This window comes from Frankia sp. CeD, from assembly GCF_000732115.1.
GTDB classification, from domain to species: Bacteria; Actinomycetota; Actinomycetes; order Frankiales; family Frankiaceae; genus Frankia; species Frankia casuarinae.
The window spans coordinates 156,058-213,728 of sequence record NZ_JPGU01000001.1 but is presented as its reverse complement, the minus strand read 5'-3'; the positions used below and the strand labels follow the sequence as shown (position 1 = coordinate 213,728).

The following is a 57,671-nucleotide window of genomic DNA, read 5'->3' as shown; positions in this document are numbered from 1 at the left end:
CGGGACAGGCTTCGCGGCGGCGGCCATGTTCCTGAAATCCCAGATGAAATACGATCTGATCTTGCCAGGCGAGGCGTACTACACGCTCGTCGTCCTCGGTCTGGCCGCGGCGCTGGGAATCATCNCCTCGACCCTGCCACTGCTTAAGTGGATCACGGGCCCGGAGGCCGCGCGTAACAGCTGATGCTTCCCGCCACGCCCCCACCGCGACGGCGCCCAACTGTGGCCTGCCCTGTCTGTCGTCCGGATTCGGTGGATGAGCGACGCCTGGACCGTTCCCGCTTCGGTGGACACCCGGATTAGCTGTCCGATCCGTCGGGAGAGCGAGCGATGGGCGCGACACGCCGCAGATTCACCGAGGAGTACAAGGAGCACGCGGTCGTTGTACTCGGCCGGGTTGTGGACACCGTCCACATCCCCCAGCAGACGCCCGACGACCACCCGGTTCACCTCCGGGAACGCCTCCCAAGACGGCACGCTCGCCGGTGCTTCCTGGCTCTGGGGGGCACGGCAGCCTCTGCGGACACCACATACCTCCTTCGCCCACCTCGGCCCGGGCCTCACACAGTCGCCGCACGACCGTGACCACNGCCAACAGGCCGTCAACCCCTACGACAGGGGTAGCGCCCCGCGTCAGGCCCGCTGCCCCATGCCGGTGCGGACCTCTTCCCACCGGCTCCGCGCGGTGCTTGGCGTGAGCGGGGGCGTGGGCAGGCCCGCGCCCTCGCGCAGGCCGGTGAGGAAGCTGCCGATCGCGGCGCGGGCGTCGTGGCGGGGCGACCAGCCGAGCTCCGTCCGGGCCCGGGNGGTGTCCATGATCGGTAGATGCAGGACGGCGTCGAAGAGCTGCGGGGAGGCGGGCACCAGATGCAGGTGCCAGGCGGTAGCCAGAGCGCCCCGGGCCAGGCCGGCCGGCATCCGGATGATTCTCGCATTGAGGATGTCGGCGAGCAGGGGTACGTCGACCACCGGGTCGGCCGCGATGTTGAAGGCGCCGCGGGCCCCGGTCAGGGCCGCCAACCGGTAGGCGTCCGCGACGTCGGAGGAGTGCACCACCTGGAAGCGTAGCCCCGGCAGATCCGGCAGCACGGGGACCGTCGCGGGGTGCGTGGGCGCCGCTGCCGGCCGTACCACCCGGCCGGGTAGCAACGGCCCGGCGAGCAGGCGCCGTTGCTGGCTGGCGGCCTCCCGCTTGAAGATGAACCCGGGCCGCAGCCGTACCACCCGGATGCCCGGATAGTCACGTTCGAAGGTGTCGAGGACCCGCTCCAGATACGCCTTCTCCCGGGTGTAGGCGGCCTCGGGCCAGCCGTGGGTCGGCCATCCCTCGTCAACGATGCCTTCCCGGGCGGCGGGCGAGTAGGCGCCGACCGACGAGGCATGCACCAGCGCGGGCACGCCGGCTCGGGCAACGGCCTCGAACACGCGGATGGATCCCAGGACGTTGGTCCGCCATGTGGTCAAGGGGTTGTGGGTGGGTTGGAACAACCAGGCCAGGTGGATCACGACGTCGGCGCCCTGGAACAGCGGGGCGAGGTCGTCCGTGACGACATCGGCCTGTGCCCACCGGGTCTTCGGCGCCGTCCATGTCGGGGTGCGGCGGGACACCCCGACCAGGGAGCCGACCTCGGCCGACCGGCCGAGGGCTGCCAGCACGCTCGTGCCGACATTCCCCGTGGCTCCCACCACGACGATCTTCAGGTTGCTCGNGGTCGGCGTCACCTGATCCNCCTCATCCNCCTCCTGCGGTCGGCCGGGAATCCCCCGTCGGGGGAAGCGGTCTCCCTTCGGAGGAACGGATACCCGCCGACGGGCGTCCAGATGCAGCCCTCAGCTTTCGATGAGTTGCGGTGCGCCGTCCGTCACTCCGAGGCGGCCGCGAGGGAGGCGGCCGCGAGGGAGGCGGCCGCGAGGGAGGCGGCCGGTCTTGCCGCGAGGTCGTCCATCACCGTGGGGGAGACCCATTCGGCGGCCGGCCGGCGCAGGTGGGTGAAGACGGCCGGTCCGCGCTCCGCCTCGGCCCGTTCTCCCGGTCCGTTCCGCGTTGACCGGTCATCTCTGTCACCGACCGCTATCGACACAATTCTTTCTGTCGTATCGTCGTCCGGTCCGCGTTGCGGATATGGATCGGCGGGGNAANCGCACCCGCCCTCCTTGCCGGTTCGTCTTTATTATTTTTACCTTAGTTCCGCGAAACGCTGGCGGGTCGCGTCCCTTCGTGGTCGCCTATCGTTAGTGGTCCACCGCGTCGCTCACCACTCGGCGGCAGGAACATCAATTCCGTTCGTCAGTACTATGTGAAGTGTGTGATAATATGAAGAAGGATCTTGACTTTTCCCTAGTCGACCGGGCTCTGCCGGACCCGGCCGGCGTACCCGGTGACGGTCTGATGCTGCGGTCGGCGATGTCCTCGAAGCCGCCGGCCACCCCACGGCAGCGTCCTGACCACGGCACCGAGGCGAGCTTGAACCGACCTCCGATGGCGCGACCCTACGCTGCGGCGNGNGTCCTGTTNTTNGATGAAGAAGACCGCATACTGCTCGTTGAACCGTCGTACAAGCCGGGCTGGGACATTCCGGGAGGCTTTGTCGAACCGGGGGAATCGCCCTACTCGGCGTGCGTACGGGAGGTCGCCGAGGAGCTCGGTATCGCCCCACCGATCGGTGGTCTGCTCGCGATCGACTGGGCGCCATGTCTTAACGACGGGTGGCTCGACAGCGAGATGCTGGCCTTCGTCTTCGACGGCGGTGTGCTGCCTGCCTCATGGCGGGAGCGCATCCGGCTGGACATGGACGAGATCATCAACTGCGCGTTCGTCCCCGTGGACGAGGTGGGCGGGTTGCTGCCGTCCCCGCACGCGCGACGGGTCCGTGCCGCCGCGGCCCTGCGGGGGGTGCCGCAGCGTAGCGGATATCTGGAGTTCGGTAATCAGATTCCCGAGTCCGTCGGTGGTTCGGTGAGCGTCGCGTCGCTCGGTGAACCGGATGCTCGGGGCGCGGGCGCGGCTCAGGTGCTCGCGGGGCCACCCGCATGTGGTGCGGTGATGATGTCCAGCTTGGCGAACGAGGTGATGGAGGCATGACTGCCGGCGTCTCGGTGAGGATCCGGCGCACCGCCGGTTTGGCGTGACGGTTGCGCACCCACGCCCCCAACCGGGCCCGGGCACAGGGGAACAACGTGCCCAGTACCGTCGCGGTCGCGCTCGTGGTTCCTTCGATGGCGACGAACGTGTCCTCGGCCGGCTCACCATCCTGGCCGATCCCGGCAGGCCAAGCGCCGCGGGGCGCCCGCCGGCCAGGCGGACGCCCCGCGGGCTGTCACTGTTCGGGTGGTCCCGCAGTGTTCGGGTGGTCCCGTGAAGATCAGCGCATGGGCTCGCCGGTGCGTGAGCTCCGCTCCTCGCGGGCTGCCTGCCCGGGAAGCGGGCGGACCGGCCCCCCGGCCGCGGGACGGCCCGCGACGGCGTCCTCGGGCAGCGGGGTGTGCCGGATCTCCTCCAGATCCTTGGCGGACTCGACGGAGATCCGCGGCAGGACCCGGTCGAGCCAGGCCGGCACCCACCAGTTCGCCGTGCCGAAGATGTGCATCAGCGAGGGCACCAGCACGGTCCGGATGATGAAGGCGTCGATGAGGATCGCCGTCGAGAGCCCGAGGCCCATCAGCTTGATCACTCGTTCGTCACCGAGGATGAACGAGGCGAAGACCAGGATCATGATCGCGCCAGCCGCGGAGATGACCCGGCCGGTCTCGGCCTGGCCGAGCGAGACGGCGATCCGGTTGTCCCGGCGCGCGGTCCACTCCTCGTGCATCCGGCTGACCAGGAACACCTCGTAGTCCATGGACAGGCCGAACAGGATCGCGAAGAGGATCACCGGGATGAACGCCTCGACCGGGCCGCCGCTGATGCTGAACAGCGATGCGCCCCAGCCCCACTGGAACACCGCGACGACCACGCCGAAGGCCGCCCCGACCGCGAGCAGGTTCATCAGCGAGGCGGTCAACGGGACCAGCAGGCTGCGGAACACCGCTACCAGCAGCAGGAAGGCGAGGAGAACCACGATCCCGATGAACAGCGGCAGCTTGCCCGACAGCGTGCTGGAGAAGTCCTCGAAGGTGGCCGTGATGCCGCCGACGTAGATGCCGGTGCCGGCCTGGTTCGCCTGCGGGATCACGTGGTCGCGCAGCTGGTTGAGCAGCTTCGAGGTCGCCTCGGCCTGCGGGCTCGTCGTCGGGTACAGGGTGGCGATCGCCGCCTGCCCGTTTGGGCTCGGCCGCGGGGCCGAGACGGAGGCGACGCCTGGTGTCGCGCGGGCCGCCGCCACCACAGCGCGGAGGCTTGCCGTGTCCTGCGGCGAATGGATCTCGGCGACGATGCTGAACGGACCGTTGAACCCCGGTCCGAAGCCCTCGGCCAGCAGGTCGTAGCCGCGCTTGGTGGTCTTGGCGGTGTCGCCGTTGCCGAGGTCGGACGAGCCGAGCCGCAGCGAGAGGAACGGGATCGCGATGACGGCGATGACCACCGCGCTGACCACCGCGAACAACTGGGGCCGCCCCTCCAGCCGCTTCGCCCAGTGCCACCAGAAGCCCGAGGTGCTTTCGTGCACCGGGCCCTCCTCAGCCAGCCTGCGCCGGTCGCGCCGGTTGAGCACCTTCATGCCGTAGAAGCCGAGCAGGGCCGGCAGCAGGGTGACGGCCGCGGTCATCGTCATCGCCACGGCTACCGCCGCCGAGATCGCCACGCCGTAGAGGAAGCTCACGCCGAGCGCGAACATGCCGAGCAGCGCGATGCAGACGGTCATGCCGGCGAAGAGCACGGCGCGCCCGGAGGTGTTGACCGCGGTGACCGTGGCCTCCTCCGGGCTCTTGCCTGCGCGTAGGCCGATGCGGTGCCGGTTGACGATGAACAGGGCGTAGTCGATGCCGACGCCCAGTCCGATCAAGGTCGCGAGGACCGGGCTGAACTCGGCGATCGTGAGGACGTGGGAGAGCAGGATGATCAGGATGCTGCCGACCCCGAGGGCCATGATGGCGGTGATCAGGGGCAGAGTGACGGCCAGCAACGAGCCGAAGGCGACGAAGAGGATGATCGCCGCGGCGATGATGCCGATCAGCTCGCTGTAGCTTTGCTGCTGCTGCTCGATGATCGAGACGACCTGACCGGTCGCCTCCACCTGCAGGTCGTCGCCGCCGTAGCCTCGAGCGGTGTCGACGAACCGCTGGATGTCGTCCTTGGGCAGCTCGATGCCCTGCAGGNCGAAGTCGACGGTCGCGAAGGCCGTGTGCCCGTCCTTGCTGATCTGGGCGGCGCCCCGCGGCCCGTATGGGCTCGTGATCCCGGTGACGTGCGGGACCTTGGCGAGCTCGCCGAGCATCTCGCTGGCCCGATCGGAGATGGCACGGTTGGTGATACGAGTCTTGTCACTGTGCAGCACGATGGTGGCGCTGTCTCCCGACGCCGCCGGGAAGTCGCGTTGCAGGAGGTCGATGGCCTTCTGCGAATCGGTGCCGGGCAGGGAGAAGGCGTCCTTGTAACTACTTCCGGCCACCTGGCTGATGCCGCCGAGCCCGAGCAGCGCGACGATCCACAGGAACAGGACGAGCCGACGGTGCCGGAAGCACCAGCGGGCGAGCGAGGCCACGGTTTCCCCTCGGGCGTTGGTGATCGGTGGTGTCGCTACCTGCGACGTCATGCTGACGATTTGCTGCTGATTGCTACCGAGAAACTTACCGGTCGTTCAGTAGGTAGAGTTGAGGGTAACATCCGTCGCGGACTCGATCGGGGGGGTGTATGGCCGCCATGACCGAGCCGACATCGCCCGATCCGGCATCGCTCGATCCACGGGGCGATACCAGATCGCGGATCCTCGCCGCCGCCATGAGCCTCTTCAGCGAACAGGGGTATGCCGGCACCTCGGTGCGGGACATCTCCGAGCGGCTGGGAGTGACGAAGGCGGCGCTCTATTACCACTTTCCGTCGAAGGAGTCGATCCTCGACGCTCTGCTGGAGCCCTTCGTGTCCGAGTTGGGTCGACTTGTCGATCTCGTTCGGCAGTCCCCGCCGCCGCCCCCCCGGATCATCATCGAGCGATTCGTCGAGGCGCTGGCGGGCCCCGGTGGCGTGCTGCTCGTCTTCGCCGACGACCCTTCGGTGATTCACCGTAAGATCGGCAAGAGCGACATACTGTCCCTGCAGCAGGCCCTCGTGCACGGGCTCGCGGGGCCGGCTCCCACCCATCTCGGGTTGCTGCGCGCGTACTGCGCGGTCGGATCCCTGCGGGGGGGGATCATCGGGATGGCGATCGAACGTGCCCAGGCCGCCGCCAGGCAGTCCACCAGCGCCGACGAGGAGCGCCGCAGCGGCGCGGGCGAGGCGGTCACCTGCTCCGAGCGCATCCGGGTCCTTGTCTCGCAGGTATCGAGGACATTCACCCCGCTGGTCTCCGCCGCGGAGCAGGGGGAGATCGTGGCTGCCGCCCTCGCCGCTCTCGGTGACGATCCCGCCGACTCCGTCTCCGTCTCCGCCGCTGGTTCCGGCGGCTGCGGCGCGGTGGGTGATGAGGGGCATGAAAGTGACAGGTCTCCCTCCGGTGCTGACCTGACCGGGTCACGGGATGCTCCGGTCGCCGACGCGGGTCCGGTCGAGACATCCTGCCCGGCGCACGAAGAACGTCCCGCGTGCCGGGAGGCCGCGGCGCCTCACCGGTCTCCCGCGCCGGACCTGGCCTCCGTCCGGCTCCACTGACGACTGTATGCGCCGGACCGTGAGCGATCCGGTGCATCACCCCTTCGTATCCACCCACCTTCGCGGTTCATGTGCCTCATCTCACTCTTCAGACGTTCGTAGATGGTGGTCCGTCTATTTGGTCGTGGCAAATGCCGCTTTCGCTCTTGTTTGTCTGGGGCGGTAGGGTGGTCGCGTGTGGAGGATGGATCAGCGTTTGGATGATGAGCCTTCCGCCTGTCCGGCGCACGCCGCGGACGGGTCGACACATCTGCCGCCGGAGGTAGGTCTCGGCGGCTTTGCCTCCGTCNCGACCGGTGATCCTGTGGTGACCGGATCGGACTGACGGGAGGGTGTTGGCGTCGGAGCAGGCCGACCATGACCCTGACGCCGTGTACCGGCATCGAGTCGGCAAGGTGTCGTCGGCGCGTCCTTCCTCCGGAGGCAATGCGGTTGTAAATAGTCCGCAATACCCAGTCGTCGATGTGGAGCCAGTTCGAAGTCCCCGGAAGAAGGTCTCCGAGAGCAGATTCCGAANCGATCGGACCGCTGTCATATCGGGCGACGCCGGACGGTCGGGATGAGGGAGTGTGATAGGGAGTCCGGAGTCGCGCTAGGCCCCCNCCGTCCGATGTCGCCCATCTGACCATGGACGATCCGGCGACGGGACGGTGGAATGGTGGCAGTCGTGAGCCCGGTGGCGCGGAGTTACCAACGCGCCGCGGATCCGGAGCCCGGCGTTGATGAGATGAGCAGTGGCTGTTCGGATCGGTGCCGCCCGCCAGGGTGGCCGACGCAACGATCCGGCCGGCGAGTTCGTGCCAGCGGACCACACCGAATCACCTTCGGTCGGACCACCTCGCAACGCGGGGCGACGAGTAGGGAAAGTTGTAGGTGACGTGCAACCAGTGCCCGCGGGGGAGAACGGCGTGAGGGGAATGACCGGAAGCGGTGTGTCGTGAGCACCCGGTCTCGCCCCGCTTTCGGTAACGGAGTGTCTACATCTCTCACCGGGCTGGCCCTACGGGCCGGCTCGGTCGTCTCGACCTGGCCGCCCCGGACCGCCGTCATCACGGGAGCATCCAGCGGTATCGGCCGGGAGGCCGCGCTGCTGCTGGCCGCGGACCGATGCCGGTCGCTGCTGGTCGGTCGCAACGGGGCCGCGCTTGACGAGGTGGCCGCGGCGACCGAGGGGCACCGGATCGCGGTCGACCTGTCTAGTCCCGGCTCGGAACTGATGGTCTCCTCCCGGGCGACCGAGCTTCTCGGCGAGGTCGACCTGCTGGTGTGCTCGGCAGGCCTCGGGGCGGCGGGCCCGTTCGAGGTAATGTCCCCGGCCGCGATCGCGGAGCTGGTCACGGTCAACGTGCTGTCGCCGATGATGCTGGTCCGGGCCATGTTGCCGGCCATGCTCGACCGCGGCCAGGGGCGCATCCTGCTGGTGGGCAGCATCGCCGGCGCGCTGGGAGTGCGCGGTGAGGTCGCCTATTCCGCAACCAAGGCCGCTCTGCTCGGTTTCGCCGACGCGTTGCGGTCCGAGGTTGCCGGTCGCGGTGTGACGGTGACCCTGTGTCTACCTGGTGTCGTCGACACACCATTTTTCCACCGCCGTGGCGCGCCCTACGTCCGTCGCTGGCCCCGGCCCATACCGGCCGGGCTTGTCGCGCAGCGCATGCTGGCGGCCACCGGACGCGGCGACGCTGAGATCTGNGTGCCACGCTGGTTACTCGGCGCGGTGCGGGTCCACGGTGCGATCCCGTCGGTCTACCGCAGGCTGGCGGGTGTCTTCGGATGATCCGCGGCGTGGTCTACCCGGCCGCTTCCGGCTCTCCGACCGGCCCTGGGGGTGAGCGACACCGACGATGAGAGTGCCGCGGCCGACGGGCGGCCACCGGCCGCAGGCCGCCCAGGTGGTGCCGCCGGAGCATCATTCCGCCCACGGACCTGTGAGGACCAACCGAAGGGGGCCGGCCAGGCGGAGCTCATCCCGATACCGGCCCAGGGCCGGCCCATCTCCCGTACCGGCCCGCGCTGATCGTGCCCATGACCACCCGGTGCGATCCGCATCCTGATCGCCTCGGCGAGACCCGGGCAGCCACCCCCACCGCGGAGCCTTCCGAAGAGCCTTCCGAACCCGGGCTCTGCGGGTACGTCCGCGCCGGTCGTGGCATCCGGGGATGCGGGATCCGACCCGACCGCGTCCGTAGTGCAGACCGCCATCGAAGGAGAGGCGTATGACAGCCATCGACGCCCGAACCAGCCCATCACGCACGCCTGCCCAGCCGGCCGCGACGGGCCTGGCAACTCCCGCCGAGCAGCTGCTGCGCGCCGCCCCGGCGGAGAACTTCCCGGTCTCGCCGTTCGTTCTGCCCGCGGCGGTTCGTTTCCACTTCAACGCGTTGTACGCCTTCAGCCGGCTCGTCGACAACCTCGGCGACGAGGCGGCCGGCGACCGGCTCGCCCTGCTCGACCGGTTGTCGGCGGACCTCGAGGTGATCTGGACAGGTGGGCAGCCGGAGCTGCCGGTCCTGCGCCTGCTCGCGCGGACCGTGCGGGACTGTGACCTGCCCGCCGAACCGTTCCAGCGCCTCGTCGAGGCCAACCGGCAGGACCAGCGGGTCACCCGTTACGAGACCTTCGACGACCTGGTCCGCTACTGCACGCTCTCGGCCGATCCGATCGGACGGATGGTGCTGGGCGTCTTCGGGCTGGCGACCCCCGACCGGGTCGTGCTGTCGGACCGGGTGTGCACCGCCTTGCAGCTCGCCGAGCACTGGCAGGACGTGGCCGAGGACCTCGCCGCCGGCCGGATCTACCTGCCGCTGGAGGATCTGGACACCTTCGGGGTGACCGAGGCCGATCTGCGGGCTTCCGTCGCGAGTCCGGCCGTGCGCCATCTGATGGCCTTCGAGGTCGCTCGGGCCCGTACGGTGATCGACCAGGGCGCTCCCCTGGTGTCGATGGTGCCCGGGCGGCTGCGGCTGGCCCTGGCCGGTTTCGTGGGCGGGGGCCGGGCGGCGTTGGACGCGATCCGGCGCGCCGACTACGACGTGCTCGGTGGGCCACCGAAGGCGACGAAGCCACGGGTCGCCGAGTTCGCGCTGGCGGCGCTGGCCCGGTCGCTGGCTCCCGGAGCGTCGGCGGTGGCGCACACGGCGGCCGCCGTCGCCACCGCGACCAGCGCGGCCGGGGCCTGGCCGGGTTCCGGTTCGGGTTCCGGTTCCGGTTCCGGTTCCACAGCCCACGGCGGCACCGCCGCGACGAGTACCCAGGCCGGCGTCCCCGCAGCACAGTCCGTTCTTCCGGAGATGGGTGAGGTTCGATGAGTACCGCGGCGCAGTTCCCCGCGGGCCGGCCGACCGTGGCGGAGGCGTATGCCGCCTGCGAGGCCGTGACCAAGGAGGCGGCACGCAACTTCTCCTACGGCATTCGCCTGCTGCCGGCCGAGAAGCGGGGGGCGCTGAGCGCCGTCTACGCGCTCGCCCGCCGCCTCGACGACATCGGCGACGGCGATCTTCCCGAGGAGGCGAAGTTCGCCGGGCTGGCGCAGGTCCGCGCGGAGGTCGAGGAGCTGGGGACGAACAGCTCCGATGATCCGGTCTTCGTCGCCCTCGCCGACGCCGCCCGCCGGTTCCCGATCCCGTTGGAGGCGTTCATCGAACTCGCCGACGGGGTCGAGAGTGACGTGCGCGGCACCACCTACGACACGTTCGACGATCTCGTCGGCTACTGCCGCCTGGTCGCCGGGACGATCGGGCGTCTCTCGCTCGGCATCTTTGGCAGCGAGCGGGCCACCTCCCACCGCGACGCCTCGGGGGTCGCGGACGCCCTCGGGGTCGCACTCCAGCAGACGAACATCCTCCGGGACGTGCGCGAGGACCTGCTCGGCGGCCGGATCTACCTGCCGCGCCAGGAGCTGAAGGCCGCCGGCGTCGAACTCGAGGTGGACGCGACCGGTCGCCTCGGCGGCCCCCCCGACGCGCTCATCGCGTACCTGCGGACGTCGGCGCAGCGAGCGGAGGAGTGGTATGGGCGTGGGCTCGTCCTGCTCGACCTGCTCGACCGGCGCAGCGCGGCCTGTTGTGGGGCGATGGCCGGCATCTACCTGCGGCTCAACCGGCGGATCAAGACCGATCCGTCCGCGGTGCTCGATCGTCGGCTGGCGCTGCCCGGCTGGGAGAAGGCGGTCGTCGCCGCCCGCAGCCTCGCGGGGCGGCCCGAGATGAGGGCGGCATGACCACGGGTGCCGGTGCGGACGTCGCGCCGGCATGGGGGACGCGGCCCGCCGGGCGGACGGACGAACGCCCGCATCTCGCCGTCGTCGGCGGCGGGCTCGCGGGCATGGCCGCGGCGCTGCTGGCCGTGGACAGCGGGGCCCGCGTGACCCTGCTGGAGGCACGTCCCCGCCTCGGCGGGGCGACGACGTCGTTCCGGCGCGGGCAGCTGTGGATCGACACCGGCCAGCACGTGTTCATGCGGTGCTGCACGGCCTACCGTGGGCTGCTGCAGCGACTCGGCGTCGAACACCTGACCACCCTGCAGTCCCGGCTGGACGTGCCGGTGCTGCTCGGCGACTCGTTGACCCGGACCCGGCTGCGCCGGACGAGGGTCCCGCTGCCGGCGCCACTGCACCTGGCCCCGGCGTTGCTGGGGTACCAGGCGCTGCCGATCGCCGAACGGCTGCGGGCCGGGCTCGCGGCGTTTCAGCTCGGGCGGCTCGACCAGCGCTCCCCGGCGGTGGACGAGCAGTCGTTCGGCACCTGGTTGTCCACCCACGGCCAGGGCCCCGCGGCGACGAAGGCGTTGTGGGAACTGCTGACGGTCGCGACGCTGAACGTGCCCGCCGCCGACGCCTCCCTCGGCCTCGCAGCTAAGGTCGTGCGGACCGGTCTGCTGGAGGGCGCCGCCGCCGGGGACCTCGGCTGGGCCGAGGTCCCCCTGTCCCGACTGCACGGCGACGCGGCGATGGAGACGCTCACCGCGGCCGGCGCCGACGTGCGCACCGGGGTGAAGGTCCGGTCCATCACCGCCGCGGGCAGCGGATGGGAACTGGCCGTCACCGCGGGCGGGACCGGTCGCGGCGCGGCGGTGCCCGGCACCGACGACCGCGGCGTGCTGCGGGCGGACGCGGTCGTGCTCGCGGTGCCGCCGCCCGCCGCCGCGTCCCTTCTGCCAGCCGGCGCCGAACCCGAGGCGGCCCGGCTGCGTGAGCTCGGCGACTCGCCGATCATCAACGTGCACATGATCTATCCTCGACCGGTGATCGACGGCCCGTTCCTGGCCGTGGTCGACTCGCCCATTCAATGGATCTTCGATCGCACGGTCTCCTCCGGGCTCGCCGCTGCCGGCCCGCCCGGTGCCCAGTACCTGGCGCTGTCGCAGTCCGCGGCGGAGCCATGGGTCGATCGTCCGGCGAACGAGCTGCGGACCCTGTTCGTCGAGGAGATGGCCCGGCTGTTCCCGGCCGCGCGGGCGGCCGGGCCACTGGAGGTTTTCGTCACTCGGGAACGTACGGCGACCTTCCGGCAGGTGCCCGGTTCGCTCGCGTTGCGTCCGGGCGCGTNGACCGGCCTGACCGGCTTCGCCCTGGCCGGGACCTGGACCGACACCGGATGGCCGGCGACCATGGAGTCGGCCGTGCGTAGCGGACTCACTGCTGTCCGTGAGAACCTGGCCGGTATGGGGGTCGACGTCAACGAGCCACGCGGGCCGGGCCCGCAGGCCCGAAGGACGGACGGACGGCTCCCCGAGCAGGTGGGTGAGTCGGTACCGGTAGGCACTGAATCGGTGAGCGCACCGGGCGGCGGCGCCACGGCCGCGCAGGTGCGGGATCCACAGGATCCACGAGGGGACAACGCGGTTCCCGCCGGATCGGCGGCGGTCGTCCGGCCGCTTCCGTCCGGCCAGCCAAGGCACACATCCACAGGGGGATTCCCGGTATGACCATGACGGTTCCGGATGCGATCGAGCGTGGGCGGACCCTCACCGTGCCTGCCTTGCGCGCCACGGTGGATCGGCTCCACCCACGACTTCGTCACGTCGTCGCCTACCACCGCGGCTGGGTCGACGCCGAGGGCGCGCCACTGTCCGGCGGCGGGGGCAAGCTGGTACGCCNGGCGCTGGCGCTGCTGTCGGCGCAGGCCGCCGGCGCCCCGGCGGAGACCGGGCTGCCGGCAGCGGTCGCCGTCGAGCTGGTGCACGACTTCTCGCTGCTGCACGACGATCTTATGGACGGCGACACCGAGCGCCGCCACCGGCCCACGGCCTGGACGATCTTCGGTGCCGACGGCGCGATCCTCGCCGGGGACGCGCTGCTCGGCCTCGCGACCCAGGTCCTGCTGGAGGTCGAGGGGGAGCCCGGCCGTCGTGCGGCGCTGATCCTGGGCGCGGGCGTCCAGGACCTCGTCCGTGGCCAGGCCGAGGACCTGATGTTCGAGAAACGGTCGGACGTCAGCGTCGCCGAGACGCTGCACATGGAGGACGGCAAGACCGGCGCGCTGCTGGCCTGCTCGGCCTCCCTCGGCGCCGTGCTCGCCGGGGCCGGTGACGACATGGTCAACGCCCTCGCCGAGTACGGCTCCCGGCTCGGCACCGCGTTCCAGCTCATCGACGACCTGCTTGGTATCTGGGGTGATCCCTCGGTGNCCGGCAAGCCGGTGTTGTCGGACCTGCGTTCCCGCAAGAAGTCGGTGCCGGTCGTGGTGGCCCTGGAGGCCGGCGGAGCCGCGGCCGAGGAGCTGCGGGCGTTCCTCACCGGCACCGGGGAGTCCACCGAGGCGGAGCTGACGCACATCGCGGACCTGATCGAGCGGGCCGGCGGGCGGGACTGGACCACCGCCGAGGCCGACGGCCAGCTGAAGGCCTGCGAGAACGTGCTCCGCTCGCTGTCGATGCCCGCCGAGATCGAGGCGGAACTGCTGGCCCTCGCGCGCTTCGTGACCGAACGAGACCGCTGAGGAGACGACGGGTGAGTGCAGTCGCCGTTCCCGCCCGGCCCGGCGATCAGCACGTTGATCGTCTTCATGACCATCGCATGTACGACGAGGGGAGTCGTCGATGAGCCTGNCCTCGGNCCCGNCCCCGGCTGCTCCAAAGGCCGCGAAGAGCTCGAAGCGCGTTAACATNCCCGCGCCCGCCACGCCCGACGCTTACGGGATCTCCCGGTCCTCGCCACCGCTGTCCGGCGGTGGTGTGTCCGGCGGTGGTGTGTCCGGCGGTGGTGTGTCCGGCGGTGGCGCGGCGACCGCCGACGGCACCCCGCCCACGACGCAGACCTCGGTCGATCCGGACCTGGCCGCGGCGATGACCGCGGCCAACCAGGCTCGGGACCACCTCCTCGGGCTGCAGTCCGAGGAGGGCTGGTGGAAGGGCGACCTCGAGACGAACGTCACGATCGACGCCGAACACCTGTTCATGAAGCAGTTCCTCGGCATCCGCACCGAGGAGGAGACCGAGCCGATCGCCCGGTGGGTGCGGTCCCAGCAACTCGCGGACGGCGGCTGGGCCACGTACTACGGCGGACCGGCCGAGCTGTCCACCACGGTCGAGGCGTACATCGCCCTGCGTCTGGCCGGTGACGAGCCCGACGCCCCGCACATGGCGGCGGCGGCCGCGCTCATCCGCTCCCAGGGCGGGGTGGCGGCCGCCCGGGTGTTCACCCGCATCTGGCTGGCGACCTTCGGCGAGTGGTCCTGGGACGACGTGCCCGTCCTGCCGCCGGAACTGATCTTCCTGCCGTCCTGGTTCCCGCTGAACGTCTACGACTTCGGCTGTTGGGCCCGCCAGACGATCGTCGCGTTGACGATCGTCGGGTCGCTCCGGCCCGTGCGCGACCTCGGCTTCAGCATCGACGAGATCAAGGTCGCGGCACCCGTGACGCCGCCGAAGCCGGCCCCGCTGCACAGCTGGGAAGGCGCCTTCGAGCGGTTGGACGCGATCCTGCACCGCTATGAGCGCCGGCCGATCAAGGTGCTGCGCACCCTGGCGCTGCGCCGGGCCACCGAGTGGGTCGTCGCCCGCCAGGAGGCCGACGGGTGCTGGGGGGGCATCCAGCCGCCGTGGATCTACTCCGTCATGGCGCTGCATCTCATGGGATACCCCCTCAACCACCCGGTGATCGCCACGGCGTTCCGGGGAATGGAACGCTACATCATCCGGCGCGAGACCCCGGAGGGGCCGACCGCCCAGATCGAGGCATGCCAGTCGCCGGTCTGGGACACCGCGCTCGCGGTGGTCGCGCTCTCGGACGCCGGCGTCCCCGCCGACCATCCCGCGATGGTGCGGGCCGGCCGCTGGCTGGTCGACGAAGAGGTCAGGGTGGCCGGGGACTGGGCGGTCCGCCGTCCGGCGCTCGCCCCTGGCGGCTGGGCGTTCGAGTTCGACAACGACTTCTACCCGGATACCGACGACACCGCCGAGGTCGTGTTGGCGCTGCGTCGCCTGCTCGGTGGCAGCCATGTCACCCCGGGTGGCACCGTCACCCCGAGTGGCAGCGTCACCCCGGGCGGCACCGCCGAGCTCTCGCCGGCCGCGCGTGACCGCGCCTCCCGCGGCCTCGCGGCGGTCGACCCGCAGCTGGCCGGGGCGATGCGCGCGGCCGCGGCCCGTGGGGTCGACTGGAGCGTCGGCATGCGGTCGTCGGACGGGGCCTGGGGTGCCTTCGACGCCGACAACGTGCGGACGCTGACAGCGAAGATCCCGTTCTGCGACTTCGGCGAGGTTGTCGACCCGCCGTCGGCGGACGTCACCGCCCACATCGTGGAGATGCTGGCCGACCTCGGCCGTTCCGACCACCCGATCACCCGGCGGGCGGTGCAGTGGCTGCTGGACAACCAGGAACCGGGCGGCTCCTGGTTCGGCCGGTGGGGGATCAACCACGTCTACGGCACCGGCGCCGTGGTTCCGGCGCTGATCGCCGCCGGCGTTCCCGCCGACCACCCGGCGATCACAGCCGCGGTGCGCTGGCTGCTGGAGCACCAGTCGCCCGACGGTGGATGGGGTGAGGACCCACGCTCCTACGACGATCCGGCCTGGATCGGTCGGGGTGAGCTCACCGCCTCGCAGACCGCCTGGGCCCTGCTCGCGCTGCTGGCTGTCGACCCGCACAGCAAGGCCGTCAAACGGGGAGTGCGCTGGCTGTGCGAGACCCAGCGGCCGGATGGGACCTGGGACGAGCCCCAGTTCACCGGAACCGGTTTCCCCGGTGACTTCTACCTCAACTACCACCTGTACCGGCTGGTCTTCCCGCTGACCGCGCTTGGTCGGTACGTGACCCTCACCGGGGTGGCCACGCCATGAACATCTTCGCATCCGCGGCCGGCGGCGACGGGAACGCCGGGGGCGCAGGNGACGTCGGGGACGGCGCGTCCGCCGGGGACGGCGCGTCCGCCGCCACGACGAGCGCGGCTCAGAGGGCCGTCGCCGCGGCCGCGGGTGCCGGGATCAGGACCGTTCCGGCCTCCCCCACCGAGATCCCGGCGCAGGAGTCGTCGTCGCCGTCCCTGCCGTCGGCCGCGCTCCCGGCGTCGGTCCACCGGCCGGCCGCGGCGGTCGTCCCGGAGCAGGAGGCAACCCCCGTGCGCGGTCGGGCGCGGCTGGTCGTCGCGGCGGCCCTGCGGGTCGAGGCAATGGCCGCCGGTCGGTCGGGCCTCAGCGCGGACACCGTCATCGTGCGCACCGGCATGGGTCCGGAACGGGCGCGCAAGGCCGCCCGGCTGGTGCGCGACACAGGCCCGGACGCCGTCGCCCTCGTCGGTCTCTCCGGGGGACTGGCGGCCGGGATCGAGCCCGGTGACGTCGTCGTGGCCAGCGAGATCCGCAACGCCGACGGCACCGTCGCCGGCCGTTGCGCGGCCGCGCCCCTGCTGGCCGGCGACCTGCGCCGGCTCGGGCTCACCGTGCACGTCGGCCCGATCGTCACCGTGCCGCGGCTCGTCGGCGGCACGGCCCGCGCGGAACTCGCCGCGACCGGGGCCCTTGCCGTCGACATGGAGTCCGCGGAGCTGGCGGCGGGAGTCGGCGACGTGCCGTTCGCCGCCGTCCGCGTCATCGTCGACACGGCGGCGCAGCCGCTGGGACGTATCGACCTGGCCCGCCGCGGAATCCGTGGTCTGCGCACGATGCGTCCGCTCGGGCGCCCCATCGAGGCGTGGGCCGCCGCGGTCGGCCGTCGCCAGGTTCTGCTTGCCGAGCCGCGGGCGTTCTGCGCCGGCGTCGAACGGGCGATCGAGGTCGTCGAGCGCGCCCTGGAGATCTACGGCGCGCCGGTCTACGTCCGTAAGCAGATCGTGCACAACGCCCACGTGGTAGCCGACCTGGCCAGCCGTGGAGCGATCTTCGTCGAGGAGCTCGACGAGGTGCCCGGCGGCTCGACGGTCGTCTTCTCCGCGCACGGAGTGGCCCCGGCCGTCTGGGACCAGGCGGGCGAGCGCGGCCTGTCCGTTATCGACGCCACCTGTCCGCTGGTGGAGAAGGTGCACACCGAGGCCCGCCGGTTCACCGCCCGCGGGGACACCGTGCTGCTCATCGGCCATTCCGGCCACGAGGAGGTGGACGGAACCCTCGGCGAGGCGCCCGGCCGCATCACGCTGGTCGAGTCCTCGGCCGACGTCGGCTCCCTCGACGTTCCCGATCCCGAGCGCGTTACCTACCTCATGCAGACCACGCTGGCCCTGGACGAGGCCGCGGAGGTCGTCGACGCGTTGACGGAGCGGTTCCCGGCGATCGTCGGGCCGGGCTCCACCGATATCTGCTACGCGACCTCGAACCGGCAGAACGCGGTCCGCAAGGTTGCCGAGGAGGCCCAGCTCGTCCTCGTCGTCGGCTCGGCCAACAGCGCGAACTCCGTGCGGCTCGTCGAGGTGAGCAGGCGCGACGGCGTCGAGGCGCATCTGGTCGGGGACGTCGGGGACGTGCATCTGTCCTGGCTTGCCGGCGTGGACACGATCGGCATCTCGGCCGGCGCCTCGGCCCCGCCGTCCCTCGTCAACGAGCTCCTGACCGCGTTGTCGGGTCTCGGCGCGACGGACGTCTCGGTGCGTTCCGTCGGCACCGAGACGCTCGCCTTCCACCTGCCCAAGGAACTGCGCCGACCGGCCCCGGCGCCCGTTCCAGGGCCATAGTGCGCCCGGCTCCCGGGCGGTCCCGAGGTGCGGCCCGGCGAGGGCGAAGCCGGTGGCGTCGCCCGGGCGACACGGTGGGGTTCGGTTCAGCCGGATGCGGCGCCGCGATCGGCCGCGGGCGGCCGGGTCGGTGCGGCGTGNCGCTCACCCCACCGGCGCAGGGCCAGCAGGACCGGTGCCAGGTCCCGGCCGGAGGACGTCAGCCGGTACTCGTGCCGGGACCGGGCGCCCGCCTCCTGGTACGGCTGACGCTCCAGCACCCCCGCGCGCTCCAGCGCCCGCAGCCGCTCGACCAGCACGGCTCGGGGCGCCCCGGTGCCGGCCCGGATGCCCTCGAAGCGGTGGACCCCCAGCGTGATCTCCCGGATGACCAGCAGGGACCAGCGCTCACCCACGACCTCCAGCGTCCGCGCGATCGGACAGGCCCGCGGGCCGTCGGACGATTCCTGCATCGGTGCATCCTATCGATACTGGGTACGTATCCTGAATGCAGCCAGTCTAGGCTGCGGGCATGACCACGACTGAGCCCGAATCCGCGCGGCCCGAATCCGCCTCAGGCCACCCGCACGACCCGGCTGCCTGGGGCGAGCCGCGGAGCAAGACGATCACCTGGCACGACCCGCTGCCGGTCGCCGCGGCGGCGGCGTCGCTGAGCGGGTTGGAGTTCCTGTCCGCGATGCGTGACGGGCGCATTCCGCCGCCCCCGATCTCCCGCCTGTTCGACTTCCGGCCGGTCGAGGTCGCGCCGGGAGACGTTGTCTTCACCTGTCTGCCGGACGAGTCGGCCTACAACCCGATCGGCCTCGTCCACGGTGGCCTGGTCTGCACGATCCTGGACACCGCGACTGCCTGCGCGGTGCACTCCACGCTGGCGGCCGCGGTGGCGTATACCTCCATCGAGATCAAGGTTAATTACCTGCGGCCGGTACGCGTCGTCGTCGGCCGGCCGAGCCGGCTCACCGCGCACGGCTGGGTGACCAGGCCGGGACGGCGGGTGGCTTTCGCTGAGGGAGACGTCCGGGATGACCAGGGCAAGGTCGTGGCCACCGCCAGCAGCACCTGTCTGATCATGGGTGAGACGGCCTGATCCCATGGCCTGATCCCATGGCCTGATTCCGCGGCCTGGCCGGAGACCCGACCCGACGCTCGGCCGGGCCGGATGCGACCACGGGCACGTCGTCGGGCTGCTGGCCCGACATCGTCCGTGGACTGTCCCGAACCCGTGTCCGCGCTGTCCCGGCCTTGTCTTCCCGGTGTCCGCAACTCGGCGGGGTCGGCTAACGGACACCCTTGTGGGGCAGTTCATCGGACGATCCACATGCAGTCTGTACGTACACGCTGTATGGTCAATGCAGAGATCATCGCTCATCCACTGGTGACCTAACGAGAGGGGGCCAGCCGTGGCGGTCGAGTGGCGGTACCAGCTCCGGATTGGGACCTACCTGGCGAAGCAGAAGCTGCTTCGTCGCAAGCACTTCCCGCTCGTACTGGAGCTGGAGCCGCTGTTTGCCTGCAACCTGTCCTGCACTGGATGTGGCAAGATCCAGCATCCGGCGTCCGTGCTCAAGCAGCGGATGAGCGTCGACGACGCCTTGGCCGCGGTGGAGGAATGCGGTGCTCCGGTGGTCGCGATCGCGGGCGGCGAGCCGCTGATGCACCCGCAGATCCACGAGATCGTGAACCAGCTGGTCAAGCGCAAGAAGTTCGTGATCCTCTGCACGAACGGGCTGCTGCTCCAGAAGAAGCTCAAGAACTTCACCCCGTCGCCGTACTTCACCTTCGTCCTGCACATCGACGGTCTGCGTGAGCGGCACGACGCGGTGGTGGAGAAGGAGGGCACGTTCGACGAGTGCGTCCGTGCCTTCCACGCGGCGAAGGCCGCGGGCTTCCGGGTCGGGTCCAACTCGACGTTCTTCAACAACGACAGCCCGCAGGACGTCATCGACATCCTGACGTTCCTCAACGACGACCTCAAGGTCGACCAGATCCAGCTCTCACCCGGCTATGCCTACGAGAAGGCGCCCGACCAGGAGCACTTCCTGGGGGTCCAGGAGACCCGCGAGATGTTCTCGAAGGTCTTNGCGGACGGCCGGCGCAAGAAGTTCCGGCTCAACCACTCGCCGGTCTTCCTGGACTTCCTGGAGGGTAAGAGGGAGCTCAGCTGCACCGCGTGGGGCATCCCGAGCTACTCGCTCTTCGGCTGGCAGAAGCCCTGCTACCTGATGAGTGACGGGTACGTCTCGTCCTACAAGGAGCTCGTCGAGACCACCGACTGGGACGCCTACGGTCGTGGCAAGGACCCGCGGTGCGCGAACTGCATGGCGCACTGCGGCTATGAGACCTCCGCGGTGCTGGCCACCATGGGTTCCCTCAAGGAGTCCATCCGAGCGGCCCGCAGCGTCTGAGCTGGCTCATCGTGGTCTGAGCCGGCTCACGGCGCCACCGTCACCGTCAGGTGACGTCGTCCGGCCGGCAGGTCGCCGCCCCGACCGGGTTCACCCGGTCGGGGCGGTCGTCGTCTGTGCCGCCCCGCCTCGCGTCGGCGGGAGCAGGGCCGGCGGGNGCAGGGNTTCGCTGGCGTTGACGACGCCAGCCGGCCTTAGCCGGCGGTCCCGCGGGAGCCGGCGCCGCCGTCGGCACTGACCGGCGGCTGCTCGGCGAGATCGCCACCGCGGCCGAGCCCGCGCAGCAGCCGGTCGAGCACGGTGCCGACCTCGAGGCGGGCGGTGTCCGGGTCCGCGGCGCCGGCGGTGTAGATGCTCGCCTCCGACAGCAGGGCGGCGACCAGCCTGGTCAGCGGGACCACTGGCAGCGGGTCGATGCGGTCCTCGGCCATCGCGCGCTCCAGCCACTCCGAGAGCAGCCGGTAGCCGTGCTTCTCAACGAGCGCATCCCAGGCGTCGTTGCCCAGCACGGCCGGACCGTCGACGAGGACAATGCGCTGGAAGTCGCTGTCCGCGGTGGAGATGTCGAGCAGGGACTGGAACCCGGACCGGAGCTGCGTCCAGGCGTCGCTGGGAAGCTCCGCGTCCCGGGCAAGTTCACCGGCGACGAGCTGTTCGGCCACCTCCGTCGCGACCTGTTCCATCACGGTGCGAAACAGTGCGGCCTTGTCGCGGAAGTGGTGATAAAGCGCGCCGCGGGTGACCTGCGCGTCGGCGACGATCTCCTCGGTGCCGGTGGAGGCGAACCCCTGTTCGGCGAACCGACGGCGGGCGGCGGAGATCAGGGCCTGACGGGTGTCAGCCGTCTGCTCGGTACGACGGCTTCGTGTCACCCCTTGATTATGGTGTAGCCGAGGCCGTTGTACCCACTACCGNCCCGGCACGAGCGGGCCTGGTCGTGACGAAGCTGCTCCGATGCNCCCGCAACCGCCGACGGACGCCGATCCGTGGCTGTTGCCTCGCCCCCTGGTCGCGCCCTCGCCAGCCGTTCGTCGCGCATCGCCGATCACTTTTCGTTTTCAACTGGTTGCAGCCGGGTATCTCCGATCACCCCTGTCGATCATGAGGTTACGGGAGGTGCTCATTGTTGCCGCGGGGCGTGGTGGGCACCATCGTCGATGCTCATGTCGGCTACCCCGCCGCCGGCCGGAGGCCTGGGATTTCATGGTGGCGCGGCAGGAGAGTTTCGGGGGGGNGATCTCCATACCGGCTCGGCCAGACCGGGACGGAAGCCTTGTAACCCCGCATTACCCGGGGCGCCCGCACGCCCTTGAGGGGCCCGTGGCAGTATCACTTTCTGTGACAGTGCTGCTGTGGGTCGCCGTTGCCTCTCTGCTCGCCTGGCTCTACCTGACCGTCGGCCATGGGTTCTTCTGGCGGACCGATCAGCGCCTGCCATCCCGGCAGGCGCCGACCGCTTGGCCCAGTGTGGCGATCGTCGTGCCGGCTCGGGACGAGGCCGACGTGCTTCCCGTGACGCTTCCGACGCTGCTTGCCCAGGACTATCCCGGTCCTGTCCAGCTGATCCTGGTGGACGACGGTTCCACCGACGGGACCACGGAGGTTGCCCGGGACCTGGCGGAACAGGCCGCCACGCGTGGTGAGACCAACGTGACGCCGGCCATGACCACATCCACCGAACCCCCCACTGGCTGGACCGGGAAGCTGTGGGCGCTGCGGCGGGGCATCGAGTGCGCTGGCGACGTCGACTTCCTGCTCCTCACCGACGCGGACATCTCCCACCGCCCGGGATCGCTGACCGCGCTCGTCGAGTCGGCGACCTCCCAGAAGCTGGACATGGTGTCGCAGATGGCCGTGCTACGGGTGCAGACCGGCTGGGAGCGTCTGATCGTCCCGGCCTTCGTGCACTTCTTCGCGATGCTGTACCCGTTCCGGTGGTCGAACCGGCCGGGTTCGCGGGTGGCCGCCGCGGCCGGCGGATGCTCCCTGATCCGCCGGGAGGCCCTTGCGGCGGCCGGTGGACTGGCGGAGGTGCGCGGCGCCGTCATCGACGACGTGGCGATCGCGCGGATCATCAAGCGCTCGGGCGGGCGGACGTGGCTCGGACTCGCCGAGCAGGTCCACAGCCAGCGCCCGTATCCGCGGCTCGCGGATCTGTGGAAGATGGTGTCCCGCAGCGCCTATGCGCAGTTGCGGCACTCCCCGTCGCTGCTGGTCGGGACCGTGTTGGGACTGAGCCTGGTCTTCGTCATCCCAGTGGTCGCGACCATCGTGGGCATCGTGACCGGCGACGTCGCCACGGCTCTCGTCGGTGGGATCGCTTGGTTGATCATGACTGTCACCTATCTGCCGATGACCCGCTACTATTGTCAGCCGCTGCCGCTGGCCCTGCTGCTCCCCGGAGTGGCCGTGCTGTACCTCGCGATGACGGTGGACTCGGCGCGGCTCAAGCGGGCCGGGCGGGGAGCGGCCTGGAAGGGACGTACCTACCAGGATCACGGTGCCCCGGCCGCCGCCCCCGAGTATCCGAACGGCCCGGGTGAACGGCGTGNGGGTTCGGTGGCCGGGCCGCCCGACTCCGGCGGCTCATCGGCCTCCGCCGGCGGCTCATCGGCTTTGCCATCCGCCTCGTCCACGGTGCCCGCAACACCCCTGGTAATGGCGACATCCTCGGCGGTCCCCGCGCCGGCCGTGGCGCCGGCTTCCCCCACGCCTACGTCCATACCGACGCCCACTCCCACGCGGTGGCCCGCATCGTCATCGGCCTCGCCGCCGGTCCGGGGCGGATCGACCGATCAGCCCCGGACCTAGCCGGTGGTCCCGAGCTAGGACGGGGTGCCGTGGCCGAGTCGGTAGAGGGCGGTGGCTAGGAACGCTCCGTCGCGTGAGTGAGTCATCCATCCCGGCCGGGACAGTCGAACAGGACCGGCTGGCGGTCGGCCTCACCATCCGCGACAGGCAGATCGTCGCCCTGCTGGGTCGGCCTCCGGCTTGGACCGCGACAGTAACCGCCGGGCCCGCGCCGGACAGGCGGTCGCGCTGTTCTATCGGCTCTACGGCACCGCACCCGCGCCTGACTGCCCGTCCGAGTCAGACCGTGGCAGGAGCCGGCCCTTGTTCCAGACGACGTCGGAGAGTAACCGCATTCTCGGCAAGGGCGGAGATGAGATAACCCGGACCAGCCAGGGGAAGCAGCGCCACCCCGTCCGCGACGGCCGCTTGCGCGCCGGATTCCGCCCTCTTTGCCGGCACGGACTCCCGCCGGGCTGCCGGAGAGCCCACCGGATCGGGCCCCGCGACGAGGAGCGACCCGAGGGCACGAGCCGAGCCGAGGAGGGCTGGTCCGGTCAGGCCAGGTATCTCGGGACCGAGGACGAGATCCTGGCGCAGCAGGGGGGTCGGTTCGGATGGCGGATCCACCTCCGCATGGGCGTCCATGTCCACCCGCAGGGTGCTACGTATCGATCCGGTCGTCTCCCCGAATCGGCCCAGCACGATCTCCTCGCGCAGCCGTAGCCAGGCCGTGGTCGCCAAGTGCACATCGGTCACCAGGAGATGGTCCGAGCCCCGCGCCGCGACGGTCGGCTCCGGCGCGAAGTCCAGCGCGCCACCCGGGGCCACCCGTGCCGACACGGTGAAGCGGGACGGCCCGGGCCCGTGACCGGGCAGGGCCACCGTCGCGGCCACCGAACGCACCACCAGGCGCACCCCGCTGCCGACGGAGATGTCGAGTCCCAGATCATCACCCGCCAGCGGTCCGGCGGTCGCGTTGACCAGGTGAACCGTCGCGGTCGGCAGCGCGTCCGCGGATAGCGCGGGCACCGTAGACGGGGCCCTGGTCCGACCAGGGGATGCTCCGGTCTGGCGCAGGACGATCGGCACGTCGGAGCGCAACTCGATGAGCCTCGCCGTGCCGTCCGGAGCCGATTCGACCCGGATGACGGCCCGTGCCCGTACGGCCGTGCGGCCCGTTCGGGCGGCCGTGACGAGGGGGCCCTCCGGCCCGGCCGCGACCCCGCCCAGGATGACCCCCCGTCTCATGGCTGCCATGGTGCCAGCCGGGGGCGACGGGATCGGCCGGCGCCCGCGGGTCCACCCGGCGCCGCGCGATCGCGATCGGCCGAGTAGCCGACCATGCGAGTAGCCGACGGGCCGGGTCTGGGACCGATGACGACGAGTCGGCGGGCACCGGTCAGGATGTGAACATCCGTAGCGCCGTGGTGCGGTGCCGTTCGGCCAGGAGATCGAGGCGGATACCGGTGACGGCGGGCAGCAGCCGGGGCGGGCGTCGGGAAGCCTCCGCGCCGGCCAGCGCGATCGCCTCGACCTCGTCGGCGAGCCGGGCGAGCACGGCGGTGACGGCCAAGGGGTCCAGCCCCATCAGGCGGGTCGCGGCGGTCGCGGGTCCGGTGACCGTGGTGTGGGCGGCGACCAGGGCGGCGTCCGAGGGACGCAGGCCCGCGCCCGCGGCGACCATGCCTAGTGCGCACGGGTGGTGCGGTGCACGTGGACCGGGCGGCACGGGCCAGGCGGCCCGGCCCGCTCGCAGCAGCGTGCGCCCCTGAGCCCGGCTCGCGTCGCGTTGGGCGGGGGAGGGCATCCGGGCGTCGAGCTCGGCGTCCAAGGTGGCGATGGTGGTGGGTGTGACGATGGTGACGGGTGTGACGGATGCGGTGGGGACGTGGTCGGCGTGTGGCGCCCGCGTCGCGGGACCCGGCTGCGTGCCGGCCCGGCAGGCCGCGGCCGCGAAGGCCGCGGCGACCAGGCCGGNNGNGNNNNGCCGTCCGACGAGGAAGGCCGCCAGGTCGGACAGGTTCGCCAGACTCCCGTCCGTCACCGCTGCTTCAACACCGCCCGAGTGGGCGTGACCTCCCGTGGGCATCCGGCCGTCCGCGAGGACCAGCAGCGTCGCCCGCTGTCCGGATCGCCCGGTCGGACCAGCCACGTCCTCGGTCCCGCCGTCCCGTGCGGTATCGCCCTCAATCGTCACCGTAGCCGCTCCCGGCGTTAGTCAGTGTCCGAACCGCTGTGGCGTTTACATTCATCGGGCCCGGAAGCCTCTGGATACGCAGTGACAGCCGTGGTAAGAACCGTCAGAACACTCAGAATCAGAACATTCAGAACAGGAAGTAGCGCTGGGTCATCGGGAGTTCGCTCACCGGATCCGCCTCGATCGCCTCACCGTCCACCGTGACGGTGAACGTGTCGGGGTCCACCCGGATGTCCGGTGTCGCGGTGTTCTCGGGAAGATCCGCCTTGCCGCGGCGGCGCACATCCGCGACCGGCACCACCGGGGTGGCGAGCCCCAGCCGTCCGGGCAGCCCGTCCTCGATCGCCGCCGGGGCAACGAAGATCAACGACGACGCGGCGGCCGGACCACGGGCGGCTCCCCACATCGGCCGGGGCAGCACCGGCTGCGGGGTCGGGATGGAGGCGTTCGCATCGCCCATCGCGGCCCAGGCGATGAACCCGCCCTTGAGGACCAGCGACGGCCGCACCCCGAAGAACGCCGGGTCGTACAGCACCAGGTCGGCGAGCTTGCCGGGCTCCACCGAGCCGATCTCCGCGTCCAGGCCGTGCGCCACCGCCGGGCAGATCGTGTACTTGGCGATGTAGCGTCGGGCCCGGGTGTTGTCGGCCCGATCGTCGCCGGCCAGGGACCCGCGCCGGAGCTTCATCACATGCGCGGTCTGCCAGGTACGCAGGACGACCTCGCCGATCCGGCCCATCGCCTGCGAGTCCGAACCGATCATCGAGATCGCGCCCAGGTCGTGCAGGATGTCCTCGGCGGCGATCGTCGACGGCCGGATCCGGCTCTCGGCGAAGGCCAGGTCCTCGGGCACGCTGGGGTTGAGATGGTGACAGACCATCAGCATGTCGAGGTGCTCGTCGAGGGTGTTGACGGTGTGCGGGCGGGTCGGATTCGTCGATGACGGCAGCACGTTGCCGGCGGCCGCGACCGTGATGATGTNCGGGGCATGCCCGCCGCCGGCCCCCTCGGTGTGGTACGCATGGATCGCCCGGCCGGCGATGGCGGCCAGCGTGTCCTCGACGAAGCCGGCCTCGTTCAGGGTGTCGGAGTGCAGCGCAACCTGGACGCCGGCGGCGTCGGCGACCCGCAGGCAGGCGTCGATTGCGGCCGGCGNCGTCCCCCAGTCCTCGTGCAGCTTGAAGCCGGCCGCCCCGGCGCGCAGCTGTTCCCACATCGACTCGTCGCTGACCGTGTTGCCCTTGCCGAGTAGGACAACGTTGACCGGCCAGTCGTCCAGCGCGGACAGCATCCGCGCCAGGTTCCAGGATCCGGGCGTCACCGTCGTCGCCTTCGTGCCCTCGGCCGGGCCGGTGCCGCCGCCGATCAGCGTGGTGATGCCGGCGCCTAGCGCCTCCGGAACCTGCTGCGGGCAGATCAGATGGACGTGGCAGTCCACCGCGCCGGCGGTGAGGATCTTCCCGTTACCGGCGATGATCTCGGTGCCGGGCCCCATCACCAGCTCGGGATGGACGCCGTCCATTGTGTCCGGGTTGCCGGCCTTACCCAGCGCGACGATCCGGCCATCGCGGATCCCCACGTCGGCCTTGACCACACCCCAGTGGTCGAGAACGACGGCGCCGGTGATGACGAGGTCGGGCGCACCCTCGGCGCGGGTTGCCAGGGACTGCCCCATCGACTCACGGATGACCTTGCCGCCCCCGAAGACGGCCTCGTCACCGGTCCCGGTGCCCGCCGGCCCGCGGCTGCGGTCCTCCGTCACCTCGATGAACAGGTCGGTGTCCGCGAGCCGGATACGGTCGCCGACCGTGGGGCCGTACAGCGCCGCGTAGCGGGAGCGGTCGAGTCGGCTCACGAACCCTCTCCCTGAAAGCCCGATATATCCTCGATCGTCGCGGTGTCCGCAATCCGGGTGCCGCTCGCGGCGTCCAACGGGCCGGCCGATTCCGGCCGCAGGCCCGGCACGACCCGGGCGCCGGCCAGCGGCACCAGTTCGATCTCGCGTTCCACGCCGGGTTCGAAGCGGNCCGCGGTGCCGGCGGGCACCGCGAGCCGGTGGCCCCAGGCACTCGCCCGGTCGAAGTCGAGAGCGGGGTTCGCCGCGGCGAAGTGGTAGTGCGAGCCGACCTGCACCGGCCGGTCGCCCATGTTACGGACCAGCACCGTGCGTACCGGGCGTCCGGCGTTGATCTCGACGGGATCGTCGCCGGTCAGGATCTCCCCGGGGATCACGGGATCGGCCGGTGGACGGTGACCAGCTTGGTGCCGTCCGGGAAGGTGGCTTCGACCTGCACCTCGCCGAGCATCTCCGGCACGCCCTCCATGACGTCGTCCCGGGTGAGCACGGTTCGCCCGGCGCTCATCAGGTCCGCGACGCCGCGACCGTCCCGCGCGCCCTCCAGCAGGAACGAGGTGATGATCGCGGTCGCTTCGGGATGGTTCAGCCGCAGCCCACGGGCTCGCCGTTCACGGGCGAGCCCGGCCGCCACATGGATCAGCAGTCGTTCCTGTTCATGGGGGCTCAGCAGCACGAATGCGAAGCCTAGCAGGTCGGGGAATGCCGCCGGCCTGGTTCGGTTCGGCGCGGTCCACGACATGCCGGCGACGCTCCGGCCCCGATGCTCGTCGGACATATCGGGGCGCAATGTGACGGTCAGGTGAACGGCGACGCTCTCGCAACCCAAGAAAAGTTTCGTCCAGGTTTCTGTCCCGACATTGCCGGGGACGCCGCGGGAGCCTGGTTCCGTCAACAGTAAGAATGGAGTTACTGGTAATTCACCCGGGCGCGATGGGACCGATACGCATCCTTTCTAGCGTCCGGGGAACCGCTCTGGCGTCCGGGGAACCGCTCGGGCCGGTCGGACCGACCGGCAGGTGGGGGTACGCCCGGAATGAGGCTGACAGGGGTTCGGTTGCTCACACTGGTCTTNGGGCGGGGCCGCGCTGCGGTCGGCATGATCGCCGGGATCGTCGTGTTCTTCCCGTCCCTGGTCAACATGGTGTTCCACCCGCGTTACCGGCTGGCTCCGGCGCATGGTGGGTAATGACACGTGGCAAACAACAATCACGCCATCGCCGCCCTCCCGGCGGGTGGTGCCGGTCCGCCGACTCCGGGGACACCCGGCTTGTCTTGGAGTAAAGGAAGTAATGGGGGTGATTTCGCCGTTGGTCATACGTGATCCCGTTCCGGGCGTGCCGCCATCGGATGCAGACTCGGTGCTGACCGGCAGACGAGAGGCCGCCATGAACGCCGAACGCTCCAGCCGGGGACCCCGACTGATGACGGTGTCCGGCGGGGCGTCCCAGCCGACCGTCTCCTCTGCCACGCCCCACCGATCGGCGACCCCGGCCCGCACGGCGGCGTCGGGCACGACCTCCTCCACCACCGCTCCCGCGGTCGACCCGCGTGATCCGGCGGCGGCTCCTGGTCCGACCGGGCAGGCACCCGTGGNCGGCGCGGACCTGCTGCGTCCGTCCGAGGCACAGCTCGCTCGACTGCGTCGGGTGGCCGCGGGTGAGGAGGAAGCCGACCTCGTCATACGCGGTGGGCTTGTCGTCGCCGTCCACAGCGGTGCCGTGGCTGCGCGGGACATCCTGATCGTGGGGTGCTACATCGCCGCGGTCACGAAGCCGGGAACGTTGGCGGGTCGGCGCTCGCTCGACGCCGCCGGCAGATTCGTCCTGCCGGCCTATGTCGACGCCGGCCTGCGTGTCGAGGAGACGCTGCTCACTCCGGGGGAACTGGCTCGCCTGATCGTCCCGCGGGGAACCGTCACCCTGGTGACCGACCCGGCCGTCCTGGTCGCGCTGGGCGGTCTGCGCGGTGTGGATCTGGTGACGGGATCCTCGACCCCGTTGCGGGTGCTGGTCCGAGCGGGGCAGGTGCCCGGGAGGCAGGTCCCCGGGACCGGGGCGCCCGCAGCCCCGGTCGTCGAGGTGCCTCCGATACCGCCCGCCTCCGCGCTGACCGCGCTGTCCTCGGTAGGGGCGGCGCCCGTCAAGTCGTCCGCCACGGAGGCCGGCGGTCTGCTGTGGGCGGCCGGCAGCGGGGCCGAGCCGGTCCGGGGCAGGGCCAGATCGGTCGCGGAGCTTGCCACGGTCGGGCATCTCGATCACGACGTGCGACTCGCGGTCGGTCGGGGGATGGGCCAGATCGACGCCATCCGGCGGTTCTCCCTGCTCCCCGCCCGCAGGCACGATCTGGAACCCACCCTGGGGTCAATCGCGCCCACCCGCTTCGCTGATCTCCAGGTCGTCTCCTCCCTGGCCGGAACCGCGCCGCCCGACGTGGTGGTGGCGGGTGGCCGGATCGCCGCGGAATGCGGCCGACCCCTGTTCGACAACCTCGACATCTCGCCCGCCTGGGCCACCAGCCGGACACGACTCCCGGCGAACCTGCACGCCGGCTCCTTCACATCACTCGGCCTGCGACGGTCCCACCGGCAGGATGCCAGTGTGGTCGTGGTGAGCGTCGATCCCCCCCGCGACCCGGGGACGGCGCCGCCCGTCGGTGGACCAGCGCGGGCGTTGCGGATGACCGGGACGGGCCAGGTCTCCGGCCTCTCCCACCCGCGTGGACTCCGTACCGTGCGGGTGGAACCCACCCTGCGGGACGGCTGGGCGGTAGCCGATCCGTCTCGGGACCTTCTCAAGATCGCAATTTTCGGTCGGGACGGCTCCTCGGACGAGATCGACGTCGGGCTGCTCCGCGGGTGCGGGCTGACCCGGGGCGCGCTCGCGGTCACGACGGCGGAGCCGCCGGGGCATCTGATCGTCGTCGGGGCGCGGGACGACGACATGGTGACCGCCGCTCGGGCCCTCGAGGGCATGGGCGGGGGCTACGTGGTGGTCGACCAGGGCTGGGTGCGGGCGGCGTGCGCGCTGCCCCTGCTCGGGGTGATGAGTGACGCACCCTGGGAGGCGGTGCTGGGAGAGCTGGCCGCGGTGGACACGGCCGCAGCCGATCTCGGCTGCCGGCTGCCGTTCCCGCTGCGCACGCTGGCCGGATGGGGCTGCGCCCTCTACACCCGGCCCTGACCTCCACACCCGGCCCTGACCGGCGTCGCTGGATCAGCGGGCGCTCCGGGGCCCAGGGCGGGGAGCGTGGTGCACTCACCCGAGGCCACGAAGCGCCAGCCGTGCCGCAGCGCCGGGTCGATAGACGGCGCGACATGTCCACCTCAAACCTGTCGCATCCCTCTCCACAGTTCGCGCCAGCATCGGTAAGGTAACACTGGGTGACGTTGGGGGTGTTGGTCTGGGTCGGTGCGAGTGGAAGCTGGCGATAACACGGGTGAGATAGCGCAGGTGAGGTGATGAACGCTGCCGCCAAGCAAGATCAGAACTACGTCACTGAGCGTCTGTCTTGATGAACATCCACGTAACCTTCCGCCGTTATGGTCGGTTCTTATGCAGCGTTCGTCCGCCTGCCTGACCCCCGGATCGCCGGCTGGCTTCCCGCGTCATCCCCTCCCGCGCTTCCTTCCACTGGTCGGACCATTGGTCGGATCGGGCGGGGGAGGCCGCTGTGACGACTAGCGGTGCGACGGCCGTCATGTTCCGTCCACGTACGGTAGGGGAGGCAGTGGAGATGCTGGCGACCGCCCATGACGCTGGCAGGGCGGTCGATCTGCTGGGCGGCGGCACCGATCTCGTCCCCGCCCTCCGGTCCGGCGAGCGTCGGCCGGGGGCGGTAGTCGCCCTGCGCCGGGTCCTGGAACTGCGGGTCCGCGGCGCCGGGGCGGATTCGCTCACCGTCGGTGCGGGCGTGACTTACACCGACCTCGCGGGCTGGTCACTGTCGCCCGGCCTCGCCCTCGCCGCCCGGGTGGTCGGTTCCGCGCAGATCCGCAACCTCGGCACGGTCGGTGGCGCGCTGGGCTCGGCACGTCCCACCGGTGACCTGCTCACCTTCCTCACCGCCGCCGACGCCGAGATCCTCGTGGCCTCGCCGCGCGGACCCGGCCGGATGACGCTGCCCGCGTTCCTCGCCGACGGGCTCGCCCCCGACGCCCTGGTCACCGCGGTAAGGCTGCCGCGGCCGGCCGGACCGCAGAGCTATCTCAAGATTGGGGGCAGGCAGGCCGCCTACCAGGCGTTGGTGTCGTGCGCCGTCCTCGTCGACCGGATGCGCCATCGACTGGCCTGCGCGATCGGGGGGGTGGGTCGGCTGCCGATCCGGATGACCGTCGCCGAGCGGTTCGCACACGACGCGGTGGACTGGTCCGCAGGGGCCGCGTCCTCGTCGGCGGCCCGCCGGTTCGGTGAGCTGGTAAGCGAGGCGGTCTCGCGGGTCGGGCCGGAGCTCGCGGCGGGNCCGCGGGNCTCCGCCGACTACCGCCGGCATGCTGCCGGCGTGCTGGCCGCCCGGGCGTTCACCCGATGCCTGGATGCCGCGGGGGCGCCGGTGGACCCCCGAGTCGAGCGGGACGTCCGGCCATGACCGCCCGTTTCGCGAGGGAAGTCCCGGCCGGACCGCCGGCCGGGTCGTCCTGGCCGGACGACGGCGTCGTCGCGCCATATCACCTCCATGTCGACGGCTTCCTGCACACGGTGGCCGGCGCCTGGATCGGGGACTCCCTGCTCACCGTCCTGCGGGACGTCATCGGGGTGACCTCGGTGAAGGACGCGTGTGAGCAGGGGCGCTGCGGTGCCTGCTCCGTTCTCCTGGACGGCCGGTTGGTGGCGTCCTGCACGGTGCTCGCCGCGGACGCCAACGACGCCCAGGTGAGCACCGTTGCCGGTCTGAGGACGGCGGGACCCGCCAGGGCCGTGCGGGCGGCGTTCCTCGAGGAGGGTGCCGTGCAGTGCGGCTTCTGCACCCCCGGGTTCGTGGTCGCGGTGACGGACCTGCTCACCCGGCGGCCGGATGCGGACGAGGAGGAGATCAGGGAATCGCTGGCCGGCAACATCTGCCGGTGCACGGGTTACGGCCGGATACTCGCTGCCATCAGAACAGTGCAGGCTGAGCGGGGCACCCTACTTTCGGGGGATGCACCTGCTCCGCCCCACCGGGGGGTGGGGCGATGAGTCTGGGNATCGGTCGTCCGGTGCGTCGTCCGGATGGGCCGGACAAGGTGACCGGCAGCTTCTTCTACGTTGGTGATCTGCGTGTTCCGGGGATGGTGCACGCCCGCACCCTGCGATCGCCCCATGCCCGGGCGCGGATCCGGCGCGTCGACGTCGACGCCGCGCGCCGGCTGCCCGGCGTCGTGGGGATGGTGACCGCCGCCGACGTCCCCGGCATGGCCACCTACGGGCTGATCGTCGCCGACCAGCCGGTGTTCGCCGCGACCGAGGTTCGGTACGCAGGGGAGCCGGTCGCCGCCNTGGCCGCGGTTGACGTCCGGACCGCGCGCCGGGCGCTCGCCGCGATCGAGGTGGACTACGAGCCGCTGGCACCTTCGACCGACCCCGACCGGGTATGGCAGCCGGATGCCGAGCCGCTGCATCCGGCGGGCAACCTGTACCGCGAGATCGAGCTGCGCCACGGGGATCCCGACGCGCTCGGCCCGGTGGTGGTCGAGGACCAGTACCTCGTCGGGATGCAGGACCAGGCGTTTCTCGCTCCCGAGGCGGCCCTGGCGATGCCGGCCGCCGATGGTGGGGTGGACCTGCGGGTGGCGACCCAGTGGCTGCATTCGGACCGGGAGCAGATCGCGGCCTGCCTCGGTCTCCCGGAGGAGCTCGTCCGTCTCACCCTGGCCGGTGTGGGGGGTGCCTTCGGCGGCCGGGAGGACGTCACCCTTCAGATCCACGGCGCCCTGCTCGCCCGGGCTACGGGGCTTCCGGTGCGGATCGCCTACGACCGGGTTGAGTCCTTCCTGGGCCATCCGCACCGGCATCCGGCCCGGATGTGGTTCCAGCACAGCGCCACCGCCGACGGAAACCTGGTCAGCGTGCGGGCACGGCTGGTGCTGGATGGCGGTGCCTACGCGTCGTCCTCGCCGGCGGTGCTGGCGAACGCGGTCACCCATGCCGCGGGTCCGTACCGGGTCCCGAACGCCCACCTGCACGGAGTCGTCGTGCGGACCAACAACCCCCCGTGCGGCGCCATGCGGGGGTTCGGGGTGCCGCAGGTGACCATCGGTCACGAGGCCCAGATGGACCGGCTGGCCGACGCCCTCGGCATGGATCCGGTGGACCTGCGCGTCCGCAATGCCGTCCGACCGGGGGATGTGCTGCCCACCGGTCAGGTGATGGGCGCACCGCTGCCGGCGCGGGAGGTCATCGAGGCGGTGGCCTCGCGTCCGCTCCCGCCGGCGATGCCGGCGAACGTCGCGGTGACCGCGTTGCCCGGCGGCCGACCGGCCGCGGCCGAACCGAGCCGGGTCCGTCGGGGGGTCGGCTACGCCCTGGCCTACAAGAACCTGCTCTTCTCGGAGGGCATGGACGACTCCTCCGTCGCCCGTGCCCGCCTGGAGCTGGCTGAGGACGGAACGGTACGGGTCCGGCTGCACAGCGCGTGCGCCGAGGTGGGCCAGGGGTTTGTGACGATCGCGGGGCAGATCGCCCGCACCGAGCTCGGCGTCGAACAGGTCGTGTTGGCGCCCGCGGACACCGCGGTCGGCAGTGCCGGATCGACCAGCGCGTCCCGGCAGACCTGGATGAGCGGAGGCGCCGTGCGCGGAGCCTGCGCCGCGGTCGCCGATCGCCTGCTCGCCCGGGTCGCCCGCACCGCGGGGCTGCCCGCGGAGGTCGTCGAGGCACCTCGACGGACGCTGACCGTCAACGCCGGGGAGATCGTCGGGGTGGAGGCCGGGTTGCGGGTTCCGCTCGCCGAGGCGCTGGCCGACGGGCCGATCGAAGCGGAGTACACCTTCCACCACCGGCGTACCTCCGCGCTGGACGCCGACGGACAGGGCGATCCGCACGTGGCCTTCGCCGCCGCGGCGCACCGCGCGGTTGTCGATGTCGATGTCGACCTCGGTCTCGTGCGGGTCGTGTCGATGGCGCTGGCCCAGGACTGCGGTACGGTGCTCAACCCCCTGGCGCTGCGTGGTCAGGTCGAGGGGGGAACTGCCCAGGGGCTGGGCCTCGCCGTCATGGAGGAGCTGGTCACGGTGGACGGGGTGGTGGTCAATCCCACGTTTCACGACTATCTGCTGCCGACCATCGCCGACGTCCCGGACCTCGATTTCGTCGCCGTCACCCATCCGCAGCCGGATGCGCCCTACGGGGTGAAGGGCGTGGGGGAGGCGCCTACCTGTACCGCGACCCCGGCGATCATCGCGGCGATCCGGGTCGCCGTCGGACGGGATCTGCGGCGCGTTCCGGTGCGACCCGAGGACCTCGTCACCATCTCTCCGACGACCGCGCCTCCGACGACCGCGCCTCCGACGACGCCGGGACAAGGTGTTCCGGCGGCATGAACGAGCCCACCGCGGACGTTCTGCCGGAGCGGCCACAGGCGCTACGGTCACGGCGAGTCGTGCTGCCCGGGGGCGAGCGTCCGGCAGCCGTGCACGTCGCGGACGGCCGGATCGCCGCGATCACCGCCGCGGACGAGATCCCTCCCGGGACCCTGGTCACGGACCTCGGCGAGCTGGCTCTGCTTCCCGGCGTGGTCGACTCCCACGTGCACATCAACGAACCGGGGCGGACCGAGTGGGAGGGGTTCGCGACCGCGACCCGGGCCGCCGCGGCCGGTGGTGTCACCACGATCATCGACATGCCGCTGAATTCCGTTCCGCCGACGACCTCGCTCGCCGCCCTGGCCGCCAAACGTGCGGTGGCGGCCGGCCAGGTCGCCGTCGACGTCGGCTTCTGGGGCGGCATCATCGGCGCCGACGCCCGCAACCTCGATGATCTGGCCGCCCTGCACGGCGCCGGGGTCTTCGGATTCAAGGCCTTCCTGGCCCCGTCGGGGGTCGAGGAGTTCCCGCACGTCTCGATGGACGTCCTCGGGGCCGCCGCCCGGCGCACCGCCCGGATGGGGGCCCTCACCGTCGTGCACGCCGAGGCGCCCTCCGTTCTCGCCCTGGCACCTCCCACCGTGGGGCGGGCCTTCGCCAGCTGGTTGGCGTCGCGCCCGCCGGCCGCGGAGACCGAGGCCGTGGCCGCGCTGGCGGCGCTGTCCGCCGCCAGCGGTGCCCGCCTGCACGTGCTGCATCTGGCGGCGGCCGATGCCCTCGACGACGTGCTCGCGGCGCGGGACGCGGGGTTGCCGATGACGGTGGAGACGTGCCCGCACTACCTGACCTTCACGGCCGAGGAGGTCCCCGACGGAGCTACCGTCTTCAAGTGCGCACCTCCCATCCGGGACAGCAGGAATCTGGACCGGTTGTGGGACGGGGTGGCCCAGGGCCTGTTCGCCGGGATCGTCACTGATCATTCGCCGTCCACTCCCGCGTTGAAGCAGATCGACGCCGGTGATTTCGCGGCGGCGTGGGGTGGCATCGCGTCTGTCCAGATCGGGCTACCCGCGGTCTGGACTCAGGCCCGGGCGCGGGGGCACACCCTCACCGACGTCGTCGGTTGGATGTGCGCCGGACCGGCCGACCTGGTAGGACTGGCCGGCAAGGGGCGCATCGCGATCGGCGCTGACGCCGATCTGGTGATCTTCGACGCNGATGCGTCGTTCCTGGTGGAGCCCTCGATGCTGCGCCACCGCCACCCGCTCACCCCCTATGCCGGACGCGTGTTGAACGGGGTGGTGCTGGCGACCTATCTGCGGGGGCGGCGAGCGGACGGGGATCGTCCTCCGCGGGGGCGGCTATTAGAGAGGTAGGCATCACCCGGCCGGGCCGCGGGACCGTCCGGCGTACCGGAGCCCTCCCCACGGATGTGATCCGATGCACCCACCGACGCGGACCACTCCCGAGGGAGCAGGCCCGAAGTACGCTTTGCGCCCCGCTAACACGTCGTCCCGTCCTGACCTGATCCGGTCCGCACGGTGGTGACGGGCCGTGCGGCCACCCGACGACACGTGAACAGTCCGGTTTCGTACGGCTGGTTGACCCCGTGAAAGGACCCGATGAGCGACGCGCCCGACCTGACGAATCTTGTCGATCTCGCGGCGGCCCGTTTCGGCGGTACGGTCGTGGCCGTCAACGACGAGTTCTTCGCGTTCGCCGAACGGATGCTGCTGCCCGAACCGCCGATCGTGCGGCCGGGCGTGTTCACCGAACGGGGCCAGTGGACCGACGGTTGGGAGACCCGTCGGCGGCGGGATCTTCCCGGATCCGACTGGGCCATCATCCGGCTGGGCTCACCCGGCATCGCCCACGCGGTGACCGTGGACACCACCCACTTCACCGGCAACGCTCCCGGGGCCGTCGAGGTGCACGGCGCCACCCTGCCCGGGTATCCCTCCGCGGCGGAGGTCGCCGAGGAGTCCGTGGCCTGGGTCCCGCTGGTGCCGCGGACGCCGATCGTGCCGGACGCGGCCAACGTGTTGCCGGTGGCTGACCAGGGCCGGACCCGCATCACCCATCTGCGCCTGACCATCCACCCGGATGGCGGAGTCGCCCGGCTGCGCGTGCATGGCACGGTGGTGCCGGACCCCCGGATGTTCGACCGGGTGACCTCCGATCTCGCCGCCGCCTACCTGGGCGGTGTCGTGGTGGCCGCCAGCGACATGCACTACGGTGACCGCCATAACCTGAACGCCTCGGGTGAGGCCCGGGCGATGGGAGAGGGCTGGGAGACCCGCCGGCGCCGTGGGGACGGCCACGACTGGGCGGTGGTCCGGCTCGCGACGCAGGGCACGATCGTGCGGGCCGAGGTTGACACCCGGCACTTCCGCGGCAACGCGCCCCGGGCGGTGGCCCTCTGGGCGGCGGACAACCCCGACCTTCTCGACCCCGACGACGTCACCGCGATCACCGAGTGGTACCCGATGCTGCCGCGGACCCGGGTGCAGCCGAACACCCGTCACCTTTTCGATCTCGAGGTCCCGATCCAGGCCACCCACGTGCGGGTCGACGCGATACCCGACGGCGGGCTGGCGAGGCTGCGGCTCACCGGCGCTCCGACGCCCGTCGGGCGGGAGGCGCTCGCGATGCGCTGGTTCGACGCGTTGTCCCCGGACGCGGCTCGCGAGGAGCTGCTGGCCTGCTGCGAGTCCGAGGACTGGGCTGCGGCCGTGGCGGCCCGTCGGCCCTTCGGGACCCTCGCGGCCCTGCTGCCGGCAGCCGAGCAGGAATGGTGGAACCTGCCCGCATCGGCCTGGCTGGAGGCGTTCACCGCGCATCCCCGGATCGGGGAGCGCCCGGCCCACACGCCCGCCCCGCCCACCACGGCGAGGGCGACCGTGGTGTCCCTCGACGCCCCCCGACGGGAGCAGGCGGCGATGGACCAGGCGACGGCGGAAGTCAGGGCGGCCTTCGAGCAGGGAAACGCGGCCTACGAGGAGCGCTTCGGCTACATCTTCCTGGTCCGGGCGGCGGGCCGCGACGCGGAGGAGATGCTCGCTCTGCTGCGGGCACGGCTGGACAACGATCCCGCGGACGAGCTGCGCATCGCGGCCGGTCAGCAGGCTGAGATCACGGCCCTGCGCATCAGGCGCCTGATCACCGGCGCCTGATCACCGGCGCCTAGGTCGAACGACCGTGGCACAATACTGTTCATCTTTGCTGCCAGGCGGTGATGAGTTCGGCTGGGCCGTAGGATGCGGCGAGACCGGTGGCCGCAACTCCGCTGCGGCTGATGGCGACCAATGGCAGCGGAAGGTTCGTGAGCGCCGCCCGGTGTTTCCGCAGTGCCGCCAGGTCGTGGTCATCGAACGGTGCGCGTTCCAGCCATGTGACGGAGCCGAGGAAGTACAGCTCCTTGGCGACCGGTTCCCGGTCGGTGCCGACGACGTCGATCTCGACAGTGTTGGAGCGGTTCCAGTAGGCGCCGACAGCCGGGGGTACCGGCGTATCCACCACGGTCGACCAGGAGCGGTGTGGTGCGATGGTCAGCCCGGATGGTGGGATGGTCGAGGCCCGACCCGGGCCGCGGCGACGGAGGACGCGACCGAGGAGGCGTGGTGAGTCTGTCCNCCCATGTCCTGGACACGGCCACGGGGCGGCCAGCCGCCGGGCTGCCGCTCCGGTTGGAACGGGCGGTGCGTACCCTTGACGGCACGACCACGGGCTGGATCGCGGTCACCGAGGCCGTCACCGACGACGACGGCCGGGTGGCGGATCTGCCGGCGACCATCCCAGGCCCCTGGCGGCTCGTCTTCGACACCGCGAGCCGCTCGGCGTTCTTTCCCGAGGTGACCATCGCGTTCGTGATCGAGGACCCGGCGGGTCATCATCACGTCCCGCTGCTGCTCGCTCCGTTCGGTTATTCGACCTATCGGGGGAGCTGACCCGCCCTGGATGGCGGGTGTCGTCAACCCGCGGCGACCGGTCTGCCGCCGAAGCGGTTGACCGTCACCCGGTCGAGACCAGCCGCGGTCAGGCTCGCGTCGTCCAGCAGGCCGGCGTCGAGCGCCCGCAGGACGTGCCCGGCGAGCGCGCGGCCGGTGGCCGGCTCGTCGGCGACCGCTCCCGGATGCCGGGCGGTGGCGTACGTGGTGGCGTACGCGGTGGCATAGGAGGAAAGCCGGCCCAGCGCCTCGTCGAGCCCGGCCAGCAGGCAGCCGGCCACCGCCGCGTGCCGGCTCACCAACTGACCCGGATGCAGATCCCAGCCCTGGTAGATGCCCCGGTACCAGGCGCGGCGCACCAGTTCGGCGTGCCGCCGCCAGGCCCGGTGGACACCTCGGCCCGCCGTGTCCTCGACAGTTGCGGTGCCCTCCGTAGTTGCGGTGCCCTCCGTCGCGTCCGTCGGGCTCTCGATCGGCAGCAGGTTCGAGGACCCGTCCGCGACCCGGATTCCGGTGCCGGCGGTGACGAGCTGCATCAGCGTGGTGGCGTACTCCACCGCCGGATGGTCGCTGGCCTGGTGCGCGGCGGTGATGCCGAGAGCCGCCGAGTAGTCGTAGGTGCCGACGTGCAGCCCGACGAGGCGTCCAGGGCCCAGTGCAAGACCGGTCTCGACCAGCGCCGGCAGGGCGAGAACCGCGGCCGGGGTCTCCACCTGCACCTCGAAGGGCACCGGGGCGATGTCGAGGCGTTGCTCTAGTTCGGCGAGCAGATCGGCGAAGACCGCGACCTGCGCGGCGGCGCTCACCTTGGGCAGGGTCAGCACCAACCCGGCGGGTGGGCCGTCGTCGCCGGCCAGCGCCGTGAGGAAGAGGTCCAGGCTGCGCAGTCCCCGGTCCCGGAGGGCCGGGTCCAGCGACTTCATCCGCAGGCCGTAGGACGCGGGCAGGGCGTCCGCCGCCGCGGCGGCGCGCAGGGCGACGGCCGCCGCGACGGCGTCGGCGTCCTCGGTGTCGTCCATCCGGACGCCGTAGCCGTCCTCCAGGTCGATCCGCAGATCCTGCAGCGGTTCAACGGTCAGCGCGTGCAGCACGTGTGCGTGGACCGGCTCGGCGATGACCGGGTCCGGGTCGCCCCCGGTGGCGGCGGCGAGCCTGGCCGGGTCGGTGCCGCGGGCGGCCAGGAGCTCCCGGGCTGCCTCCCCCCAGGCCAGCACAATGTCCGGGCGCATCCGGTCGGCGGGCAGGTAGCAGGTGTGCACCGGCTGGCGGGTTCCCGGATCACCGGGATGACGAGCGATGACCGCCGTATCGATCGGTGCGAGCGCGGCGGTCAGACGGGCGACGACATCGGTCGGCAACGTCGGCATGCCCCCAGTGTCGGCCTCACGTACACCGCCGGATACCTCCCCCGGCGGGATGCCCCTGTCCGCTTCTACAGCTGCACGCCCACGCGGACGGCGAAGGCGCGCAGTTCATCCGGCCCGCGGCCGCCCTGGTCCTGGACCGGTCGAGGCCGCCGCCGGTGCGATGCGCACCGATCGGGGGGGTCGATACGCGGCACCGGCGGCGGCTGCTGGGGGGTGACGTCCCGGCGGGNGTCGCCGGAACGCCATCGCCGGGGCCGAACGGGTGACGTCGCCAACCGACCCGGACTGGCCCATTGCTTTGTATCAAACACCTCGCGGAGGTATCCCACCAGGGTCGGTCCCGTCGGCGTTCACCGGGCCCCGGCCGCCCTGGCTCCCGTCGTACCCGCGGCCCGCCCGGCGCCGGGAGCGGTTCCGGCATCAGCGATGCCGGCATCGTCAAAGGCTGCCTGCATGCCGGCGGCGAGCTCGCGGTGGCGGGCGAGCATCGCCGACAGGTCGGGATGCACCGGATGGCCGTCCAGGACGNCCGCGCGACCCGCGACCACCGTGTGGCGGGCCGCGACCGGGCCGCAGCGCAGCCACGCCTCGACGGGATCGGACAGCGCCCCGGCGAAGCCGACCCCGTCGAGGGGCCATGCCACCAGATCGCCCACCGCCCCGACGGACAGCTCGCCGATCTTCCCGGCCCGGCCGAGGCAGCCGGCCCCGCCCCGAGTGGCGATCTCCAGCGCGTCCCGGGCCGACATCGCCGCGGCGCCGTGCCGCAGCCGCCCGAGCAGCATCGCCGTGCGGGCCTCCAGCCACAGCGACGCCGAGTCCGCCGACGCCGAGCCGTCACAGCCCAGTCCCACCGGTNCCCCCGCCGCACGCAGCTCCGCGACCGGGGCGAGCCCACCGCCGAGGATCATGTTGCTGCTCGGGCAGTGCGCGACCCCGGTGCCCCAGGCGCCCAGCCGGGCCACCTCGGCGGGGTTCGGGCGGATGCAGTGCGCCACCCAGGCCCGGTCGCCGCCCCAGCCGACCTCGGCGAACTGGTCGATGGGACGCCGGCCGAACCGCGCGAGGCAGTACTCGTCCTCCTCGGGGTCCTCGGCGAGATGCGTGTGCAGCCGCACGTCGAGCGACTCGGCGAGCTCCGCCGTGGCCCGCATCAGCTCCGGGCTGACCGAGAACGGTGAGCAGGGCGCCAGGGCGATCCGCACCATGGCGCCCGGCGAGGGGTCGTGATGGCGGGCCACCAGCCGGGCCGACTCGGCGAGGATCTCGTCGTCGTCCTGCACCACCGAGTCGGGCGGCAGTCCGCCGTCCTTCACCGACAGCGACATCGATCCGCGGCTGGGATGGAAGCGCATGCCCAGCGCCGTCGCCGCGGCGATCTCGGCGGAGACGAGGTCTCCGCCCCCGCGCGGATGCACATACAGGTGGNCCGTGGTCGTCGTGCAACCGCCGAGGGCGAGCTCGGTGAGCCCGACGTAGGCGGAGACGTGCACGGCCTCCTCGTCCAGCCGGGACCACAGCGGGTACAGGGTCGACAGCCAGGTGAACAGCGTGCCGTTCAGGGCCGGAGCGAACGCGCGGGTGAGGTTCTGGTACATGTGGTGATGCGTGTTCACCAGGCCGGGAGTGATCAGGCAGCCGTCCGCCCGCAACGTGCGCACGGCGGGAGGCGGTGGCTCGTCGGGACCGCCGAGGGCGCTGACCAGGCCGTTCGTCACTGCGATCCACCCGCCGCGGATCTCCCGGCGGTCGGCGTCCACCGTCGCGACCAGTTCGGCGCCGACGACGACCAGGTCGGCGGGAACGGGAACGGCGACGGGACGGGAGACGGCGGGCGTGGCGGACGTGGGCATGGCGGGCATGGCGGACGTCAGCGTGGGGGCCTTCTGCGGATCGGCCATGGCCGCTGATTCTGCGGCCGGCACGTTACGGTCGGGTGAAGCGTCCGTGCCCGGGAGGTCGTGGCGTGCCAGGTGACGTGAGCAGGTGTGCGGGGTCGGCTGGCGGGCCGGTCGGCGTGACGGTCGGCGTGACGGTCGTGGCCACCCCACCAGTCATCATGATCGACGATTCGGGTGATCCCCGGGTCGACGACTACATCTCGTTGACCGACGTCGCGCTGCGCCGTCGGCGGGAGCCGGCCGACGGGCTGTTCATCGCCGAGGGTGAACGAGTGATAACCAGGGCGCTGCGGGCCGGCTACCGGCCGCGCTCGGTCCTGGTCTCGCCGGCGCGCCTGGCGGCCGTGCCCGCGGACCTCGGCGTTGACGTCCCGGTGTACGTCGCGGGACCCGACGTGCTCGCGGCGATCACCGGCTTCGAGGTGCATCGGGGGGCGCTTGCGGCGATGGGCCGCCAGCCGCCCCGCGCCGCCGCCGACCTCCTGGTCGATGCCCGGCGGGTACTGGTGTGTGAGGACATCGTGAGCCACACCAACCTGGGGGCGATTTTCCGTTCGGCCGCGGGACTCGGGATGGACGCGGTGCTCCTGAGCCCGCGCTGCGCCGATCCGCTCTACCGGCGTTCCGTGCGGGTGTCGATGGGGGAGGTGTTCGCCGTCCCCTACGCCCGGCTCGAACCCTGGCCGGAGGCCCTTGGTCTGCTGCGGGATGCCGGGTTCACGCTGCTGGCGCTGACTCCGGCGGCGGACGCCGAGGATCTTGGCTCCTTCGCGGCCGGACTCACCCCCCGCGCCGCGCCCGCGCTTGCACCTGCGCCCGCACCTGCGCCCGCACCTGCGCCGGTGCCGGCGGCGGCCCGGGTCGCGCTGCTGCTGGGCACGGAGGGCGCCGGGCTGTCGGCGGCGGCACAGGCCGCGGCGACGGCCCGGGTCCGGATTCCGATGGCGCACGGGGTCGACTCGCTGAACGTCGCGGCGACCGCCGCCATCGCCTGCTACCTGCTGGGCCGCCGTTGAGCCGCCGGGTTCAGGATGCGAGCCAGCGGCAGCCGGGCAACGGCAGGTTCCGCAGCACCCAGAAGGCGATGATCAGTATCGGAACGGCGGGAAGCAGGCGGGNCGGNACCCNGGGNAACGGGNGGNGCCNGCCGGCCGCCCNCGCCNCCGCCACGATCCAGCCGAACACCAGCATCGGGGCGGCGATGACGAAGTAGACGTTGTAGTCGGCCGCGGCCGCGAGGTGTCCGTGCAGGAGCTGGTGCAGGCCGCGGAGGGTGCCGCAACCAGGGCAGTCCAGGGACGTGGCCCACCGGAACGGGCACATAGGGTAGTGGCCCGGCTGGGCGGGGTCGACGAGGTACACCCGGCCGCAGACGCCGACGGCGGCTACACCGAGCACGGCGAAACCCGCCAACCGGGCCCGCGGTGACCAGACCCGGCCCGCGCCGATAATCGTCCCCGGGGTGCCCGGGGTGCCCGGGGTGCCCGGGGTGCCCGGGGTGCCCGGGGTGCCCGGGGTGCCCGGGGTGCCCGGGGTGCCCGGGGTGCCCGGGGTGCGCAGAGCCATGGCCGCGCCGGTCGGTTCCGACGCCGTGGGTGCCGGGTGGTCTGGGTGCGGTGCCGCGACCTCCACCGGAGAAGCGTAACCGGGGCGCGGANCAGTGGGTGGCGGACCGGGGGTGGCGGACCGTGGGACAGTGGAAGGGCCCGATCGGAGGGACGGATGACGGCACGAAACGGCGATCGTGAGCCGGGTCCGGACGCGCCCGGCTACGCGGGGCTCGCGACCTTCTGCGGACTGCCCTGGCTGCCCGGGACGGAGGCGCTGGCGGCCCGCCGGCCCGACGTTGCCGTCGTCGGTGCTCCGTTCGACATCTCGACGACCCACCGTCCCGGCGCCCGGTTCGGCCCTCGGGCGATGCGGGCCAACGCCTACAACCCCGGCACCTACCATCTCGACCTCGGTATCGAGATCTTCGACTGGCTCGACGTCGTTGACGCTGGCGACGCGCACTGTCCGCATGGGCTCACCGAGGCGTCCCATCGCAACATCCGGGCCAAGGTCGCGCGGATCGCCGGGCTCGGCACGATCCCGCTCGTCATCGGTGGCGACCATTCGATCACCTGGCCGGCCGCAACCGGCGTGGCCGACGCCGTGGGCTGGGGTGAACTCGGTCTGCTGCACTTCGACGCGCATGCCGACACCGCGGACGTCATCGACGGCAACCTCGCCTCGCACGGCACTCCGATGCGACGGCTCATCGAGTCCGGTGCCGTGCGTGGACGCAACTTTGTCCAGGTGGGGCTGCGCGGCTACTGGCCGCCGCCGGACGTTTTCGCCTGGATGCGCGAGCAGGAGATGACCTGGCATCTCATGCACGAGATCTGGGAGCGGGGCAGCCGTGACGTCGTCGTGGACGCGATCGCGCAGGCCACGGACGGGTGCCGGGCCATGTACCTGTCGGTCGACATCGACGTCCTGGATCCGGGGTTCGCGCCGGGCACCGGCACCCCGGANCCNGGGGGGATGNCCCCGGCCGACCTGCTGCGGGCGGTCCGTCAGATCGCGCTCGACACGCCGCTTGTGGCCGCCGACATCGTCGAAGTCNCCCCGCCGTACGACCACGCGGAAACGACGGTCAACAGCGCCCATCGCGTCGCCATGGAGGTCTTCGCGGGACTTGCCTACCGCAGGCGGGAAGCCGCCGGTGGCGTTCCGGACCTGCCCGGGTCGGCCCCGGCCTGAGCCGCCCTCCGTGGTAACCGTCCGTGGCAACCGGGAGTCGGTTGGACCGTCGACCGAACCATCGGCGTTTCGTATTCCCGCGAGTGCTTCGTATTCCCGCGAGTACGCAGAGCGCCCTTATTCCAGGTGCAGTGCGCCCTCCTCAGCCGTGCGTGCATCCACGTCCGGCGTGACGATGCTGGGAATGGCGAAGTTCGCGTCGTAATCCTCCGCGAGGGTCGTCGTCCCCTCGCCGTACGCGTCCGCATCGAGAACAGCCCCGGACTCCCGCCGCTCGGCTTCCAGGTAGGGGTCGGCGTCCGGCGTTTCCGCGGCGAGTTGCCGATCGAAGGACGGCCCCGCACGCTCCTCACGCGGTGTGCTCGGATAGCGGACGCCGGCACTCGGTCTGTCGGGCGCGTCCCAACTGTCGTCCAATGGATCTCGGCCGGCATCCGTCGAGCCGAGATCGTCGCTGTCGAGCATCTCCGCGGGTTCCAGGGGAGCATCCTCGCGGTACCACGGCTGTTCGGAGTCGGCTGTGATGGAACCAGGGTCGAACTGCTCGGAACCCGAGGCTGGCTGCGCCATGGCTGTCTCCCTGACCGGCCCACGGACGCGGCGCGGCCTGCTTGGGACATCCCGCAACATTCCGCCCAGCAAAGCGAGTCCGGCCACTGTTGATATCGGTGCGTCCCGGGCCGCTCCCGGCACGCCTCGCCGCATGACCTTCCCGGCGACGGCCGGGCTAAGCCCGCCGCCGTGGTCCTTGCTCGCCGTGGCCCCATGGTTCGACCACCGTCTGGTTCTCGCGGATGATCCTCGTGGACGGCGTGTGCGGATGATCCCGGCGCCGGTCGCGGATCCGGCCGTGGATCCGCGCCACCTTCGCCCGGGCCTTCGTCCGCTTCACCGACCCTGCCGCGTGCGGGACAGCTCCCGCTGCGCCCGGGCGAGGCGCTGCCGGTCGCGGCGTGAACGACGTGGATCAGGCGACNGGGNGGGGGTGTGTGCCGCCGCGGNCNGGGCGCCCGCCGAGAGTGGCATTGCGAGTGCCATCGGCAGCGGGACGGACACGGTTACCGCGTGGGGTGACCCCGCTTGTCGGCGAATAGGAGATGGCGTATACCGTCCCGCTTTGTGGCTACTGTTGCTGACCGGATACTCGACCAGCTTGCCAAAGTTCCCGCGGGTTTGGACGACGGCAGGTTGGCGGCGGCGATCGGGGCGAGCCGGGGCACGGTGAACCAGGTCTGCCGGAAGCTCGCGCAGGCGGGGCGGCTGGACCGGGGGCAGGGTCCCGACGGCCTGATTCTCAACCGTCTGACGCTCGCGGCGACCTCGCCGCCCGAGGAGTCGGAATCCGCCGATGTCGTCCCCTCGGCCGATGTCGTCCCCTCAGCGCTCGTCGAGGAGGTCACTTCTCCCGCCGTGGCCGAGCCTGTTCCCGATGCGTCCGCGTCGGTCGAGTTCCCGTCGGCCCAGCCTGTTCCCGACGTCTCCGCGTCGGTTGAACGTGCTTCTGCGGGGTCTGAGCCTGCCGTCGCCGCAGCCGAGGCGGTCACGGCCACAGGCGCCGATGAGCAGGCGGTCGATGGCGAGCCGGTGGACGTGCCCGCCGAGCCGGCCGCCGAGGTCGTCGAGGTCATTGAGGTCGTCGAGCCCGGCCCGGTCGCCGAGGCGGGTGCGGCGCCGGCCGTGCCGGCGCCGGCCGTGCCGGCCCCGGGGCGCGCCGAGGATCCGGTCACGGTGATCGGCCAGGCCCTGGCCGCCCTGGACGAGGCGATGTCCGTGTTGGGCAGCACGATCGTCCCGGCCTCACTCGATGCGGTAGGTGGTGCGTCGCATGCCTCTCCGTCGCCGGGCGGTACGGTAACCGAGCTTTCCGGGGAGCAGGGGGCTCCCACGGAGCGCGCCGAGGGCGTCGGGGGTGGCAGCCGGCCGGTAGTCGGTGCGCCCCTGCCCACAGGGACGGCCGCGAGCCGGGAGACCCACGAGCCGGCGAGCGGGGGTACCGCACGCCGGGAAGGCGGGGAAGACGGGGCCGGGGGGAGCACCCCGACTTTGGAGAAGGCACCGGCCGATCGCGCGAGCACCGCACCGGTGCGTCGAAGCTGGTGGCGCCGAATGTTTGTCCGTAACGCCCATTGATGTAACTAGCGGTACATAGTCGGCAGTGGGACCGGCTGTCGTCAGCTGAAGCGTCGACGATGTTGATCGGCAATAACGTTTCGAGCGTCACCGATCTACCAGGGGAGAGCATGTCCATGCGAGCGAGATCGCTCGTCGCCGCCGCCGCCATTGTGCTGTCGTCGCTGGCGCTCGTCGCCTGCGGCAGCCGGGCCAGTAGCAGCGGAACGACCTCGGCCGGCAACAAACCGGCCGGGGTGTCGAACAATACAGCTTCGGATATCGGCGTCACGCCGACCGAGATCAAGATCGGTACAATCGCTGGCCTGAGCAGCGGTTTCGGACCGGACACGTTCTCCGCCTCACTGTACGGGGCGCGGGCCTATTTCAAGGCGCTCAACGCCGCGGGCGGAGTAAACGGGCGCACCGTGAACCTCGTCGAGTGTGACGACAAGGGCAGCGGGGACGGAAATGCGAACTGCGCGCACAAGCTCGTCGACGACGAGAAGGTCTTCGCGCTCGCCGGGGTGACGGCGTTCGACTACACGGGTGCGCAGTACATCAACTCCAAGGGTGTTCCGGATATCGGCGGCCAGCCCGTGTCCGCCGCCTACGATCAGTATCCGCACCTGTACTCGATCTACGGCAGCTATTATCCGCGCACCGGCAGCCGTCCCGGCTACAACGGCACGCTCTACGCGGGGACCGAGATCTACCGCTGGTTCAAGCAGAATCTGAAGACCAACGTCGCCGGGGTTGTGTACTACAACGTCGCCCCGTCGGAGCGGTACGCCAAGTCGATCGNGGACGGCCTGCGCAAGGAGGGCTACACGGTCGTCGAGGAGCAGATCAATCTCGGCGCCCCGAGTTGGGACGCAACGGTCCTCGACCTCAAGCGGCGCGGCGTCCAGATCGTCTTCGACGCGATGGACGACGGCGGTAACGCTCAGCTGTGCAACGCCATCGAGNCCCANAAACTGCCGATCACGGCGAAGGTGNCCCCGCCGCAGGGCTGGGCCAACAACATCCGCCAGGTCTACAGCGCCTCCCCGAACTGCCGGAACACGATCTACTCCACCGGCGGCACCGCCAACTATGCGGACACTCAGATTCCCGCGGTCGCCACGTTCCAGAAGGATCTGCAGGCGGCCGCGCCCGATCGGGTGGCCAAGATGAACCTGTGGATGCTCGAGGGTTACGCCTCGGCCCAGTGGCTGACCGACGCGATCCGCTCCTGCGGCGCCGACGTCACCCGCGCCTGCGTCGAGGCGTACATGAACAGCGGCAAGGACTACGACGGTCACGGCCTGCTCATCCCGACCGGCCGGAACTTCAAGAAGTCGCCTGAACCGCCGTCGCAGGAGGAGAACTGCCTCAACGTCGCCCGTTGGCAGGACTCGGCGAACGGCAACCAGGGTGGCTGGGTGACCCAGGTCAAGGACATGAACACCAACTGCTTCACCGTCCCGGATCTGCCCTACCCGGCCGGCTGATCTCTCGCGGGACCGCCTGCGTGATCCCGGGCCCCGGTCGGGGCAACCCTCCACGGCACCGCGGAGGGAACCTCGACCGGGGCCTTTCACATCGGGGGGCCTTTCACCGAGGCCTTTCGCGGCCCTACGCTCGGAATTCCTCCGGCCCGCCCGCGAAGGACCGCTCGCCCCGGTGCAGGACGTAGACCAGGTCCGCCATCGCCAGGGCCTGCTCGGTGTACTGGTCGGCGAGCACGACGGTGGTGCCCGNCGATGCGACCGTCGCAAGCCAGCCGAACAGGTCCGCGGCGACCTTCGGGGATAGTCCGAGCGACAGCTCGTCGACCATCAGGACCGAGGGGCGGGCCAGCAGGGCGCGGGCGAGTGCCAGCATTCGCCGCTCACCGCCCGACATCGATCCGGCCCGCTGCGTCAGCCGCTCCCGCAGCCGGGGGAACGACTCCAGCGCGGGGGTGATGTCGGGNTGCCCGCTGGCCTCCGCGATGATCTGCAGATTGTCCCGGACCGACAGGGTGGCGAAGACGGCCCGTTCGTCCGGCACGAGCATCAGTCCTCGGCGGGCCCGGTCGACGGTGGACACCTTGGTGATGTCCTCGCCGCGCCAGGTCAGACNGCCCGAACGCAGTGGGATCAGCCCGGCCAGCACCCGTAGGGTGGTGCTCTTGCCCGCGCCGTTGACCCCGAGCAGGGCGGTGACCTTGCCGGGGGGGATGGCAAGGTCCAGACCGTGCAGGACCTCCACGGTCCCGTAGCCGGCCCGTGCCCCGGTCAGTTCGAGTTCGGCCGTCGCCGTGGTCACCGTGCCTCCTGCGGCTGCTTCAGGACCGTTTCATCGTGGCGATGGGCAGCCTGGGCCAGGTACACCGACCGCACGGTCGGGTCGTCGCGGACGTGCCCGGGATCGCCGGACGCGACGACCCGACCGCCGACCATGGCGTACACCTGGTCGGCGACGGAGAAGACCAGGTCGACGTCGTGGTCGACGATCAGGATGCCGACCCCGTCGTCGGCGGTCCGGCGCAGCAGCTGCGAGAACCTGGCGGTCTCGTCGTTGTCCAGACCGCTGGCGGGCTCGTCGAGCAGCAGGATGTCCGGCTGGGCGCACAGCGCCCGCGCGAACTCGACCAGCCGCAGGGCACCGGTGGGCAGCGTGCCGGCGATGGTGTCCCGCAGGTCGGACAGGCCGAGGGAGCCGAGGGTTTCCTCGACGAGGCGGCTGACGTGTCCTCGGCCCTTNGACGCCAGGCCCAGCAGGCCGCCGGCATAGTCCCGGTGCCGGTTTTCCGCGCCGACAAGCAGGTTGTCCGCGACCGTGAGGGTGGGGAAGAGCGAGGGAACCTGGAAGGTCTGCACCAGACCACGCCGGGACCGGATGTCCGGCCGCATTTTTGTGATGTCGCTCTTGTCGAGCAGGACCTTGCCCTCGTCGGGCTGCTCGACCCCGGTCAGCAGGCTGAACAGCGTCGACTTCCCGGCACCGTTCGGGCCGATGAGGCCGGTGATCACGCCCTGGGGGGCGACAAGGTCGACGTGGTCGACCGCGGTCAGACCGCCGTAGCGGCGGACCAGGCCAACGGCCTGTAGCACGTGCCGACTCATACCCGACCTCCGTCCCGCAGGGAGGTCGCCGCCGCGGGTCCCGAACCCCCCTGCTCGTGGCCCACGTGACCTGGTGAGGTGGGGTAGACGTCGGCGGGCAGGCCACCGCGCTCGCCGCGGGGCGCGGGGGGCAGCAGCGGTGCGCCGCTCGACCGGGCCGCATACTCCTGCACCAGGGTCAGCAGGCTGGCCCCGAACGGGGTCGGCCGCGGCGAGCCCGGTGGCAGCACGGGCGAGGAGCGGCCCGGAGGCCAGCTCGCGGATGGCCCGGGCTGGGCGGCCCCCAGCGGCGCGCCGATCCCGGGGATCCCGGAGATCCCGGTGACGCCGGTGATGCCAGTGGTCGCTGGCAGGTATCCGACGGCGGAGATGCGCACCGGCACCGGACGCGGTGCCCGATGGTTGGGATCGACGAAGCCGTCCGCGAGGTGGAGGGCGAGCAGCCGCAGCAGACCCCGGACGGCCGAGGCCAGGCCGCCGGGCATCCAGCCGAGGGCGAGGGCGAGGATGCCGATGGCGAGGATCGAGGATCCGGCCGGCGCCAGTACGTCGATCGTGACGATGAACGCCGCGGCGACGATCGCGCCGGCCGCGCTGTCGGCGCCGAAGACGACCACGGCGGTGAACCACAGCAGGCTCTGCAACGGTGCGAAGTCGTCGGCGGAGAACGAGTAGCTGCTGTGCACCAGCAGCGCACCACCCAGCCCGGCGACGACGGAGGAGACGGTGAAGGCCAGCAGCTTGAGGTTGCGGACGTCAACCCCGACCGCCGCCGCACCCTCCGCATGGTCACGCACGGCGAGCAGCGCCCGACCGAGCCGACCGCGATGCAGATTACCCACGAAGAACAGGCCGAGGCCCAGGCAGACCAGTTCAAGGACGTAGAACGCCTCGTCGGGCAGCTCCCAGCCGAAGAACGTCAGCGGGTCGAGGTAGAGGCCGGTCGCGAAGGTGGGCTGTTCGAAGACGAAACGGCTGACCACGGCGCCGACCGCGAAGGTGGTCAGCGCCAGGGTGAGGCCGCGGCGGCGGATCGCTGGGTAGCCGGTGATCAGACCGATCGGGGCGACGAGCAGGGCGCCGATGAACATCGACGCGACGCCCGGCAGCTTCGGCAGTCCGAACAGGTCACCGTTGGCGAGCTTGAGTGACAGCAGCGCCCCGAGGCCCGCGTAGCCGGCCGAGCCCAGGGAGAGCTGGCCGCTGTAGCCGGTGACGATGACCATCGACAGGAAGATGAGGGCGAGCGCCGGGACCATGAACGCCGAACGCAGATCGGACGGGGCGAAGGTGAGCGGTGCGAGCAGCAGCGCGGCACCGCCGAGCTTGCCCAGGAAGTCGCGGCGGGCCTTGGTCTGGCTGGCCGGGCCCGACGGCGGTGCGCCGCGGCTGGAGAAGCTGGCGGTGGTCCCGGAGTCGCCGGTGCCGAGCTCGCGCAGCTTCGGCACCGCGAGCAGCAGGACCAGCAGGGCGACGATGAACAGGTTCGACTGCAGGACGGTGAGGATCTGGCCCGCGTTACCGTCGAGGGTGAACTGCTTGAGTTCGCTCTGCAGGACGGCGATGCCCAGGGCCGTGAGGACGGCCACCGGCATGCTCGACAGCCGGGCCGCCACCACCACCGCAAAGGTCTCCAGCACCAGCAGGGTCAGCCCGTACGGGGTGAGTTGAAAGCGGGGGGCGAGCAGGATGCCGGTGAGGCCGGCGAGCGTCGTCCCCGCCGCCCAGCCAGCCGCGGCGACCTGGTCCGCGGGAACACCGGACAGCTCGGCGAGCTGCCGGTCGTCGACGACCGCGCGGATCTGGCGGCCAAACACCGTGCGGGTGGCGATGACGCCGATGACCGCGCAGAACACCACGACCATCGCGAGCTCGGCCAGCGCGTCGACACCGATCCGGGTGTCACCGAACAGCTTCACCGACGAGTTCGGGAAGATGCTTGGTGCGTCACTACGCGAGCCCAGACCCCAGATGCCCGCCGTCATCCCGAGGGTGAGGACCAGCACACCGAGGCTGGCGACCAGGGATTCGGCCGCCGATGCGCGGCGACGGGCCAGCGGCCGGAAGACCAACCGCTCCAGCAGCAGGCCGATCCCGGGGGACACCACGGCGAGCGCGATGATGGCGGCCAGCCAGATCGGCAGCCCCCACACGACCACCATCTCGCGGAAGACGTACGCCACCAGCGTGGCGATGCCGCCCTGGGCCAGGTTGAGGACCCCGTTGGTGCGGTAGGTGACCAGCAGGCCGATACCGGACAGGGCGGCGATCGCCCNGAGGGAGANCCCCGCCAGTCCCAGGTCGATGCTGGTCACCGGGCACTCCCTGGGAGCCGGTCGCCGCCTGCCGTCCGGTCGTCGCCGTCCGCCGGGTCACATGTGATCACGGAACTGCTCGCCTTCCGCACCGTGGCATCGTTGGAAACGCAGGCTCTGTCAGGCGTGCTGGCCGGGTGTGGTGGCATTCGCGGCGGGTGCCTGGCCGCTCCCGGGGNCCGTCACAGCGAAGCGCGAGTTCTGCTGGTGCGTGGCCGTTGTCTGCTGGTACGAGCCGGTCTGCTGGTACGAGCCCTGGGGGCGGGTGGCCGGCTGACCGGCCTCGGGTGCGGCACCCGCGCCCGCCGCCGCGATGATCAGCGAGTGTAGGTCGTCGACCTGGCCGGCGGTGTGGGCCTGGGCGGCCTGAGCGGCGTCGAAGCGGTCGGCCACCAGCAGCGCACTTCCCACCAGAATGAGTGCTAGGCCCCCAAAACCGCCGGAAACCACGTAGGGTAGTTGGAAAGCGACGTCCGTCTCCTTGGAGACACCCAGGTAGCAGCCGAGCAGAAGTACGCCGCCGGCGGCCATCACCACCCATCCGCGCAGCGCGCGGACCACGTCGACCACCAGGCGCGATGTGGGCCGCGGGTTATCGGTCCCAGCGGTCTGCTCGTCCACTTTCGTCTCCCCCAAGGAGCATGTCGTCGTCGGTCATGCGGCGCGGTCGTGCGGGCGGCGCGGTCGTGCGGCGGAGCCTCCGCGTGGAGCCCGCCCCCGAGATGATCCGGGTCACGACAGGCGTCAGATTAGTGTGCGGAGATGAACAGGTGCTCCGTCGGGTGGCCCACGGCTGTTCCCGGCGAGCTCCGGCGGCACGGGAAGCTCCGTCGCATTAGGTATACGAGGATAAGCCGGCCGATGGAAGGCCTTGCGAAGTATGCCCGTCTGCAACCAGTCTGCTACTCTATGTCGGCTGTCGGCTGTCGGCTGGCGGCTGGCTGTCGGGCCNGGGGGAAGGGCCGGGAGGGATGCCAGCCGCAGCCTGCCGCACCGCGGGCCGATGCCTGCCGCATCGCGGGCCACCGCGGGGCCACCGCGGGGCCTCAGGTGATGCTCGGAGCGATCCGCTGGCGTGGCGGCAGGGCGGTGGCCCCGGCCGGTGCCGGCCCCCGGCCCCAGCGCCACGCGTCGGCGACGATGCGGTCGATGCTCGACGCCGGAGAGCTCCAGCCGAGATCGGCGCGGATCCGGGTGCTGTCACCGATCAGCGTCCTCGGTTCGGAGACCGGCGGACAGTGGACGCGGCGGACCGGGCGCCCGGCGACCCGGCCGACCGCGGCGAGCACGTCGGTGACACTCACCCCGACGCCGCTGCCCACGTTGAACACCGCGCAGTGCCCGGGGCGCGCGGCGACCAGCGCCGTCAGGTAGGCCGTCGCCATGTCCACGACGTGGACGTACTCCCGCAGCGCGAGGCCGTCCCCGTTGACCCGGAACACGTCCCGGCACCCGCTCGCCACGGCGATCGCCGCCGGGATGATCCGGCTGCCGTCGCGGTCGATGTGTCCCGCGACGGCACCCGCGACGTTGAAGGAACGTAGGATCACCGCGCCGAGCAGCCCGGTGCCGGCCTGGTGGGACAGCAGCCGCTCGGCGGCGAACTTGGAGGTTCCGTAGGGGTTCGCCGGGTCGGGTGGGCAGGTCTCCGGGATCCGGGCGAGGTCGACGTTGCCGTAGACCGCGCAGGTGGATCCGAAGACGAACGCGGGTGCGACCCCGGTGTGTTCGGCGCCCTCCTCCAGGGCGGCCAGCAGGTTGATGGTGCCGGTCAGGTTTGTCTGGAAGTAGCGCACGGGATCCAGCCGCGACTCCCGCACCCGGGTCAGGGCCGCGAGATGGCACACCCCCTCGAATCCCCGGCTGACCCCCGCCGCGGCCAGCTGGCGGGGATCGAGCAGGTCCGCGGCCACCACCTCGACATCGGGGGCGAACCGCGGCGTGGTCATCGGCTCGCGGACCATCGCCGTAACCTGGTGTCCGGCGGNGGNGAGCATGTCCGTGACCACTCCGCCGATGAAGCCGGCCGCGCCGGTGACAAGGACGCGCATGTCCGGGATCAGGATGCGGCCCGCATGCGCATCCCGAGGAGGGTCTCCCGGTGGCGCCAGGCGAGTTCCAGGCAGGCGGCGGCCGACGGGGCGATGGGCTCGGTGTCGACGAGACGGCGCAGCGCCGAGTGGGTGAACGGGATGCCCTCGGTCACCGACCGGTTCGGACCCGCGGTGACGACCGATCCCTCGGCATTGGTCTGGACCATGCTGCCGAAAAGCCGGTCGAAGGCGTCGGCGTCCACCACGACGACGGTGAGGATCTCGCCGAACAGAGTGAGCGCGTCCAGCCCGATCCCGAAGTACGACACCCGCATGGCGCCGGACCGACGCGCCTGCTCGAACGAACGGAACGGCTCGTCGGTGTCATAGTCGATCGGGCTGGACGAGCTGCCGTCGTGCTCCGGGTTGCCCAGCAGCTCCTCGCTCAGCTCACGCATGATGTTGCGCCACAGGTCGAAGTCGGCCTCATGGTGGAACGGGGTGATGCCCGACGGCTGGAAGACCCCGGCCGGGATGACGTGGTACACCCCGCCCGCGGTCGCGACCGAGCCCGCGCTGCGCCGGTGCAGGAAGAAGCTCGCCTGGCCGCCGCGATCGTGGCGGATCGTGAGCGTGTTGATGGACGGCAGGGCCGCCCGCCGGGTGAAGTCGAACGGATCTCCGATGNGCGCCCGGAAGGGCAGCGCGGGCCAGGACAGTCCGCTGCCGGCCATCGCGGCCGCCGTCTCGTGTGCGACGGTCTCGCAGACGTCGACGGCGTCGAAGTACGTCGTGNGGGCGAAGCTCAGCGANGGNTGGTTGTCCGTTGNCGGNCCCGCGGNCCCGTCACCGCCGATATCGAGCAGGCGAAAACTGAGCCGGTTCTCGAACAGGGTCGGCCGGTCGAGGTCCCGCATCGCCCGCGTGTAGCGCTGGTAGCGGTTCTGCTGACCGCCTCCACCGAGCAGGGGCCGGCTACCGGCCGTCTCGGGTTCGTCTCCCCTGATCGTGGGGGCCTCGGCGCTATCGTGCCACCCAAGGGTGACATCGTCGATGTCCACCGGGGTGTCCCACACCCAGCCGGGTCGGGCCAGTAGCCCGCTGCCGAGTCGGTCGGTTTCCGGGTAGAGCCGCACCGCCGCGCGGGCGAGGCTGATCCGATGGTGGTTGAGGTGATCGCGGGTGAGCCGCCACGCGCGTTGGCTCGCGGCGGCCNGCTCGGCCGCCGGACTGCGCGGCGCTGTCTCCCGGCGACGGTCCGTCATCGATCCTGGGGCCAGGCCGACGTCCTCGGGGGACAGCGCCAGATTGCGGGCGATGTGACGGAGCGTCGAGATGTCGTGGATAGCCCGCCGGCCGCTCTCCACCTTGGATACGTAGGACTGGTCGAAGCCCAGACGGTCGGCGAGCTGCTGCTGCGTGAGGCCGTGGGCCTGCCGGTACGCGCGTAGGAGTTGGCCCACACCAACGCTGGTGGGAGTAGAACGCGGCGGCGTCCATAGCCAAGTGTGACCGGTCACCCGCAACCCTCTCGTCCGACAATCGTGTTACGCGAAGTGAGCATAACGAGCCGGGCATCTAGGGGTGCAGTGACATAATTCGAACATCTCGTGTGGGTGTAATTTTGCGGCTTCCAGCAACATCCTCGGTGCCATGTGTTATGCGAGGGCGTTCCCGTCGAATGTATGTTCATTGGTTGGGAAGTCCGTCCGCGAGGTCGAGGACGATCACAATGATGATCAGGAGGAGTATCCAGCGGAAGAAGCCGATACGGCTCCAGACCTCGCGCGCGATGCCCCGGCCCGCCCGGCCGCCGAGCACCAGCAGTGCGAACAGCGCCCCGCCGACCGTGACGAGGAAGATCCCGGCATTGCTGTGGTCCACGGTCAAGACGATCGCACGCCGACCCCGGGGATCCCCGGGGATCCCCGGAGAGTGTTTCTGTTCGGGTCGCGACCGAAGGTGACCGACCGTTCTCGCGGTTATCCTCCCCGTGTTCGCCGTCGGGCCGGTCGGGGTTGCGCTGATCGGCCTGGTGCCGATCGTCCTAGCGCTGATCGGCCTAGCGCTGATCAACGTGGTCACGTCGAGGCTCTCTCATGTGCTACTGAAGGTCGATGGAACGTGTAGTGCATGCCGTGTTGGAATCGACGTTCACCCACTGTAAGATCAACGCACCCCGACGGGATGAACTCACTCCCTTTCCTCGCCCGCCAAATCGCCGGTCGGCGCGCATCGGAGCCTGCTCGTCCCTACCGTGTTCCGGATGTCGACGGCACTCCTGACCGATCACTATGAGTTGACCATGTTGCGCGCGGCGCTCCGGTCCGGCGCGGCGGATCGCCGTGTGGTCTTCGAAGTCTTCACCCGATCGTTGCCGCCGGGTCGNCGTTTTGGTGTGTTCGCCGGCACCGGTCGGCTGCNCGATGCGCTGGCGGACTTCCGGTTCGGGCCGCCCGAGCTAGCTGCTCTGCGGGCCGCCGATGTCATCGACGAGGCCACGGCACAGTGGCTGGCGGACTACCACTTCGGCGGCGACATCCATGGCTTCGCCGAGGGCGAGCCGTTCTTCGCCGAGACGCCCGTGCTCGCCGTCGAGGGCACCTTCGCTGAGACCGTGCTGCTCGAGACACTCGTGCTCGCCATCCTCAACCACGACAGCGCGATCGCGGCCGCTGGGGCCCGGATGGTTGGGGCGGCCGGGGACCGGCCCTGTCTCGAGATGGGATCTCGGCGCACCCATGAGGCCGCCGCCGTGGCCGCCGCCCGCGCGGCCTACCTCGTGGGTTTCGCGGCCACGTCGAACCTGGAGGCTGCCCGGACGTACGAGGTCCCCAGCGTCGGTACCAGCGCGCACGCCTTCACACTCGTTCATCCAAGCGAGGCCGAGGCGTTCGCCGCGCAGGTCGCAGCCCTCGGTGTCGGCACAACGCTGCTCGTCGACACGTACGACGTCCCTGCGGGGGTCGCAGCCGCCGTCGCGACGGCGGGCACCGAGCTTGGGGCCGTCCGGATCGACAGCGGGGACCTGGGTCGGGTCGCCGGCGCCGTCCGCGCGCAGCTTGACGGCCTCGGCGCGACCAGAACACGGATCATCGCGACCGGGGATCTGGACGAGCACGCCATAGCCCGGTTGGGCGACGCCCCAGTAGACGGCTACGGTGTCGGCACCAGCCTAGTCACCGGTGCGGGGGCGCCCACCGCGGGGTTCGTCTACAAGCTGGTCGAGGTCGACGGCGAACCCGTGGCGAAGAGNTCGGTCGGCAAGAGCACCCGTGGGGGGCGCAAGCGGGTCGTCCGCCGCCATGACCTCAACGGCCGGGCCGTCGCTGATGTCATCTTTCCGAGCCCGCCGGGCTCGCCGTCGGCCCCGGACCGCTTGTCCGGTCCGTCCGGCCCGGGGGTGGATCCCGCTGGCTCCGGCGACGCGCTCCCCGCGTCGCCGCGACCGCCCGACCCGGCCCGGGACCGGGACCTGTTGCGTCCGCTGGTGAAGGCCGGTGAGCCGGTCGGTGGCCTGACCGGGCCGGCCGGCACCCGGCGCGCCCGCGAGCACCATCGTCTGGCCCTCGC

General features: G+C 71.3%; 45 protein-coding genes and 3 pseudogenes (1 of these 48 running past the window's edge). 25 read left to right on the top strand and 23 right to left on the bottom strand.

Annotation, left to right across the window (positions count from 1 at the left end):
- Positions 1-184, top strand: partial view of an FtsX-like permease family protein gene (locus tag CED_RS00800; RefSeq protein WP_035908158.1) — the 3' end only. The gene continues 2,045 nt to the left of window position 1, outside the view; only the last 184 of its 2,229 coding nucleotides appear in the window; its start codon lies off the left edge, out of view; the stop codon is at positions 182-184.
- A 449-nt stretch (positions 185-633) separates the two neighbouring features.
- Here the strand turns inward: CED_RS00800 and CED_RS00795 are convergent, their stop codons facing one another.
- Both CED_RS00795 and CED_RS00790 read right to left on the bottom strand, forming a co-directional pair.
- Positions 634-1,722: an NAD-dependent epimerase/dehydratase family protein gene (locus CED_RS00795; protein ID WP_235186835.1), complete on the bottom strand. Its 1,089-nt coding sequence runs from the start codon at positions 1,720-1,722 to the stop codon at positions 634-636.
- A 140-nt stretch (positions 1,723-1,862) separates the two neighbouring features.
- Positions 1,863-2,081 (bottom strand): hypothetical protein, encoded by a 219-nt coding sequence (locus CED_RS00790; protein WP_035908157.1) that lies wholly within the window; start codon positions 2,079-2,081, stop codon positions 1,863-1,865.
- 233 nt (positions 2,082-2,314) lie between these two features.
- Between CED_RS00790 and CED_RS00785 the strand changes: the two genes are divergently transcribed.
- On the top strand, positions 2,315-3,082 hold the full coding sequence (locus CED_RS00785) for an NUDIX domain-containing protein (RefSeq protein WP_369807760.1): 768 nt from the start codon (positions 2,315-2,317) through the stop codon (positions 3,080-3,082).
- Between the two features lie 280 nt (positions 3,083-3,362).
- On the opposite strand, the gene CED_RS00780 is transcribed toward CED_RS00785, so the two are convergent.
- Complete coding sequence (locus tag CED_RS00780; RefSeq protein ID WP_035908156.1) at positions 3,363-5,639, bottom strand: MMPL family transporter; 2,277 nt, start codon at positions 5,637-5,639, stop codon at positions 3,363-3,365.
- A gap of 158 nt (positions 5,640-5,797) precedes the next feature.
- Between CED_RS00780 and CED_RS21255 the strand changes: the two genes are divergently transcribed.
- From CED_RS21255 to ispH, 8 genes are all read left to right on the top strand, one after another.
- Complete coding sequence (locus CED_RS21255) at positions 5,798-6,742, top strand: TetR/AcrR family transcriptional regulator (protein WP_082456726.1); 945 nt, start codon at positions 5,798-5,800, stop codon at positions 6,740-6,742.
- Between the two features lie 994 nt (positions 6,743-7,736).
- The gene (locus CED_RS00770; protein ID WP_084680659.1) at positions 7,737-8,516 is read left to right on the top strand and encodes an SDR family NAD(P)-dependent oxidoreductase; all 780 of its coding nucleotides are present in this window, start codon (positions 7,737-7,739) and stop codon (positions 8,514-8,516) included.
- Positions 8,517-8,955: 439 nt separating this feature from the next.
- Entirely contained in the window at positions 8,956-10,047 is a 1,092-nt protein-coding gene (hpnC, locus tag CED_RS00765) for a squalene synthase HpnC (protein WP_023841191.1), read from the top strand.
- The gene (gene hpnD, locus CED_RS00760) at positions 10,044-10,958 is read left to right on the top strand and encodes a presqualene diphosphate synthase HpnD (RefSeq protein WP_011435273.1); all 915 of its coding nucleotides are present in this window, start codon (positions 10,044-10,046) and stop codon (positions 10,956-10,958) included. Before hpnC ends, hpnD begins: the two co-directional genes overlap by 4 nt.
- Positions 10,955-12,664, top strand: coding sequence for a hydroxysqualene dehydroxylase HpnE (gene hpnE / locus CED_RS00755; RefSeq protein ID WP_035908153.1), 1,710 nt, complete (start codon positions 10,955-10,957; stop codon positions 12,662-12,664). The genes hpnD and hpnE overlap by 4 nt, the downstream gene beginning before the upstream one ends.
- Entirely contained in the window at positions 12,661-13,677 is a 1,017-nt protein-coding gene (locus CED_RS00750; RefSeq protein WP_035908151.1) for a polyprenyl synthetase family protein, read from the top strand. Before hpnE ends, CED_RS00750 begins: the two co-directional genes overlap by 4 nt.
- 100 nt (positions 13,678-13,777) lie before the next feature.
- Positions 13,778-16,018: a prenyltransferase/squalene oxidase repeat-containing protein gene (locus CED_RS00745; RefSeq protein ID WP_035908150.1), complete on the top strand. Its 2,241-nt coding sequence runs from the start codon at positions 13,778-13,780 to the stop codon at positions 16,016-16,018.
- Positions 16,015-17,841 (top strand): 4-hydroxy-3-methylbut-2-enyl diphosphate reductase, encoded by a 1,827-nt coding sequence (gene ispH / locus CED_RS00740; RefSeq protein ID WP_235186833.1) that lies wholly within the window; start codon positions 16,015-16,017, stop codon positions 17,839-17,841. The genes CED_RS00745 and ispH overlap by 4 nt, the downstream gene beginning before the upstream one ends.
- A gap of 86 nt (positions 17,842-17,927) precedes the next feature.
- On the opposite strand, the gene CED_RS00735 is transcribed toward ispH, so the two are convergent.
- Positions 17,928-18,293: a helix-turn-helix domain-containing protein gene (locus tag CED_RS00735; RefSeq protein WP_011435278.1), complete on the bottom strand. Its 366-nt coding sequence runs from the start codon at positions 18,291-18,293 to the stop codon at positions 17,928-17,930.
- A 59-nt stretch (positions 18,294-18,352) separates the two neighbouring features.
- On the opposite strand from CED_RS00735, the gene CED_RS00730 reads away from it, so the two are divergent.
- Positions 18,353-18,928: a PaaI family thioesterase gene (locus CED_RS00730; RefSeq protein WP_011435279.1), complete on the top strand. Its 576-nt coding sequence runs from the start codon at positions 18,353-18,355 to the stop codon at positions 18,926-18,928.
- Positions 18,929-19,241: 313 nt separating this feature from the next.
- Positions 19,242-20,246: an adenosyl-hopene transferase HpnH gene (hpnH, locus tag CED_RS00725; protein WP_035908149.1), complete on the top strand. Its 1,005-nt coding sequence runs from the start codon at positions 19,242-19,244 to the stop codon at positions 20,244-20,246.
- A gap of 194 nt (positions 20,247-20,440) precedes the next feature.
- Here the strand turns inward: hpnH and CED_RS00720 are convergent, their stop codons facing one another.
- Positions 20,441-21,118 carry a TetR/AcrR family transcriptional regulator gene (locus CED_RS00720; protein ID WP_011435281.1) on the bottom strand — a complete coding sequence of 226 codons (678 nt, stop codon included), beginning with the start codon at positions 21,116-21,118 and terminating at the stop codon, positions 20,441-20,443.
- A gap of 331 nt (positions 21,119-21,449) precedes the next feature.
- Here CED_RS00720 and CED_RS00715 point away from each other — a divergent pair, with 331 nt between their 5' ends.
- On the top strand, positions 21,450-23,057 hold the full coding sequence (locus CED_RS00715) for a glycosyltransferase (protein ID WP_035908148.1): 1,608 nt from the start codon (positions 21,450-21,452) through the stop codon (positions 23,055-23,057).
- A gap of 279 nt (positions 23,058-23,336) precedes the next feature.
- On the opposite strand, the gene CED_RS00710 is transcribed toward CED_RS00715, so the two are convergent.
- The 5 genes and pseudogenes from CED_RS00710 to CED_RS00690 form a co-directional block, all read right to left on the bottom strand.
- Positions 23,337-24,296, bottom strand: a complete 960-nt coding sequence (locus CED_RS00710; protein WP_011435283.1) for an urease accessory protein UreD — start codon at positions 24,294-24,296, stop codon at positions 23,337-23,339.
- A gap of 142 nt (positions 24,297-24,438) precedes the next feature.
- Positions 24,439-25,236: pseudogene (locus CED_RS00705) on the bottom strand (urease accessory protein UreF).
- A 127-nt stretch (positions 25,237-25,363) separates the two neighbouring features.
- A complete protein-coding gene (locus tag CED_RS00700) occupies positions 25,364-27,091 on the bottom strand; it encodes an urease subunit alpha (protein WP_035908147.1) in 1,728 nt (575 codons plus the stop codon).
- Positions 27,088-27,468, bottom strand: coding sequence for an urease subunit beta (locus CED_RS00695; protein ID WP_035908146.1), 381 nt, complete (start codon positions 27,466-27,468; stop codon positions 27,088-27,090). The genes CED_RS00700 and CED_RS00695 overlap by 4 nt, the downstream gene beginning before the upstream one ends.
- The gene (locus CED_RS00690; RefSeq protein WP_035732629.1) at positions 27,465-27,767 is read right to left on the bottom strand and encodes an urease subunit gamma; all 303 of its coding nucleotides are present in this window, start codon (positions 27,765-27,767) and stop codon (positions 27,465-27,467) included. The genes CED_RS00695 and CED_RS00690 overlap by 4 nt, the downstream gene beginning before the upstream one ends.
- Before the next feature lie 712 nt (positions 27,768-28,479).
- On the opposite strand from CED_RS00690, the gene CED_RS00685 reads away from it, so the two are divergent.
- The 6 genes from CED_RS00685 to CED_RS00660 all read left to right on the top strand — a co-directional run bounded on the left by CED_RS00685 (position 28,480) and on the right by CED_RS00660 (position 37,762).
- Positions 28,480-30,273 (top strand): adenine deaminase C-terminal domain-containing protein, encoded by a 1,794-nt coding sequence (locus CED_RS00685; protein ID WP_235186832.1) that lies wholly within the window; start codon positions 28,480-28,482, stop codon positions 30,271-30,273.
- Between the two features lie 517 nt (positions 30,274-30,790).
- On the top strand, positions 30,791-31,678 hold the full coding sequence (locus CED_RS00680; protein WP_051868621.1) for a xanthine dehydrogenase family protein subunit M: 888 nt from the start codon (positions 30,791-30,793) through the stop codon (positions 31,676-31,678).
- The gene (locus CED_RS00675; RefSeq protein ID WP_035908143.1) at positions 31,675-32,265 is read left to right on the top strand and encodes a (2Fe-2S)-binding protein; all 591 of its coding nucleotides are present in this window, start codon (positions 31,675-31,677) and stop codon (positions 32,263-32,265) included. Before CED_RS00680 ends, CED_RS00675 begins: the two co-directional genes overlap by 4 nt.
- Positions 32,262-34,607: a xanthine dehydrogenase subunit D gene (gene pucD / locus CED_RS00670; protein ID WP_035908142.1), complete on the top strand. Its 2,346-nt coding sequence runs from the start codon at positions 32,262-32,264 to the stop codon at positions 34,605-34,607. Before CED_RS00675 ends, pucD begins: the two co-directional genes overlap by 4 nt.
- Positions 34,604-35,965: an allantoinase AllB gene (allB, locus tag CED_RS00665; protein WP_011435292.1), complete on the top strand. Its 1,362-nt coding sequence runs from the start codon at positions 34,604-34,606 to the stop codon at positions 35,963-35,965. The genes pucD and allB overlap by 4 nt, the downstream gene beginning before the upstream one ends.
- Positions 35,966-36,211: 246 nt before the next feature.
- Entirely contained in the window at positions 36,212-37,762 is a 1,551-nt protein-coding gene (locus CED_RS00660) for an allantoicase (RefSeq protein ID WP_011435293.1), read from the top strand.
- A gap of 40 nt (positions 37,763-37,802) precedes the next feature.
- Here the strand turns inward: CED_RS00660 and CED_RS00655 are convergent.
- Positions 37,803-38,096, bottom strand: a pseudogene (locus CED_RS00655) (hypothetical protein); the annotation flags it as partial.
- A 113-nt stretch (positions 38,097-38,209) separates the two neighbouring features.
- On the opposite strand from CED_RS00655, the gene uraH reads away from it, so the two are divergent.
- A complete protein-coding gene (gene uraH, locus CED_RS00650; protein ID WP_035908296.1) occupies positions 38,210-38,536 on the top strand; it encodes a hydroxyisourate hydrolase in 327 nt (108 codons plus the stop codon).
- A 23-nt stretch (positions 38,537-38,559) separates the two neighbouring features.
- On the opposite strand, the gene CED_RS00645 is transcribed toward uraH, so the two are convergent.
- The gene (locus CED_RS00645; protein WP_035908139.1) at positions 38,560-39,903 is read right to left on the bottom strand and encodes an aldolase/citrate lyase family protein; all 1,344 of its coding nucleotides are present in this window, start codon (positions 39,901-39,903) and stop codon (positions 38,560-38,562) included.
- Between the two features lie 350 nt (positions 39,904-40,253).
- Positions 40,254-41,765, bottom strand: a complete 1,512-nt coding sequence (locus CED_RS00640; protein WP_035908294.1) for an 8-oxoguanine deaminase — start codon at positions 41,763-41,765, stop codon at positions 40,254-40,256.
- 197 nt (positions 41,766-41,962) lie between these two features.
- Between CED_RS00640 and CED_RS00635 the strand changes: the two genes are divergently transcribed.
- On the top strand, positions 41,963-42,820 hold the full coding sequence (locus CED_RS00635) for an RNA methyltransferase (protein WP_035732640.1): 858 nt from the start codon (positions 41,963-41,965) through the stop codon (positions 42,818-42,820).
- Positions 42,821-42,830: 10 nt separating this feature from the next.
- Here the strand turns inward: CED_RS00635 and CED_RS25845 are convergent, their stop codons facing one another.
- The gene (locus tag CED_RS25845) at positions 42,831-43,370 is read right to left on the bottom strand and encodes a DUF2752 domain-containing protein (protein WP_035908291.1); all 540 of its coding nucleotides are present in this window, start codon (positions 43,368-43,370) and stop codon (positions 42,831-42,833) included.
- A gap of 156 nt (positions 43,371-43,526) precedes the next feature.
- On the opposite strand from CED_RS25845, the gene speB reads away from it, so the two are divergent.
- Positions 43,527-44,549 carry an agmatinase gene (gene speB, locus CED_RS00625; RefSeq protein ID WP_035908138.1) on the top strand — a complete coding sequence of 341 codons (1,023 nt, stop codon included), beginning with the start codon at positions 43,527-43,529 and terminating at the stop codon, positions 44,547-44,549.
- Between the two features lie 117 nt (positions 44,550-44,666).
- Here speB and CED_RS00620 read toward each other — a convergent pair whose 3' ends face one another.
- Positions 44,667-45,119, bottom strand: coding sequence for a hypothetical protein (locus tag CED_RS00620; protein ID WP_023841205.1), 453 nt, complete (start codon positions 45,117-45,119; stop codon positions 44,667-44,669).
- A gap of 202 nt (positions 45,120-45,321) precedes the next feature.
- Positions 45,322-45,515 (bottom strand): annotated as a pseudogene (locus tag CED_RS25940) (transposase); the annotation flags it as partial.
- A 153-nt stretch (positions 45,516-45,668) separates the two neighbouring features.
- Between CED_RS25940 and CED_RS00615 the strand changes: the two are divergent.
- Complete coding sequence (locus tag CED_RS00615; RefSeq protein ID WP_035908137.1) at positions 45,669-46,679, top strand: hypothetical protein; 1,011 nt, start codon at positions 45,669-45,671, stop codon at positions 46,677-46,679.
- A gap of 116 nt (positions 46,680-46,795) precedes the next feature.
- Positions 46,796-48,151, top strand: coding sequence for an ABC transporter substrate-binding protein (locus tag CED_RS00610; protein WP_035908136.1), 1,356 nt, complete (start codon positions 46,796-46,798; stop codon positions 48,149-48,151).
- 124 nt (positions 48,152-48,275) lie between these two features.
- On the opposite strand, the gene CED_RS00605 is transcribed toward CED_RS00610, so the two are convergent.
- The 7 genes from CED_RS00605 to CED_RS00575 all read right to left on the bottom strand — a co-directional run bounded on the left by CED_RS00605 (position 48,276) and on the right by CED_RS00575 (position 55,982).
- On the bottom strand, positions 48,276-48,950 hold the full coding sequence (locus CED_RS00605) for an ABC transporter ATP-binding protein (RefSeq protein WP_035908135.1): 675 nt from the start codon (positions 48,948-48,950) through the stop codon (positions 48,276-48,278).
- A complete protein-coding gene (locus CED_RS00600) occupies positions 48,947-49,750 on the bottom strand; it encodes an ABC transporter ATP-binding protein (RefSeq protein ID WP_011435307.1) in 804 nt (267 codons plus the stop codon). The genes CED_RS00605 and CED_RS00600 overlap by 4 nt, the downstream gene beginning before the upstream one ends.
- Positions 49,747-52,065 (bottom strand): ABC transporter permease, encoded by a 2,319-nt coding sequence (locus CED_RS00595; RefSeq protein ID WP_035908134.1) that lies wholly within the window; start codon positions 52,063-52,065, stop codon positions 49,747-49,749. The genes CED_RS00600 and CED_RS00595 overlap by 4 nt, the downstream gene beginning before the upstream one ends.
- Positions 52,066-52,185: 120 nt before the next feature.
- Positions 52,186-52,686, bottom strand: a complete 501-nt coding sequence (locus CED_RS00590; RefSeq protein ID WP_035908133.1) for a hypothetical protein — start codon at positions 52,684-52,686, stop codon at positions 52,186-52,188.
- A gap of 425 nt (positions 52,687-53,111) precedes the next feature.
- On the bottom strand, positions 53,112-54,116 hold the full coding sequence (locus CED_RS00585; protein ID WP_035908132.1) for an NAD-dependent epimerase/dehydratase family protein: 1,005 nt from the start codon (positions 54,114-54,116) through the stop codon (positions 53,112-53,114).
- Positions 54,117-54,124: 8 nt separating this feature from the next.
- A complete protein-coding gene (locus tag CED_RS00580) occupies positions 54,125-55,618 on the bottom strand; it encodes a helix-turn-helix domain-containing protein (RefSeq protein WP_035908131.1) in 1,494 nt (497 codons plus the stop codon).
- 169 nt (positions 55,619-55,787) lie between these two features.
- Positions 55,788-55,982: a hypothetical protein gene (locus CED_RS00575; protein ID WP_035732600.1), complete on the bottom strand. Its 195-nt coding sequence runs from the start codon at positions 55,980-55,982 to the stop codon at positions 55,788-55,790.
- A gap of 382 nt (positions 55,983-56,364) precedes the next feature.
- On the opposite strand from CED_RS00575, the gene CED_RS24150 reads away from it, so the two are divergent.
- The coding region (locus CED_RS24150) for a nicotinate phosphoribosyltransferase (RefSeq protein ID WP_035908287.1) at positions 56,365-57,671 on the top strand (1,307 nt) is incomplete at its 3' end.

Bases quoted from the DNA above. Each gene is read 5' to 3' on its own strand.
- CED_RS00675 (WP_035908143.1), top strand. From the start codon at position 31,675: ATGACCGCCCGTTTCGCGAGGGAAGTCCCGGCCGGACCGCCGGCCGGG.
- CED_RS00635 (WP_035732640.1), top strand. From the start codon at position 41,963: ATGATCGACGATTCGGGTGATCCCCGGGTCGACGACTACATCTCGTTG.
- CED_RS00730 (WP_011435279.1), top strand. From the start codon at position 18,353: ATGACCACGACTGAGCCCGAATCCGCGCGGCCCGAATCCGCCTCAGGC.
- CED_RS00660 (WP_011435293.1), top strand. From the start codon at position 36,212: ATGAGCGACGCGCCCGACCTGACGAATCTTGTCGATCTCGCGGCGGCC.
- hpnC (WP_023841191.1), top strand. From the start codon at position 8,956: ATGACAGCCATCGACGCCCGAACCAGCCCATCACGCACGCCTGCCCAG.
- CED_RS00645 (WP_035908139.1), bottom strand. From the start codon at position 39,903: ATGCCGACGTTGCCGACCGATGTCGTCGCCCGTCTGACCGCCGCGCTC.
- hpnD (WP_011435273.1), top strand. From the start codon at position 10,044: ATGAGTACCGCGGCGCAGTTCCCCGCGGGCCGGCCGACCGTGGCGGAG.
- CED_RS21255 (WP_082456726.1), top strand. From the start codon at position 5,798: ATGACCGAGCCGACATCGCCCGATCCGGCATCGCTCGATCCACGGGGC.
- CED_RS00710 (WP_011435283.1), bottom strand. From the start codon at position 24,296: ATGGCAGCCATGAGACGGGGGGTCATCCTGGGCGGGGTCGCGGCCGGG.
- CED_RS00620 (WP_023841205.1), bottom strand. From the start codon at position 45,119: ATGGCGCAGCCAGCCTCGGGTTCCGAGCAGTTCGACCCTGGTTCCATC.